The organism is Brevundimonas sp., assembly GCF_031412435.1.
GTDB lineage: Bacteria > Pseudomonadota > Alphaproteobacteria > Caulobacterales > Caulobacteraceae > Brevundimonas.
Genome location: NZ_JANODA010000032.1, coordinates 1 through 48,391, shown reverse-complemented (window position 1 = coordinate 48,391; position 48,391 = coordinate 1). Strand labels below are relative to the sequence as shown.

Below are 48,391 nucleotides of genomic sequence, written 5' to 3'. Positions count from 1 at the left end.
CCTGCCCTGCGCCGTCGTGCTGGGCGCCGATCCGGGCACGATCCTGGCGGCCGTGACGCCAGTGCCCGACACCCTGTCGGAATATCAGTTCGCCGGTCTGATGCGCGGCCAGAAGGCCGAACTGGTTCCCTGCAAGACCGTGCCCCTGATGGTCCCCGCCAACGCCGAGATCGTGCTGGAAGGCCACGTTCTGTTCGACGAGCACGCCGCTGAGGGCCCCTACGGCGACCACACCGGCTACTACAACTCGGTCGAGACCTTCCCGGTCTTCCAGGTCACCGCCATCACCATGCGGAGGGACCCCATCTATCTGACCACCTTCACCGGCCGCCCGCCCGACGAGCCCTCGGTGCTGGGCGAGGCGCTGAACGAGGTCTTCATCCCCCTGCTGCGCGCGCAGTTCCCCGAGATCACCGACTTCTGGCTGCCGCCCGAGGGCTGCAGCTACCGCATCGCCGTGGTGTCGATGAAGAAGGCCTACCCCGGCCACGCCAAGCGCGTGATGATGGGCGTCTGGAGCTATCTGCGCCAGTTCATGTACACCAAATGGGTCATCGTCGTGGACGACGACATCGACGCCCGAGACTGGAAACAGGTCATGTGGGCCATGGCCACCAAGATGGATCCGGCCCGCGATATCACCCTGATCGAGAACACCCCGATCGACTACCTCGACTTCGCCAGCCCCGAGAGCGGCCTCGGCTCCAAGATCGGCCTGGACGCCACCGACAAATGGCCGCCCGAGACGAAGCGCGAATGGGGCGAGGAAATCCGCATGGACCGCGAAGTCATAGACCGCGTCTCGACGATGTGGGATCGCCTCGGATTACCGGGCGACGGGACGCCGATCTGGAAGTAGAATCCGCGTTGAAAACCGCCTGGGGGGCGATTTGAGCGACTTCGAGTTCTTCTTTAGCTTCTACGGCCTGCTGCTGGGTCTTTCGGTCGCCGAGCTGGTCGGCGGGTTCTCGCGGGTGCTTCATGAGCGCCAGCGGGTGCGCTTCGGCTGGCTGACGCCCCTGCTGGCCCTGTTTGTGGCCCTCGACCTGGCGACGTTCTGGAACCAGGCCTGGCGCTTCTTCCGGGACGCCCCCTTCAATCCGGCCCTGCTCCTGATCGGCCTGGTTATCGCGGCTACCTTCTACATCGCCGCCAGCGTCACCTTCCCGCGCGTGACGGCCGAGGGGGTCGAGACCCGGATCGACCTCGACGACCATTTCTGGGCCCATCGCCGCGTGGTGTTCGGCTGCGTCTTGGCCGCCAATGCCATGGTCTGGGCGCTGCTTGGCCTTCTGGCTCTCGCCGACCCGGCCTGGTCCGCATTCTGGACCCCGCGCCTCATCTTCGGTGTCATCCTGTTCGCCGTCTGCAATGCGACGGCCGCGTTTGCGCCGCAGCGAAGCGTCGTGATCGGGGCGCTCATCGTGGTTCTTGCCTACACACTGTGGAACATGGTGCGGGCAGGCTCGCAGCTCATCGCCGCAGGAGCATGGTCGCCGCCCGTTTGACGCCACCAAGGCTTGCAAGATCGACCCTATGGGACGACGAAGGGCCATGCGCACCGCCCTCCTGTTCGCGGCCCTGGCCGCCCTGTGTTCGAGTCCCGCCATGTCCCAGTCGCTCACAAACACCGCCGCCTGGGACCAGCCCTTCCTGCCCCCCGCCCTCGATTGGAACGGTGCCAGCCGGGCCCTTCTGGCCGACCCGTCCAACCCCTGGATCACCGATTTCGAGCGCGACCCGGCCCGTGACGTCAGCCCTGACTACGCGGCCACCCGCGCCTGGTTCGACCGTCTGGACGCCGCCTCCGACCTGATCCGGATCGAACAGTTTGGCATCTCGCCCGAGGGCCGTCCGATCTATGCCGTCATCGCCTCCCGCGACGGCGCGACCCTCGATCCGGCCAAGCCCGTCCTTCTGGCCCACGCCGGCATCCACCCCGGCGAGATCGACGGCAAGGACGCGGGCATGATGCTGCTGCGAGACATCGCGTTCGGCGACAAGGGCGACCTGCTGGACCGTGCCAACCTCGTGCTGATCCCCATCCTGTCGGTCGACGGCCATGAGCGGGCCTCTCCCTACAGCCGCCCCAACCAGCGCGGCCCCCGCATCCAGGGCTGGCGCAACACCAGCACCAACCAGAACCTGAACCGCGACTTCCTCAAGCTGGACCAGCCCGAGATGCGGGCCCTCCGCACCTTCATCAACGCCCTGAAGCCGGAGCTGTATCTGGACATCCACGTCACCGACGGCATGGATTACCAGTACGACATCACCTACGGCTTCAACGGCGAGTTCGACTCCTACAGCCGCTCCCCGGCCTCGTCCGCCTGGCTGGACGACGTGTTCAAGCCCGCGCTCGACGCGGCGCTGGAGGCCGAGGGCCACATCCCCGGCCGGCTGGTGTTCGGCATCGACGACCAGAACCCCCGCGCCGGTCTGAATGACGGCGGCCTGGGCGAGCGCTTCTCCAACGGCTGGGGGGCGGCCGCCCATGTCCCGACGGTCCTGATCGAGAACCACAGCCTCAAGCCCTATGCGCAGCGCGTGCTGGGCACCTATGTTTTCATGGAGGCGTCGCTGCGCCTCCTCGCCGAACAGGCCGGGCCCCTGCGCGCTGCCATCACCGCCGATCAGGCCCTGCGCCCGGCCGAGATCCCCGCCAACTTCGAGGCCGACCCCGTCCCGCACCAGACCCGCGCCTTCAAGGGCGTGCTTTACGAAACCTACGACAGTCCGGCCTCGGGTCGGCAAGAGATCCGCTGGCTGGGTCGCCCGGACACCGAGGTATGGCAGTTGCCCTACTATGGCTCCCGTCCGTCGCTCAGCCTGCGCCGCCCGACCGCCTACTGGGTCCCGGCCTATCGCACCGACCTGATCGAGCGCCTGCGCCTGCACGGGCTCGCCTTGGAAACGCTGGATGCCCCGCGCACCGTTGCGGTCGAGATGTTGCGCCTCAACGATCCCACGATCGCCACGCGGGCCAATGAGGGTCACGTCCAGATGGCCGTCACCGACGTCACGCCCATGCAGCGCCACTGGACCTTTGCGCCCGGATCGGTTCGCGTGCCGACGGATCAGCCGCTGGGCGACATCGCCGTCCTGCTGCTGGAGCCGCAGTCGTCAGAGAGCTTCTTCGCCTGGGGCCTGTTCCCGGAAATCCTCAGCCGCGTCGAATACATCGAGGGCTATGCGATCGCACCGCTCGCCGAAGCCATGATGGCGGCCGATCCGGCGCTCAGGGCCGCGTTCGAAGCGAAGGTGGCGTCCGATCCCGCCTTCGCAGCGAACGGAGACGCCAGATTGTCATGGTTCTACGAACGAACCCCGTTCTATGATGACCGCTACCGGCTCTATCCCGTTGCACGCGAGAACTGATCCATGGCCCTCCTGACCGACATGACCGCCGCCCAGGCCGCGGCCCTGTGGAGCGGCCTCATGGTCCTCCTTATGGTCTTCCTCGCCTCGCGCGTGATCATGACCCGCCGGGCCAACCGCGTTCTGCTCGGAGACGGCGGAAACGCCGAGCTCAGCCTGGCCAGCCGTATCTTCGGCAATGCGTCGGAGTACATCCCCGCCGGCATCGGTGCCCTGGCGTTGCTGACCCTGCTTGGCATGCCCGGGCCCGCCATCCATGTCGTCGGCGGCATGCTATTCCTGGGTCGCCTGATCCATGCCTTCAGCCTCAGCAACAGGAAACCGACGATCGGTCGCGTCATCGGCATGACCCTGACCCTGTTCGCCCTGTTCGGTGCCGGAGGCATGCTGGTGGTTCACGCCTTCATCGGCACACCGCACGGCTAGGGCCGTTGCGGGCAAGGCCCGGGTCCGCCATATCGGGCCATGCCTGACAGCCTGACGTCCCCCGACATCCTGCACGACCTTGTGGCCGCCGCCCTCCGGGCCGGGGCCGATGCCGCCGAGGCCGTGACGGCCGAGCGCGCCTCCCTCTCAGTGGGTGTCCGCAACGAGGCCCTGGAAGACGTCGAACGCGAGGAAAGCCGCGATCTGGGCCTGCGGGTCTTCGTGGGCCGCCGCCAAGCCTCCGTGTCGGCCTCCGACCTTTCCCCCGCGACCCGGGCCCGCCTGATCGAGCGCGCGGTCGCCATGGCCCGTCTCGCGCCCGAAGACCCCTGGTCGGCCCTCGTCCCCGCAGACCGTCTGGCACGGGGCCCCTTCGCGGACCTGCAGCTGTACGATCCGTCCGAGCGATCCGCCGCCGAACTGGAACGTGTCGCGGCCGAAACCGAATCGGCTGCCCTCGCCGTCCCCGGCGTCGCGCGCTCGGAGGGTGGCCATGCCTCGACCGCCTCCAGCCGATGGCGTCTGGTCACGTCCGAGGGCTTCGAAGGAGCCTATGGTGCCACGGGCTTTTCTCTGGGCGCAGGCGTCATCGCCGAAAAGGACGGGGCGATGGAGCGCGGCGGCGAAAGCCGCTCGACCCGCTGGCTGTCGGACCTGCCGGATGCCGCCAGCATCGGTGCCGAGGCCGGTCGCCGCGCCATCGAGCGCCTGTCGCCCCGCAAGATCGCCTCGACCACGGCACCGGTCATCTTCGATCGCCGCGTCGCCGGACAGGTGCTGTCGCCACTCCTCGGGGCCATCTCCGGCCCGTCGATCGCCCGCGGCACCTCCTTCCTCAAGGATCGGATGGGTCAGTCCGTCCTGCCCCGCGGGGTCAGCCTGGTCGAGGATCCCTTCCGGATGCGCGGCCTAGGCTCCGCGCCCTTCGACGACGAGGGCTCACCGGTCACGGCCCGGAGCCTGGTCGATGACGGCGTCCTGACCACATGGCTGCTGAACGCCTCGGCCGCCGCCCAGCTCGGCCTAGAGAGCACCGGCCACGCCTCGAGGGGGCTGGCGGGACCGCCCGGGGTCTCGACGCACAACGTCCACCTGACGCCCGGCGACCTAGACCGCGACGGCCTGATGAAGCGCGCGGGCGCGGGCCTGATCATCACCTCCATGTTCGGCCCCTCGCTGAACGCCAACACCGGGGACTGGTCCGCCGGCGTCTCGGGCCTGTGGTTCGAGAACGGCGAGATCGCCTGGCCGGTCAGCGAGATCACCGTCGCCGGCAACCTGATCGACCTCTGGGCCCGCATGGTGCCCGGGTCGGACCTGGAGTTCCGGTCGAGCTTCAACAGCCCGTCCCTGCTGATCGACGCCGTCGCCATCGCGGGCAAATGACCGACCTGGGCTCCGACCTTCACCTGATCCGCGCGGCCGCCCTGCGCGCCGGTGCCCTGGCCGAGGCCGAGCGCGACCGCGGCCTTCGGATCGATCACAAGGTCGGGGGTTCCCCCGTCACCAACGCCGACCTCGCCGTGGACGCCATGCTGAAGGCCGAACTGCTGACTGCCCGGCCCGATTACGGCTGGCTGTCCGAGGAGACGCCCGACACACCCGGGCGCCTTTCGAAAGCGCGCATCTTCGTCGTCGATCCGATCGACGGCACCGTCGCCTATATGAAGAACCAGCCCTGGTGGTGCGTGCCCATCGCCATCGTCGAGGATGGCGTGCCCATAGCAGCCGTCATCCACGTGCCGGCCTTGAACGAGACCTTCGAGGCGACCCTGGAAGGCGGCGCGCGCCTGAACGGCCGCACGATCATGGCGTCGGACGTCGACACGCTTGATGACGCGGCTGTCCTCGCCGATGCCCGCCTCATGGAGGGACCCCACTGGCCCGAGCCCTGGCCGCCCATGCGCTACGAGAAGCGCAATGCCCTGGCCTATCGTATGGCCCTGGTCGCGTCGGGAGCCTTCGACGCCGCTATCGCCCTGACGCCCAAATGGGACTGGGACGTCTGCGCGGGGGCCCTGATCGCCACCGAAGCGGGTGCGAAAGTCAGCGATCATCACGGCCGCCCCTGGCGGTTCAACCAGCCCGATCCCCGTCAGGCCAGCCTGGTCTGCTCCGCGCCGGCGCTGCACCCGTTGATCCTGCGGCGCACAGGGCCTATCCCGCTGGCGACCTGACCCCTCCGCTCCCGCCGGAAAGCCATTCATGACCGACGCCCCCAATACCGCCGATCCGCAGCTGCTTCACCTCGTCATCGGTGGAGAACTCCGCCACCTGGATGCGCCCGTCTTCCGGGACCTGTCCAAGGTCGAGTTCGTCGGTGCCTTCCCCAACTATGCCGAGGCCAAGGCCGCCTGGAAGGCCCGCGCCCAGGCCACGGTCGACAACGCCCACATGCGCTTCTTCATCCTTCACGCCCACCGGATGATCGATCCCCGCGGCGAGGCGATCAGCGGTTGAATCCTCGCCACATTCGGGCGTTAGCTTGTCTGGCCACAGGAGCGACACGATGATTCCGACCCTTATCGTTCTGGGATTTCTGGCCTTCGGCGTGGCCATCGTGGCCTTTGCCACGCGGCATCGCGGACCGGGCGCAGCACCGGCGCCCCTCGATCCCCAGACCGGCTGGAACGATCCGATCACGCCCGCCAACGTCTCCACGAGCGAAGACCCCTTCGCCCACGCGCCCCAGATGGCGGTCGTCGACCCCGTGCGCACCACCGAGCCGCACGCATGACCCTTTTCGGCACCACACTGGACGGCGGCCAGATCGCAAGCCTCATCGGACTGCTGGCTGTTCTTGGGCTCTGGATCGGAGCCTTCGGCCGCGAGCGGGGCTATGCCCGCTGGTTCAAGGCCAGGGAAGCGGATCGCAAGGCGCGGCACGAAGCCGGCAAGGCCCCTCCGGCAAGCGACCCCGACAAGCCCCCGACCGGACCCTGGGGCTGACGGCTACTCCCGCTTCAGCAGCCGTTCGGTCAGCAGGGTTCCCCACCAGGACGCCCGGAAGCGCTGGCGCATCGCCCAGGGGTCATAGGCATCGGACTCGACCCACTCCATGAACCCCACGCCGGTCGGCTCCACCTCGTTGATGTAGGTCTCGACGAAATAGTCCAGCACCCCCGTCAGCCCCTCACGGCTGTGCAGGTAGCGCTTGGACAGCTCGCGCTTCGCTTCGGAGATCGGCTCGCCGAGGTGAAAGTGCCGATAGAACACCGCCATCAGCCCCGCCCGGTCCGCGCCCGATTTGCAATGGATCAGGGCGGGATACTCGATCGAGGCGAACAGGTCGCGCGCCCGCTGCACGCGGTCCCTGGACGGCGGATCGCGCGAGTCGAGCGGGGCGTCGATCAGCGTCAGGCCCAGCCTCTCGCACGCCGCCTTCTCGAGCCAGTAATAGCCTTCGTCACGCTCGCCGCGCAGATTGATGACCGTCTTGATGCCCCGCCGGGCCCAGCCTTCGAGCTGGCGCGGCGATGGCTGGTTGGTCCGGACCAGATCCGGCCCGATCCAGTGGGCGTTCGAAAACGCCAGCCTCAGGAAGGCGTGATCGTTCCAGAAAAGGTCCCGCTCCGCTGCCTTCAGGCCGGCCTGCGTGCTCAGGTCAAATCTGCTCATCTGGTGAGACATAGACAGGGCGACACGCCGCGTCATCCCGTGCAGGATCATCGCACCGCCCCGCAGCCTTCTGAAGTGTCCCATGCGCCTCTCTGTTCTCGCCCTGGTCCTGCTGCCCGTTCTCGCCGGTGCCTGTTCGCCGCCCGACGATGACGTTGCCACGGTGACAGGGTCGACAGCCGCTCCGCCAGCCGCTGGTTCGGGCCAGATGGACCCGGGCAGCGACCCCGCACTCGGCGCTGCGATTGCGCAGGCGCTGGGCGATTCGGCGGAGAATACCCGCCTTGTCGTCCGGTTCGCCCCGGGCCAGACGCCCCCTTTGGCGCTGGTCTATCTCGTCGGATCCGACTGGTGCGGTAGCGGCGGGTGCAACCTTCTCATCCTTCGCCAGACGACAAACGGTTGGGCCGAGGTCGGCAACGTCGCGCGGTCTGGTGCACCGGTCCGGGTCCTGGCGACCTCCACCAACGGCCTGCCCGACCTCGGGGTCCTCGTGTCCGGTGGCGGCGGCCCGCCGGCCTATGAAGCGAAGCTGGCCTTCGACGGTCAGTCCTATCCACGGTTTCCGCCAGACGAGGCCCTGGTCGGCGCGCAGGGCACGGTCGTCATCACCGACGCCGACATCGCAGCGCCGGCCGAGTGATCCCTTGACTTGCGGGGCGACGCGTCCGACCTCCGCCCCATGAGTTCGCCCGTGAACGACGAGAAAGCCCCCCTGCGCCCGCTGCTGGTGCGGATCTGGCGCGACTATCTCTCGCATCACAAGTCCGCGCTGTTCGCGTCGATCCTGTGCGCGGTGGCCGCCGGCGGCCTGAACGCCCTGACCCTGAAGCTGCTGGAGCCTGCGATCAACGGCCTGTTCGTCGATCCGGACGCGCCGATCAGGCTGTGGGGCCTGTTTCCCATCCCGCCTGGGCAGAGTCTGATCTGGATCCCCGCCGCGATCGTCGCCGTGGCGTTCGTGTGGACCCTTGCGTCGCTGGGCCAGGCCGCCCTCGTCAATCGCCTGGGCCACGGGATCGTCGGCGACATCCAGGTCCGTCTGTTCGGAGCGATGATCCGCGCCGACCTGGCCCGCCTGCGCAGCCAGCACACCGGAAGTTTTGTGTCGTCCGTCCTGTTCGATGCCAATCTGGTGCGCGAGGCCTTCACCTCAGGCGTCGTCAACTACACGCAGAATGCGGTGACTCTTCTGGCAGTCATCGTCGGCATGGCCTTCATCGACTGGCAGCTGACGCTGGTCGTGCTTCTGGGTGTGCCGCTCATCAGCTTCGTCCTCCGCCGCTTCTCGAAGCGCACGCGCAAGGCCACCGTGGGCGCGATGAGGGAAACCGAGACACTCTCGACCGCCCTGATGGAAAACCTCGACGGTGTGCGCCTCATCAAGCTGGAAAACCGGGAGGCCGCCGAACAGGCCCGGGTCGGCGACGTCGTCGCTCGCCGCCAGAGGCACGTCATCAAGAGCGCCGACAGCCGCGCCTTCGCCGGGCCTTTCAGCAACCTGGTCGCCATGATCATCGTCGCCACCGTCATGGTCTACGCCGGCTGGAAGTCGCGCGACGGCCAGATGAGCGTTGGGGCCTTCGCCGCCTTCATCGGTCTGCTGATGCTGGCGGGCCAGTCGCTGCGCCAGGTCGTGAACCTGCAGACCGTGATGATCGAGGGCCTGACCGCCGCCCGCCGGCTGTTCGCCTCGCTGGATATCGAGCCGGAAATCCGCCAGGCCGCCTCGCCCGTGGCCCTGCCCGAAGGCCCGGCCACCGTCGTCTTCGACGGTGTCTCGTTCTCCTACGCCTCCGCCGCCCCGACGATCTCGGACGTATCGCTGACGGTCGCACCCGGCGAGACAGTGGCCCTTGTCGGTCCGTCGGGTGGAGGCAAGTCGACCCTGCTCAGCCTTCTGCCCCGCTTCTACGATGTGACGGCCGGGACCATCACGATCAACGGCATCGACCTGCGTGAGCTCAGCCTGACCGACCTGCGCGCCCGCATCGCCCTGGTGACGCAGGAGCCCTTCCTGTTCGACGACACCATAGAAGCCAATATTGCCTACGGCCGGCCCGGGGCCACGCCTGAACATATCTCAGAGGCGGCCCGATCTGCAGCCGCCCACGACTTCATCACCGCATTGCCCGACGGCTACCAGACCCGTGCCGGAGAGGCCGGCATGCGGCTGTCGGGCGGCCAGCGCCAACGGATCGCCATTGCCCGCGCCTTTCTGAAAGACGCACCGATTCTGCTGCTCGACGAGGCCACCTCCGCGCTCGACACCGAAAGCGAGGCCCTGGTCCAGGCGGCGCTGGAGCGGTTGATGGCGGGTCGGTCGACGTTGATGATTGCCCACAGGCTGTCAACCGTGCAGCGCGCCGACCGCATCCTGGTGCTCGAGGCCGGGCGCATCGTCGAAAGCGGCACCCACTCCGCCCTCGTCAGGAAAGGCGGGCTCTACAGCCGCCTCGCCCGCCAGCAGTCGCTGGATGGCGCACCCGCCGTCGCCACGGTCGCGTGACGTGAGACCGCTGCGCAACCCCGTCATTCAGATCATCCTGTCGTCCGTGCTCGCCGCCTGGATGCGGTTCTGCTTTGCCACCATCCGCTGGACCTGGGAGGGCCGCGAGCATGCCGAGGGGGTCTGGGCCGCAGGCGGAGGGGTGCTCTGTACGTTCTGGCATTCGCGCATCGGGCTCTCGCCGTCGTGCTGGCCTCTCGACCGTGCGCAATCGGCCAAGGCCCTGATCTCGCTCAGCCCGGACGGCCAGTTCATCGCCAGGGCCGTGGCGCTCCAGGGCTTCCCCGCCGTCCGGGGCTCCTCGGCCAACAAGGACAAGGCGGACGCGGCGAAGGGCGGATCGCAGGCGCTGCGTGACGGCCTGAAGCAGCTGAAGATCGGCGCGCTCGCGGTCACGCCGGACGGTCCGCGCGGCCCGGTGCGGGTGATGGCCGAGGGCCTGCCCCTGATGGCCAGGATGTCCGGCGCGCCGGTGCTATTCATCGGCATGAGCTGCAATCCGGCCGTGCGCCTGAACAGCTGGGACCGCGCCCTCCTGCCGCTGCCCTTCGGCCGGGGAGCCATAGTCTATGACATCGCCCGTTTCCCGGCAGGCACCGCCCTGTCCGACGTCACCGGGCCCTGGACGGGGCGCCTGACAGCCGTGGAAGCCCGCGCGGACGCCATCACCGGGCTGAAGCGGCTGTGACCCTGCCGCTCGTCTCCTACCGGCTGCTGACCCGCCTGCTGGAGCCCCTCGCACCCCGCCTGCTCGACGCCCGGGTCAAACAGGGCAAGGAGGACGCTGTCCGCGTCGACGAACGCCTCGGGGCCACCCGCGTCGCCCGTCCCGAAGGCGACCTCGTCTGGCTGCACGGTGTCAGCGTCGGCGAGACCCTGTCCCTGCTGCCCGTGGTTGAGCGGTTCGTCAAAGCCCGGCCCGACCTGACCATCCTCGTGACCTCCGGCACGGTCACCTCGGCCGAGCTTCTTGCCCGCCGCCTTCCGCCCGGGGTCATCCATCAGTTCGCGCCCGTGGACACGCCTGGCGCGGTCGCCGCCTTTCTCGACCACTGGCGCCCGTCACTGGGCGTCTTCGTCGAGTCCGAGCTCTGGCCCAACCTGATCCTGTCCGCCCGCGACCGGACGATCCCGCTGGCCCTGGTCAGCGCCCGCATCACGGAAAAGACCGCCGCCGGCTGGGCGCGGTTCCCGGCTTCCGCTCGGGAGTTGCTCTCCGCATTCCGGGTCGTGATGCCACAGGACGACACCTCGGCCGCCCGACTGCAGAACCTCGGAGCCAAGGTCCACGGGCAGGTGAACCTGAAGCTTTCCGGCGCGCCCCTGCCCCACGACGCCTCGGCCTTCACCGCCCTCAGCGCCGCCATCGGCGACCGGCCCGTGGTCGTCGCCGCCTCGACCCACGAAGGCGAGGAGATCGCGATCGTCCGCGCCCTCGACCACATCGCCGAACGGCTGTGCCTGATCCTCGTGCCCCGTCACCCGGAGCGCGGGCCCGAGATCGCCACCGCCCTGACCCGCGATGGCTATCGGTTCGCCCTGCGGTCGCGGGGCAACCAGCCGAATCCCGAAACAGACATCTATGTCGCCGACACCTTGGGCGAGCTCGGTCTGTTCCTGCGGCTGGCCGATGTCGTGGTCATGGGCGGATCATTCGGATCCTTCCTCCGTCGCGAGCCTTGGGGCGGGCACAATCCGCTGGAGCCCGCGCGCCTGGCCAAGCCCGCCGTCGCCGGCCCCGACGCCTCCAACTGGCAGGCCGTCACCGCCGATCTGGTGTCAGCGGCCGGACTTGAGCTCGTCGCCACGCCCGGCGATCTGCCTCGCGTCGTCTTCCCCCTGCTGAGCGACCCGGCCGCCGCCCGCGCCATGGGCGAGCGCGCCCGCCGCGCGGCCGCCGATGTCGGCGCCGGTCTCGACCGCCTGTGGGACGCGCTTCAGCCGCTCCTGCCGCCCCCGCCCCGGCCGCGCCGATGAAGGTCTCCACCCCCCGCTGGTGGTACCAACGCGACGCTCGCCACGGCCGCGTCGCCCGGACGCTGCTGAAGCCCGTGTCCTGGATCTGGGCCGCCGCCACGGCCCGCCGCATCGCCCGCGCCACCGCGGTCGATGTCGGCATCCCCGTCATCTCGATCGGCAACCTGACCGTCGGCGGCTCCGGAAAGACCCCCGTCGCACGCGAGGTCCTGCGGCTGTTGTATCGGAACGGCGTCAACGCCCACGCCCTGTCGCGCGGCTATGGCGGTCGCCTGACCGGCCCGCTCCGCGTCGATCCCGCCGTCCACACCGCCGCCGATGTCGGCGACGAGCCCCTGATGCTGTCCGGCGACGCCCCCGCCTGGATATCCGCCGACCGCGTCACCGGCGCCCGCGCGGCGGTCGATGCCGGCGCTCACGCCATTGTCCTCGACGATGCCCATCAGAACCCGGCCCTGAAGAAGACCCTCAGCCTGATCGTCGTCGACGGCGAGACGCGCGAGGACGAATGGCCGTTCGGCGACGGCTCGGTCTTCCCCTCCGGCCCGATGCGCGAGCCGCTCAAGGCCGGTCTGGCCCGCGCCGGCGCCGTCGTCGTCCTGCTGCCCGCCGACAGCCCGCCCGCAGATCCTGAACTGCTGGCCGTATTCGGCGACCTGCCGACTTTCATCGCCCGGCTGGAGCCCGACCGTCCGCCACCGTCCGGCCCCCAGGTCGGGTTCGCCGGCATCGCCAAGCCTTGGAAGGTCGAACGCGCCCTGATCGCCGCCGGCTGCGACTTGAAGGATTTCGCGCCCTTCCCCGACCATGCCGAATACCGGCCGGAAGACCTCGCCTTCCTCGCCGACCGCGCCGCCCTGTTCGAGGCCGGTCTGGTCACCACCGAAAAGGACTGGGTCCGCCTGCCTCCGGACTGGCGGACCCGTGTGGTCTCATGGCCCGTCGCCGCCCGGTTCGAGGACGAGGCGGGCTTCGCAGGCTTCCTGACTCAGTCGTTGCGGTAAACCACCCCGCCCTTCATCACGAAGGCCATCTGCTCCAGCGTCGTGACGTCGGTCAGGGGATCGCCCTCGACCGCCACGATGTCCGCCGGCCGCCCCGGCGCGATCAGACCGGCCTGGTCGGCGATGCGAAGATGGTCGGCCGCCACCACCGTCGCCGCCTGGATCGCCTCCAGCGGCGTCATCCCCGCCTGCACCAGAAGCGCGAACTCCTGGGCGTTGTCGCCATGCGCCGAGACGCCCGTGTCGGTGCCGAACGCGATCCGGACGCCGCCCTCATGCGCCCGTCGCGCCATGTCCAGCATCTTCGGTCCGGCCTCCAGCGCCTTGGCCGTCTGGGCGGGGGTGAAGAAGTTCGTCGGGCTCGACGCCACCCGCGCCACGAAGTCGCCGGCCAGCAGGGTCGGCACCAGATAGACGCCCTCGCGCCGGAACAGCCGGATCGACTCATCGTCCAGATAGGTGCCGTGCTCGATCGAGTCGCCGCCGGCCCGCAGGAAGGCGTTGATCCCGTCGACACCGTGCGCGTGCGCCGTCACCTGCCGCCCCATCCGGTGGGCCACCTCGACGATGGCGGCCAGTTCGGCGTCGGTGAACTGCTGGGCCAAGCCCGCCGCCGTGTTCGACAGGACCCCGCCGGTCGCCGTGATCTTGATGATGTCAGCGCCCGACCGCACCTGGGTCCGCACCGCCCGCATGCAGTCCTCCGGCCCCGAGCAGACGCTCTCGGACGACAGCAGATGCATGATGTCGTCGGTGTACCCGTTCACGTCGCCATGCCCGCCGTGGATCGAGACGGACGAGCCCGAGGCGATGATGCGCGGTCCCGCCACGTCGCCGCGCCGGATACCGTCACGGAGCGCGAAGATGGAGTCGTTGCTGGCGCCCAGGTCCGCCACGGTGGTGAACCCGGCCATGAGGGTCTTCCGTGCGAAGCCCGCGCCAATGATCGCTCCGTCCGCCGCGTCCCGCGTCACAGCATCCAGCCGCCCCGTCGGGCTCTGCTGCGAGGTCAGGTGGACATGGCTGTCGATCAGCCCCGGCAGGACGAAGGAATCACGCAGGTCGACGACGTTCTGACCCTCGCCGACGAAGCCGTCGCGGATTTCCGTGATCTGGTTCCCGACGATCACGAGAGTTTTATCTCGCAGCACAACACCGCTCTCGGGGTCCGCCAGAAGCCGCCCCGCCTGAACGAACGTCGTTTCCCCGTTCGCGGGAAAAGCCTGTGAGGCGGGGCCCTGCTGCGCCTGCGAAGGCGTGGCGAGCGCGAAAACGGCGGCGACCGCAAGTGCGACGAACTTCATAAACCTCTCCCTGATACTGTGGCGTCACCATACGCGTCAGCGGATTTCGGCCAAGGCTTCGGTTGAACCCGGCGGCGCATTTGTGAAACAACTCTTTGCTTCGGCATAACCGCTACGAAGGGCGTCGCATGCGGCTATCGAGACGGGGATTGATTCTGGGTGGTTCGGCGATGCTCGCCGGCTGCGCAACCGCACCCGCCATCGTCGAAACCCCGATCGTGCTGGCCGCCGCGGCGCCGCCGCCGCCGCTTCCGCGTATCCCGCAGATCACGCCGCCGCCGCTCGATCCGCGCCGTCTGGTCCGTCCGGAGCTCATGAGCCGCGCGATGGCCGCGCTCGACGTACACAGCCACCGCATCACCCTGCGCGACCGGATGTACCTGGTCGACTTCCAGAAATTCTCTGGTGACGCCCGCATGTTCGAGGTCGACCTGATCGGCGGCCGCGTCACCGCCTTCCGCACCTGCCACGGCCGCGGCTCGGATCCGGAACACTCCGGGTTCGCTCGCCGGTTCTCGAACACGCCGGAAAGCTACATGTCCTCGGTCGGCGCCTATGCGACCGCCGGCGCCGGCTGGGGCGCGCAGCAGGGTCCGAACGTCCTGCTCGACGGGCTGGAGTATTCCAACAACCTGGCTCGCGACCGCGCCATCATCGTCCACGGCGCCGACTATGCCGACCCGGACTTCCTGGCTCGCGAAGGCAAGCTCGGCCGCAGCTACGGCTGCTTCTCCACCGCCCACACCGACTTGCCGATGCTGCGTGAGCGCATGGGCGAAGGCCGCCTGCTGTTCGCCTACGCCTAGGGTCTATTCGCGCTCCAGCGCGCGCCAGCCGATGTCGGTGCGGTTGAAACCGCCGGGCCAGTCAATCTTCCGAACCGCCGCATAGGCCCGCTCGCGCGCCTCGGCGATGTCGTCGCCCTCGGCGCAGACGCTCAGCACCCGCCCGCCGACCGAGACAAGCGTCCCGTCCTCACGTCGCTGGGTGCCCGCGTGGAAAACCTGCACATGCGGGCCGAAGTCCTGCTCCGCGCCCCGGATGATCGAACCTTCCAGAGGGCTGTCGGGATAGCCCTTTGCGGCCATCACCACGCAGATCACCGTCTGCGGCTTGAACTCGGGCTCCAGCAGGCGCGACACATCCCCCCGCGCGCAGGCCAGCAGGTAGGGAACGATGTCCCCGGCCATCCGCATCATCAGGACCTGGCATTCCGGGTCGCCGAAGCGGGCGTTGAACTCCACGACCTTGGGACCCTCTTCCGTCGACATCAGCCCGACGTAGAGCACACCCTTGTAGGGCGCGCCCTCGGCCGCCATCGCCTTCAGCGCAGGCTGCACGATCCGACGGTTCGCCGTCGTCACCATGGCCTCGTCGAACACCGGCGCGGGTGAATAGGCGCCCATGCCGCCCGTATTGGGTCCCAAGTCGCCGTCGAAGGCCCGCTTGTGGTCCTGGGCGCCGCCGAACAGGACAGCGCGCTTGCCGTCGCACAGGGCGAACAGAGACCCCTCCTCGCCCTCCATGAACTCCTCGATGACGACGCGCGATCCGGCCGAGCCGAAACGCCCGCCCAGCATCCGCTCGATCTCGGCCTCGGCGTCGCGCCGGTCCGGGCTGATCGCCACGCCCTTGCCGGCCGCCAGACCGTCGGCCTTGATCACATAGGGCGGTTTGAAGACCTGCAGCGCGGCCTTGGCGTCCTTGACCCGATCATAGACGCCGTAATGGGCTGTCGGGATCTCGTGCCGCTCAAGGAAGGCCTTGGAGAAGGCCTTGGACGTCTCCAGCTGCGCCGCCTTGGCGCTTGGCCCGAAACAAGGAATGCCGGCCGCGTTCAGCAGGTCCGCGAGGCCGGCCGCCAGGGCGACTTCCGGCCCGACGACGACCAGCCCGACCTTCAGTTCGCGCGCCAGCCGCGCCAGACCTTCGGCGTCGTCGGCGCGCACATCGGCGATACACTCTGCGACCTTGGCGATGCCGGGATTTCCGGGCGCGCAGAACAACCGCTCGACCAGCGGCGATTGACGCATTTTCCAGGCCAGGGCGTGCTCGCGCCCTCCCGATCCGACCAGCAGGATATCCATGGGCGCGGAATGGCCGCGCCGGCCCCGATGGTCAAGGCCGCAGACGCCTACAGGACGGCGGAAATCACATAGACGACGGCCGCCAGCATCACCATCAGGAACACGACGAGCCAGAGGCTGACGGCGGGCGTATTGCTACGCCGCGACAGATCGCGTTCCCGCGGATCGTCGTCTTCACGGGGCGGCATGTGCTCGTCATTCATCATCGCTCGATATAGGGCGAATGCGGCGGTTTGCGCACCCCCGACGCGCCGCTAGAGTGACGCCATGACTGACGACTATGTCTTCGCAGGCCCCGCCGACGCCGAACCGGCTCCGGCCCGCGACAACAACCCTCCCCTGTCGATCTCGGAGCTGTCCTTCGCCCTGAAGCGCACGCTGGAGGACCGGTTCGGCCATGTCCGCCTGCGGGGAGAGGTGTCCAAGGTCAACCGCCACGCCTCGGGCCACATCTATCTGACGCTGAAGGACGACAAGTCGGCCATCGACGGCGTGGTCTGGAAGGGCTCGGTCCGCGGCCTCGGCGTCCAGCCGGAGACGGGCCTGGAGGTCATCGTCACCGGCAAGATCACCTCCTACCCGGCTCGCTCGTCCTACCAGATCGTCATCGAATCGATGGAGGCGGCCGGCGCCGGCGCACTGCTGGCCCAGCTCGAGCGGCTGAAGATCAAGCTCAGCGACGAAGGCCTGTTCGAGGCGGGCCGCAAGACGCCCATTCCCGTCTACCCCCGTACCATCGGGGTGATCACCAGTCCGACGGGCGCGGTGATCCGCGACATCCTGCACCGCATCGCCGAGCGCTGGCCCTGCCGGGTGATCGTCTGGCCGGTGGTGGTCCAGGGCGACGCCGCCTGCGGTCAGGTCAGCGCGGCCATCCGCGGCTTTGACGCCATGACGCCGGGCGGATTGATTCCCCGCCCCGACCTGCTGATCGTGGCGCGCGGCGGCGGCTCGGTGGAGGACCTGTGGTGCTTCAACGACGAGGGCCTGGCCCGCACCGTGGCGGCGGCGACCATTCCGATCATCTCGGCCGTGGGACACGAGACCGACACCACCCTGATCGACTTCGTCTCCGACCGCCGCGCGCCGACGCCCACCGGCGCCGCCGAACTCGCTACGCCCGTCCTCGCTGACCTGCGCGCCTTCGTCACAGATCTGGAGCGTCGTCTGGACCGGGCAGGCGCGCGGCTGCTGGAAGACCGTCGCGTGCGCCTGCGCTCTGTCGCGCGCGGCCTGCCCGCCCGGCCCGAGGAACTTGTCGCCCTGGCCCAGCAGCGCCTCGACCACGCCTCCAGCCGACTGGCCTCGGGTCTGGGCCGTAACACCGAACTGCACCATCGGCGACTCGTCGCCGTCGGCGGCCGGTTCGGGTCCGCCCTGCTCGATCGCGCCATCGAGAAGCGAAAGGCCCGGCTTGAAGGCCAGTCGACCCGGTTGATGGCCGGACTGGGCGCCAACGCCGCGGTGCACGAACGCCGCCTGCTGCGTGTCGCAGCTCGGCTGACCCTCGAGCCGATCCACCGCCGTCTCGACCAGCGGGTCGCCCGACTGGAGACCGTCGCGGCCCGTCTGTCCCGCCCCATCCCCCAGTCGCTGGAGCGGGCCGAAATCCGCCTCGCCGCCCTCGCCCGCGCCCTGGCCACCCTCGACCCGAAACGTCCCAAGCCCGGCTTCGCCCGTATCGACGACGAAACCGGCGCCATGGTGTCGTCCGCCGCCGCCCTGTCGCCCGGGCAGGCCGTGACCCTGGTCTTCCCGGACGGGTCAAAGGGTGCGTGGATCGAGGGCGACGGCCCGCCCCGGCCCAGGCCCGTCGTCAAACCGAAGGCGGCTCCGGCGACGCAAGGCGATCTGTTCTAGTCAGTGGTCTGCAACCGACGAAGCGGCTAATCTCATCCCATGACCTCCGCCCCCTCCCCCGCGACGCTGCACTACGGCGACGGCGAGTTCGCCGTGCTGAAGCCCGGCCCGTTCGTCCTGTGCGCCGTCTCCGGCCGCCCGATCCCGCTCGAAATCCTGCGCTACTGGTCCGTCGAGCATCAGGAACCCTATTTCAGCCCGACCGAAGCCCTGTCGCGGATGGTCGATCAGTGACGCCTTCGCGGCGCGGCCTGATCCTGGGCGCCGGCGCCGCATCTCTCGCCGGTCCCGCTTCAGCCCAGACGAACGATGGCCTCGCCCTGAACGGCCGCTTCGTCCAGGGCGGCTTCGTCATGGGCCGGTCGGCGCCGCGCGCCATGGTCTTCGTGGACGGCGAGGCCCTGACCACCGCCTCCGCCGCCGGCCTGTTCGTCGTCGGTTTCGACCGCGACGCCCCGCCCTCGGTCCAGTTGGAGGTGCGTAGCCAGAACCATGTCGCCCGCCGCACCCTGGCCGTCGCGCGCGGGACCTTCCCCTCGACCCGCGTCAACGGCCTGCCGCAGTCGACGGTGGAACCGTCGGACCCCGCCCTCCTCGCCCGCATCCAGCAGGAGATCGCGCTGAAGACCGAGGGCTTCGCCAGCCGCACGGAAACCGACGACTTCCAGTCCGGCTTCACCTGGCCGCTGGATACCTATCGCGTCACCAGTCTGTGGGGCTCCCAACGGGTCCTGAACGGCACGCCCGCCCGGCCGCACTTCGGCATCGACCTGGCCGCGCCCACCGGGTCACCCATCCGGGCGCCTGCGAACGGGGTGGTCACCTTCGCGCGCCCCGGCATGCATTTCGAGGGCGGCCTGACCCTGATCGACCACGGTCAGGGTCTGATCACCGCCTACCTGCATCAGTCGCGGATCGACGTCCTGCCGAACCAGCGAATCACACGTGGCGACGTCATCGGCCGGGTCGGAATGACCGGCCGCGCCACCGGCCCCCACCTGTGCTGGCGCATGAAATGGCGCGATCGGAACTGCGATCCGTCTCTCATGGTGGGGCAATCGGCGCCGGAAACCGGTTACTCAACCCGCTAGGCTCTTGTTCCGCGTGGACCTTGCCGCGCTTTACCCGTAGCATCGCCGACCAGACCGCCGTAGGGGCGGCGCCGGCCTGTCACCAAATGTCTGCCCTTCAATCGCTCAATATCCTGCTGGTCGACGATAACCAGCACATGCGAGCCATCACGTCCGCCATCCTGCAATCGGCCGGTATCCGCAACATCCGTGAGGTGTCGGACGGCGCGATGGCGCTCGACGTCGTGCGCGATCACGAGGTCGATCTGGCCATTGTCGATTTCAACATGTTCCCGCTGGACGGGGTGGAGTTCACCCGCCTGGTCCGCAACAGCCTCGACAGCGCCAACCCCTATCTGCCGATCATCATGATGACCGGACATTCGGAAAAGCATCGCGTGGTCGAGGCCCGCGACGCCGGGGTGACCGAGTTCGTGGTCAAACCGATCACCGCCAAAGCCGTCTTTGACCGCATCCAGGCCGTGATCCTGCGCCCGCGTCCGTTCGTGAAGACACAGGGCTATTTCGGCCCGGACCGGAGACGAACCGCGACCGCTCTCAACTATCGGGGCCCGCGACGGCGCTCGACCGACGTGGCGCAATCCGCTTCGACGGACATCGACGGCGTCGGCACAGCCTGAGCGCTCAGGCGTCCTGCTCCAGCGCCATGTAGACCCGGTCGGGCCACCGCTTGTGGACCCAGAACCAGTCCACCGGATGCTCGCGCACCCTCTCTTCGATAAAGGTCGTGATCGCCTGCACCCCGCGAGCGATGTCACCCGCCCGGTCGCCGGTGTTCGCCAGTTCGATCGGCTCGTGCGCCGTAACCAGGAACCGCACGCCAGGCAGCCGCACCACCGACATCGGCTGCAGCACAGTCCCGAAACGCAGCGCCAGCCGGCTCGGCCCCGGCGCCGCGTTCACCGGCTGGCCGAAGAACACCACCTCCGGCCCTTCCGAGAATTTCTGGTCGTTCATCAGGGCGACGCTCTCGCCCCGCGCCATCCCGGCCAGCAGCTCGCGCGCCCCGTCCCCGCCCTTCGGTGCGAACAGTTTGATGCCGTAACGCGCCCGCGCCGCGATGATCTGGGCGTCCACATAGGGGTTGTTGGCCGCGCGATAGGTGACCTGCACCGGCACGCCCGAGGCCACCAGCACCGCCGCCATCGTCTCGATATTCGCCAGGTGGCCGGAGACAAACACGACCGGCTTGCCGGATGCCCGGATGGCCTCCAGCCGCTCGGCCCCGACGATGTCGATCCGCCCTGACGCCGGGGTCAGTCTGTCCATCACCGCCGTTTCAGCGAAGGTTCGTCCCGTCTGTTCCCATTGCGCCAGGGCCAGTCTCTGACGCTCGTCCTCCCCAATGTCAGGGAAGGCGATCCGCAGGTTCCGAAGGACGGTCTTCTGCGTCCCCGTGATCGGCCCCAACGTTCGCAGAAGCCAGCCGCCGAAGTTGGAAGCCCGTTGCAGCCCGATCAGCCGCATCAGGCCGATGAAACCGGCGAACGCTGCCGCTTCCAGCCGCCAGATAAGGTCCTGGCGAAGGCCCGGGCCCTTGACGACCTCACCAGGCAATCGTCAGCCCGCCGTCCACCACAAGGGTTTGACCGGTCACATAGGACCCCGCCTTCGAGCACAGATAGACGGCCGTGCCCGCGATCTCGTCCGGCTGACCGATACGCTTCATCGGATTGGGCTCGACCGTCGCCTTCAGGACTTCCTCGTTCTCCCACAGGTATTTGGCGAAGTCGGTCTGGATCAGGCCCGGAGCGATGCAGTTGACCCGCACGTTCGACGGCCCCCACTCGACGGCCAGATTTCGCGCCAGCTGCATGTCCGCCGCCTTCGAGACGTTGTAGGCGCCGATCAGGGCGTTGCCGCGCAGCCCTCCGATGGACGAGATGATCAGGATTGCACCGTCCTTCCGCTCCAGCATCTGCGGCGCGACCATCTGGGTCAGCCAGTGGTTCGACAGGACGTTGTTCTGGAAGATCTTCTGGAACTGCTCGTCGGCGATGCCCGCCATCGGTCCGGCATAGGGGTTGGAGGCGGCGTTGCAGACCAGGATGTCGATCTTGCCCCAGGCCGCGTTGGTCTCGTCGACCAGCCTCTGCAGGTCCCCCTTCGACGCGATATTCGCCGGGATCGCCATGGCCCGGCCCTCGCCGTACTTGCCGTTGATTTCCTGGACGACCTCTTCGCAAGGTCCGGCCTTGCGCGAAGAGATCACGACCCTGGCTCCATGCTCGGCCATCCGTTCGGCAATCGCCTTGCCGATACCCTTGGAGGAGCCGGTGATAACGGCGACCTTGCCGCTCAGATCGAACAATTCCATGCGTATCCCCTGTTTCGGCGTGCTTTCTGTTCCGCACACCCTAGCTGTTTCGTCCTGATACCCCGATACTCGGACGATTCCATCCGGGAAGTCGGACTTCACCGTTCCCATGCGCGCACTGACCAACGGTTTCCTGTTCTTCGGCTACGTCTTCCTCGCGATGACGGTCGGCGCCTTCCTGTGGCGGGCGGGTCTCGGCATCGGACCGGGCGTGGCGGCGACGCTGGGCGTTCTCGGCGTCCTGACCGCCGTCCACGCGATCTTCACCGGTATCGGCGAACGCAAGGCCCTGCGCGCCGAGATCGGTCAGGTCCGCGAGGCCCACCGCCTGCTGGCGGACGCCATGGAGCAGACCCAGACCGCGCTGGGCGATCTGGCCACCGCCATCGAGGCCGGGGCCCTGTCGCGCACCGACGAACTGACCGGCGAAGTCCGCATGCTGGAAGACCTGATCCAGCAGATGAGCGTCTCGATCGACGAGCGGCTCAAGGTCGCCCCCATGGTCGCCCCCGACAGCGTCGAGGCCCGCCGTCACCACCAGTCGAACCTGCTGCTCAAGACCGTCCACGACGCCCTCTCCGAGAACCGCGTCGACCTGTATCTCCAGCCCGTCGTCACCCTGCCCCAGCGCCGCACGGTCTTCTACGAGAGCTTCACCCGCCTGCGCGATTCGACCGACCGCGTCATGATGCCGGCCGAGTATCTGTCGATCGCCGAGGGAGAGGGTCTGGTCCCGGCGATTGATAACCTGCTGCTCTTCCGCTGCGCCCAGATCGTCCGCCGTCTGGCCCGTCAGGATCGCAAGGTCGGGGTCTTCTGCAACGTCGCCCTGTCGTCCCTCGGCGACGAGACCTTCTTCCCGCAGTTCCTGGAGTTCCTCAGCGAGAACCGCGACCTGAACCAGGCCCTGATCTTCGAGCTGGGTCAGGCGACCTTCGACGCCCGCGGCGCGGTCGAGGCGCGCAACATGGCCAAGCTGGCCGATCTCGGCTTCCGCTTCTCGATCGACAAGGTCCAGACGCTGGATCTCGATTTCAACGACCTGCAGCGGTCCGACGTCCGGTTCGTGAAAGTCGCCGCCGACCTGCTGATCGAACAGCTCCTCGACCTCGACGGCGGCTCGCCGATCCCGTCCCTGCGCGACATCCAGGCCGCTGACTTCGCCCAGCTGACCCGCCGCTACGGCATCGAGGTCATCGCCGAAAAGTGTGAGTCGGAACGCCAGATCGTCGACATTCTCGAACTCGATATCTCCATGGGACAGGGCCACCTCTTCGGCGAACCCCGCGCCATCAAGGAAGCGGTGCTGGCCGAGACCGACCCGCCCGCCGACTTCGTGCGATCCACGCTGATCTCCGCCGAGAAGCGCAGGCGCTACGCCTAGGCCCTTTCGCCAACTTCCCGTCTGCGCCGCGCGCCGAAGGATATCAGGTCGATCCCCATGACCCTGCACGCACCCTACGACCCGTCCAATATCTTCGCCAGGATCCTGGCCGGCGAGATCCCCAGGGTCACGGTGTGGGAAGACGACGCCGTCCTCGCCTTCATGGACGTCTTCCCCCAGTCCGAGGGCCACGTCCTGGTCATCTCCAAGACCTCCACCGCCCGCAACCTGCTGGAGGTCGAGCCCGAGACCCTGACGACGCTAATTGCCGCGACCCAGCGCACCGCCCGCGCGGTTGAGAAAGCCCTCGGCCCCGACGGCTTCTCGATCATGCAGTTCAACGGCGAGGCCGGTGGCCAGACCGTCTTTCACCTGCATTTCCACGTCATCCCCCGCTGGTCCGACCGCCCTCTGCAGGGCCACGGCCAGGCCGGCATGGCCGATATCGAGGACCTGAAGGCGACTGCGGCCAGGATCGCGGCCGCCCTCTAGAACGGTCCGCGGAACACGAACCAGGCCCCTGCGAAGATCAGGGCGAAGCCGCAGGCGTGGTTCAGCGTCAGCTTCTCGCCCAGCACCGTCACCGAGAAGACGGCGAAGACCAGCAGGGTGATCACCTCCTGCATCGTCTTCAATTCGGCCGCCGAATAGACCTGATGCCCGATCCGGTTCGCCGGCACCGCCAGACAGTATTCGAAGAAGGCGATGCCCCAGCTGACGATCACCACGATCCACAGCGGCTTGGACCCGAACTTCAGATGGCCGTACCAGGCGAAGGTCATGAAGACGTTCGACAGCACCAGCATGACCACGGGCAAGACATAGGACGGGTTCGGCATGGCGTTTGTTAGCTTGCGCCCTCGCCCTCGCGCCAGCTAAACCCCGCGCCTGATCACCGCCTTCGGTGGTCCTGGGGCCGGCTTAGCTCAGTTGGTAGAGCGCCAGTTTTGTAAACTGGATGTCGCGGGTTCGATTCCTGCAGCCGGCACCACCCTTCCAATCCCTCATGGTCAAGAATGCCCGCGCGGATGAGCGGGAGGCGCGACCTGTGACGCATCCTCGGCCCCGAGGGCGACGTGCTGGACCCGCTACGCGGATCCGGTGAAGCGCGAGCGGCATGCCCTTCTCATGGTTGTATTTCTTCTATACTTCAATCTAGCGGTGCGGGTCGATAGCCGAGCAGTTTGGCTGCGGCCTCTGCCTACCCATTCACCGTCGAGGAAGGTCCGGCCATGCGCTTTGAGGAAGCTGAGAAAATCGGCCGGTTGCTGGCGGAGCTTCCCGGGGACATCAGTCCCGTCATCGAGCTGGGCTCGTCCACGACGACATTCCGCACCGTTCAGCAACCCCACATTGACCGGTTCATCCATGCGCCCCTGCGGGCGCGTGGCGTCAAGGTCGTTCACACAGATCTTCGCGACGGTGACGGCATCGATGTCAGCGGCGACATCTACGAGCCCGATGTGCGGGAACGCCTGGCGTCACTGGGCGCGAACACCGTGCTCTGCTGCAACATCTTCGAACACGTGACCGACCGATCGAACTTCGCGTCGATCTGCGACGAGATCCTGCGGCCGGGCGGCTTCATCATCGTCAGCGTCCCCTACCGCTACCCTTACCATCTCGACCCCATCGACACGATGTACCGGCCGGCCCCTGAAGAGCTGGTCGACCTTTTTCCGGGCTACGAGGTGCAGGTCGCCGAACCCGTAGTCGGGGGATCGTTCTGGACGGATCTCGACCGACGGCCTGTCGGGGTGCTGAAGTCAGTGGTCCGCGTACTCATGCTCCGCGGGGGCTGGCGAGAGAGCCTGTCTCGCCTTCACCGACTGACCTTTCTCTTCAGGCCGTATCAGGTGTCCGTTGCGGTCCTGCGAAAGCCATAGGACGTCCTGGGACCCGAACGGAGGCTAGGCGCAGGTTGCATCCGCGACCACCTGCAGCCGCCCGGCCCGGATCGCCTTGAACCAGCGCGCCTGCTCGGCGCCGATCAGCCGCCCCAGTGTGCCGGGTCGCGCCCAGTGGGTGAATCGCGCCTGTTCGACCTTGAAACCGCTCACCGACAGGAGATTGCCCAGGGCCATGGGCGTCCAGGTGAACAGGTGCTGATCAGGGTCGCTCGCCGACCATTGGCGATGCTGACGGTTCAACAGCACATCCTCGTAGGGCACGATCAGACGAAGCCGCCCTGAGGGACGGAGGACACGGCGAAGGCCCAGAAGCACCGCCTGCGGATTGGGGACATGCTCCAGCGCATGGAAACTGATCGCCACGTCGATGCTGGCGTCCTCGATCTCATCCAGATGGCCCACCACCCGATCAAGAACCTTGCGCGCTTCAGCGCCCGACACCTCGCTGACCTCTACTCCGATCCGCTTCGCGGCCGGCAAGGACGAAACGATTCCGCCCGTCGCGCAGCCAAAGTCCAAAACCGTATCGGAGGCCGTGGTGACGCCTTCGAAATAGACCGCGCGAACCTGCTGTTCTTCGGCCGAGCGTCCACTCGCCCTGCGCGCATGGTAAGCCTCACCTCCGACGCCCGTGTAACGCTCTATCGCGACCGACATGATGCACTCCTCCAGAGATGATCCAGCATAGGCCATATCCGCAGCCTGGGCTGTGCTCGCAGACCCACGGTTTTCAACCGTTTTGCAGTGCACCCATGTGGCTGGAAATGACCTCAAGGGTCCGCCGGGCGACATGGTCGATCGCGAACTGTCCCGCGATGTAGTCATAGGCCTTCGCCGCCATGACGCGGCGCTCGGCGTCCGGGAGCGCCATCGCGCACTGCATCAACACGGACAACTCTGCGGGGTCCGCCGTCGCCGCGACGAACCCCCACTCGCCGTCGGAAACCAGGTCTCGCACGCCGCTCGCTTCGGCAACGACCGGAATGAGCCCATGTGCCATCGCCTCGAGCAACGAGTTGGACTGGCCCTCGGCTTGCGAAGCCGACAGGAAGAAGTCGCCTTGCGTCAGATAGGGTTGAACATCGTCCTGCCTGCCCGGGAGATGGACGAACTCTGCGACACCCAGACTGGACGCGCGTTCCGCCACGTTCCCGATATCGGAGCCGGTCCCCACGATGGTGAGGTCGGCGACGTATCCCTGCGCCCGAGACAGCGCCAGCGCCTCGACGAGCACCGGGACGTTCTTGTCCGGCTCGATACGCCCGGTGTACAGGAATCGATGTCCGGTTCTGGTCGCCTGAAACGCCTCGAACATGTCCCGCGTCGGCGCCTGGACACCATTGGATATCTCGATGATCTTTGCGCCCGGCACGCCGTAGCCCTTCAGATCGGCGACGATTTCCCGGCTGTTGGCGACAAATCCGTCGGCGTGCGCCCGGATCAGGCCTGCGATCAGACGTCCGTACCCCCCCGCCTTTGACTCCAGCGCCTTGAAGTCACCAACCTCACCGCCGCCGCCGAGTTTGATGAACAGAGGCTTTCCCAGCGCCATCCGGGACAACAGCCCCGGAAGGGCGTGCAGGCGGGCGTGAAACACATAGACGGCGTCGATGTCGCGTCGCCGCCTCACCCAGGCAAGCACCCTGATCGTCCATGCGATCGTGGACCCTATGCGACGGCCGCCGAAGTTGGGGTAGTCCCGCAGCCTTACCGTTAGGTTCGCGCCGAAATCGGTCGCGACTTCTGCGGACCCGGACAGGCGGCACGGAGCCACGATCGTCACCCGGACGCCCAGCGCAGCCATCGCGCGGGCCAGAAGCTCCGCCTGTCGCTCCGCCCCCCCGTAGTTTTCCTGCAAGCAGCCTGGAACAATCAGCGCGATGTGCATGGTCGGTCACTCACGGGGTCAGGGGTTCGAAGGTCACGCCTGGGCACGCGCGCGACGGACGACGCCGACGACGGATCGCGCGAAATGATCCCGCGCGTTCGACCATTCGGGGCCAAGCAAGACCCTCGGCGCAATCGCCAGGAACAGGGCGGCGGCCAGCAGCCCGGCGCCGCCGCCGAAGAGGTGTCTGACCCAGAACCAGGTCTCGGGGACCGCCATCGCGGCCAGGCCGTCAACGATCCCGAAAATGGCGACCGGCAGCAACGCTCTCGCATGCAACCTTAGAAGTTCGCCGACGGGAATGGCCACCAGCGACCCGGCGTAGCCAACCGAGATCAGGTAGTAGATCCACATCGCCGCAGACAGGAAGGCCGCGACATGCAGCAGACCGAACAGGCCGCCAATGAAGGCCGCGCCGACCAGCAAAGCCGCCTGGATGGCTGACCTCACCGCCGTTCCGGTCGATCCCCCCAGCCCGAAAGCCACGCTCTCCGTCACCTTGTAGGCGCAGCGGGGCAGCAGACCGAGCGCCAGCAACTGCAGGATCGGGATCACTTCGAGCCAGGCCGGCCCGAGCAGAAGTCGGACAATGGCAGGCGCGTGCAGCGCGGCGGCCACGGCGGCAATTCCGAAAATCGGCAGACCCAGGCGCAGGGCGCTCTCCATGACGGCGCGCGCGCGGAGCGTATCGCCCCGCAGTTTTGCGAAGGCGGGGAAGAGAACACGCTGGACCGGCGTCGACACCAGCGCGCTGATGATATCGACCAATCGCCAGCCACGACTGACGGTGACGCCGGCTACTACTACGGGGCCTACAAGTCGTACTACACGGCCTGATGCCGACGGATCCGCGCGTGCGCCGGGCGGGACTGCGGGGATCGGGCCTTGCTGTCGGGATGCCGCCGGCCGTTTCATCCGGAGTGCGCATGGCCACGCTCGGCCTGGTTCCGGCGACCGTTTTCCTGGCCCATTTTTTCTACGGAGCCGCCCTCGATCTACCGGCCCTGGTGCTCTTCGCCGCCTTGTCGACCATGCTGTCGATCGCGCTGATCTCGGGGCGGGCGCGGGCGGATCTGGCGCGCCTCACCCCCACGGGAGCGGTCTTTCTTTCGTTTGCGGTCGTTGTTCTCGTGGCCGCCTGGACCCTGACCCCCGCAACGCCCGGAGGGCCGCATCCGATCTGGGTGTGGGCGGGCATGTCGCCGGCCTCCACGATCAACAAGTCGGCGACCGTGATCGAAATCTTGAAACTGCTGGGCCTGGGCAGCGTCTTCACCCTGGGCTGTGTGCTCGGCGCGACCTCCGAGAGAGGACGGGCCGTCTTCGGCCTGATCCTGGGCCTCGGAGGCATCTATGCGATCTTCAGCCTGGGACTGTTCCTGGGCGGCGGCCAGATCGCCTCGGGCGGCGGACGTCTGGCCGGCGGCTTCTACACGCCCAATGTCGCCGGCACCCAGTTCGGCGTCCTTGTCGTCCTGTGCTCGGCCTGGATGGTTCGCCAGTGGGCGCAGGCTTCAGGTCAGACGCCGATGGGTCGCGTCGCCGTGCTGGCGCCGGTAGCGGCTCTGCTGATCCTCTTTTCCGCCTGTCTGCTCCTGACCGCATCGAGGGCCGCGATCACCGCGACCGTTGTGGCGGCCGTGATGTTCCTGGGCTGGTCAGCGCTGGACAATCGCCGATCGCGTTGGCCCCTCCTGGCGCTGGGCGGCCTGGCAATCCTGATTGCGGTGCTGTTTCTGGTTCAGGGAAACACCCTGTTCGTCGACCGCTTCGGAAGTCTCGCGCTGGGCGATGGCACGCGCTCGGCTGTGGCGGCGGCTCACTGGCGCGCCTTCCTGGACTCTCCGCTGCTCGGCTATGGGCTCGGCAGCTACCCCCAGGTCAACAACCAGATCATGACGGCCTCGAACGCAGCGGCGCTGTCGGTCAGCGTGGTCCAGCACAACGCCTATCTGCAGTGGCTGGAAGAGGCGGGACTGCTTGGCGCGGCGCCCATGTTCGCCCTGATCGCCATCATCCTTGGAGCGACAGCCTGGCGGGCGGTGCGCCGTCCCCGAAACCGGACGCTGGTGGCGGGCCTGTTGGCCGCCTCGGTCGTCGTTCTCCTTCACGCGGCTGTGGACGTGCCGCTCAACACCCCGTCGTTCGAGGCCTTCTGGTCCCTGCTGCTAGGCCTGGGCTTTGCACTGTCCCAGGCGCAACCTCGATCACTGCGGCCGATCCAGGCGTTCAGTCCGCGCCCTCTTCTCCCAGGAAGGCCCGCAGCACATCGACGTCGACCGTCTTCTGCATGAAGGCCTCGCCGATGCGGCGCGCCAGGATCAGGGTGATGCCCCCGCCTTCTGCCTTCTTGTCCCCGGCCATGAGGGCGATCAGCCGCTCGGCCTGGAAGGCCCCCGCCTGATCCAGACGCGTCGGCAAGCCGGCGGCGGCAATCACCGTCTCGACCCGCTCCGCATCCGCTGCGTCGCAGAGGCCCTGACGTACCGAGAAGCGGAAGGCCATACAGCAGCCGAGCGCCACGGCCTCGCCATGCGCGAGCGCCGCCTCCTCGAAGCCCAGTTCCGCCTCGATGGCGTGACCGAAGGTGTGGCCGAGGTTCAGCAGGGCGCGGCGGCCGGCCTCCTTCTCGTCCTCGCCGACGATCGCCGACTTGATCTCGACCGAGCGCACCACGGCCCGCTCCAGCGCCGCCGGATCACCGCGCACGCCGTCCGCCCCATCGCCGGCCAGCCAGTCGAAGAAGGCCGCGTCGCAGATCAGCCCGTGTTTCAGCACCTCTGCCCAGCCGGACCGCAGCTGAACTTCCGGCAGGGTCGCCAGGACGTCGATATCGGCCAGCACCAGCCGGGGCTGGTGGAAGGCGCCGACGAGGTTTTTGCCACGCGGCGTGTCGATCGCCGTCTTGCCGCCGACCGACGAGTCCACCTGGGCCAGAAGGGTCGTCGGGACCTGTACGAAATCGATCCCGCGCATGTAGAGGGCCGCCGCCAGACCGGCCAGGTCGCCGACGACGCCGCCGCCGAAGGCCACGACCACATCCTTGCGATCCAGCCCGGCCGCCAGCAGCCGGTCCATCAGCCGCTCAAGCTCGGCGAAAGACTTGGACGCCTCCCCCGCTGGAACCGCCACGATCTCCGACTGCACGCCCGCCGCCGCCAGCGAGGCCTGCAGCGCCGGGCCGTGGATCGCCGCCACTGTCTCGTCAGAGACGATCACGGTGCGCCCGCGCGCCAGCGGCGCGATCCGTGCGCCCGCCTCGCCCAGCAGCCCGCGTCGGACCACGACGTCATAGGCCGCGAACGATCCGCCGGAGACCGAAACCGTCGTCATGCCGTCGCTCCGCTGGTCCAGTAGTCGTTCAACGCCGCCACGATCGCCTCGACCGCCTGATTGTGCGCGCCCGCGCCGACATCGACGATGACGTCGGCGGTCGCCTCGTAAACGGGGTAGCGGACCTCCGCCATCGCCTTCAACGCCACCAGAGGGTCCTTGCCGCGCAGCAGGGGCCGGGTGTCGCGCCGCTGCACGCGCTGGGCCACCACCTTCAGGTCGGCCCGCAGCCAGACGGCGGTCGCGTGTTCCTTCATCAGCTCGCGCGTCTCGGGGTTCAGCACGGCGCCGCCTCCGGTGGCCAGCACGATGGGCGGCCCTTCCAGCAGGCGGCGCATGACCCGCGCCTCGCCGGCCCGGAATTCGGCCTCTCCCAGCTGGGCGAAGATTTCGGACACCGTCATCCGCGCCGCCGTCTCGATGGCGTCATCGCCGTCGACGAAAGGCAGACCCAGCCGTTGCGCCAGTCGGCGCCCCACGGTCGATTTGCCCACCCCCATAAGCCCCACCAGAGCTATGGTGCGGGTCGGCACGGGAATCGCGGCGGCCGACGGTCTGGCGCTCACGGTCGGTCTCGGCGGGAGGAGTTAAGGCAAGCCATGGTCGCTTCAGTCTCTACACCAAGCGTCGCCGCTCGCCAGCGCCCGCGGACCGCATCCGCGCGATGACCACGCCACAGGTTGAAGCCTTCCTCGAGATGATGGCGGTCGAGCGGGACGCATCGCCCCACACCCTCAGCGCCTACGCCCGCGATCTCGCCGACGCGGAAGCCTCGCTCGGCGCCGCCGGCCTCATGGGCGCCGACGAGCCCGCCATCGAGGTCTGGTATGCGAGCCTGTCAACGCGGGGCCTGTCCGCCGCCACCGCAGCCCGTCGTCGCTCGGCCGTGCGCCAGTTCTATCGGTTCTGCATGGGCGAGGGCTGGCGCGCCGACGATCCGTCGCGCCGCCTTGATGCGCCCAAACAGGGCCGGTCCCTGCCCCGCACCCTGACGCGGGAAGAGGTCCTCGCCCTGCTGACCGCCTCCGCCGCGCGCGACGGCGCGTCCGGCGTGCGGATGATCGCCCTCGTCGAACTGGCCTACGCCTCGGGCCTGCGGGTGTCGGAACTGCTGGCGTTGCGGGCCGAGGCCGTCCGCCGCGACCCTGCCTACTTGATCGTGCGCGGCAAGGGCGGCAAGGAGCGGCTGGCGCCCTTGAACGCCTCGGCGCGGGAGGCCGTGAAGGCCTGGCTGATCGTCCGCGACGCCGCTCGCCCTGAAAAGACGCCCGACAGCCCGTGGCTGTTTCCGTCCGGCACGACCGCCAGCCACCTGACCCCGCGCCGGTTCGCACAGATGCTGGATCAGGCGGCGTTGGACGCCAACATCGACCCGGCGCGCGTCAGCCCCCATGTGTTGCGCCACGCCTTCGCGACCCATCTGCTGGAAGGCGGCGCCGACCTGCGCGTCGTCCAGACCCTTCTCGGCCACGCCGACATCGCCACGACCCAGATCTATACCCACGTCGCCACCGACCGCCTGACCCAGGTGGTCAATCGGCACCATCCTCTGGCGCAGGACGAGTGATCGCCTTGATCCCACCAAGCGCCTCCCCTAGCTTCTGACGCTCAACCCTAGACGAAGGCCCGCGCCGCCCATGTGATCCGCTCCCGACCGCAACCGCCCCTCAAAGCCTTGCATCGGGATAGCCATGTCCGCCTCCATCGTCGTCAACGATCTCGCTTGGGCGCCACCCGGCGGATCGCTTCTCTTCTCAGACCTCAACCTCGTCTTCGGGCCCGAGCGTACCGGCCTTGTCGGCCGCAATGGCGTGGGCAAGACCACGCTGCTGCGCCTGATCGACGGCCGTCTCACGCCCCAGGCCGGGGGCGTGACGGTCCGAGGCCGCCTCGCTGTCCTGCGTCAGACCATTCAGGTCGATGAGCAGGAAACCGTCGCCGACCTGTTCGACGCCCGCGACGCCCTCGCCGTCCTCGCGCGCGCCGGGGCCGGAGCGGCCGATGCCGACGACCTGGCCCGCGCCGACTGGACGCTTGAGGCCCGAATGGCCTCGGCCCTCGGACGGCTGAACCTCGACGCAACGCCCGACACCCGCCTTACGACCCTGTCCGGCGGTCAGCGCACCCGCGCCGGTCTGGCCGCCCTGGTGTTCGCCAAGCCCGACTGGCTGATCCTCGACGAGCCGACCAACAACCTCGACCGCGAGGGGCGTCAGGCCGTGATCGACCTGCTGGCGGGATGGCGGTCCGGCGCCGTCGTCGTCAGCCACGACCGGGAACTGCTGGAAACGATGGACGCCATCGTCGAACTGACCACGCTCGGCGCGACGCGGTACGGCGGCGCCTGGTCTGCGTATCGCGCCCGCAAGGCGCTGGAACTGCTGGCCGTCCAGCGCGACCTCGCCCACGCCGACAAACGGCTGAGCGACCTCGCCCGCACAGCGCAACAGACCGCTGAACGCAAGGCCCGCTCCGACAAGGCCGGTCGCGCCACGGCCGCGCGCGGCGATCAGCCGAAGATCCTGCTGGGCATGCGCAAGGACCGCGCCGAGGACACCGGCGGCGAGAACGCGCGACTCGCCGAACGACGCCGTGAACAGGCCGAAGGCGCCGCTTCCGCCGCCCGCGAACGGATTGAGGTGCTCCGGCCCCTCACCGTGACCTTGCCCCCGACCGGCCTGCCCATCGGGCGCGAGGTGCTGACACTCGACAGGGTGACTGCCGGATACGCGCCCGATCGCCCTGTCCTCACCGACTTCAGCCTGCGCATCACCGGGCCGGAGCGCGTCGCGGTCACGGGACCCAACGGCTCCGGCAAGACCACCCTGCTTGCCGTGATCACCGGCGCCCTCGCCCCGACGTCAGGCAGTGTCCGACTCTCGACACCCGTCGCCGTGCTGGATCAGCAGGTCGCCGTCCTTGAACCGACCCTGTCGATCCGCGATAATTTCCGCCGCCTGCACCCGGATGTCGACGAGAACGCCTGCCGAGCCGCTCTCGCCCGTTTCATGTTCCGCGCGGACGCCGCGCTTCAGATCGTCGGCGACCTGTCCGGCGGCCAGAGGCTTCGTGCCGGCCTCGCCTGCGTGCTGGGCGGGCCCACACCCCCGCCCTTCCTGATCCTCGACGAGCCCACCAACCATCTCGACATCGATTCGATCGAGGCGGTGGAGGCGGGCCTGAAGGCCTATGACGGAGCGCTTCTCGTCGTCAGCCACGACGAGGCCTTCCTCGACGCCATCGGGCTCACGCGTCGATCAGAACTGCGTTCTCCTGAACCCCCGCTTGCCCAGACGCGTTGACCTCTCTAGGTTCCGCCGCCTTGCGACAGGGCCGTTTCGCCCGCCCCTTCCGGACGCCTCATGGCCACCCACTATCTCGAATTCGAAAAGCCGATCGCCGATCTGGAGGCCAAGATCGAGGAACTCGGTCTGTTGTCGGCCACCTCCGGCTCGTTCGAGACAGAGATCGAGGGCCTGCGCAAGAAGGCCGAGCAGCTTCGCAGGAAGACCTATGCCGAGCTGGACCCGTGGAAGAAGACCCAGGTCGCCCGCCACCCCCAGCGCCCGCATTTCATCGACTATCTGGACGCCCTGTTCACCGACTATGTCGAACTGCGCGGCGATCGCCAGTTCGGCGACGACCAGGCCATTCTGGGCGGTCTCGCCCGCTTCCGGGGCCAGGCCGTGGTCGTCATGGGCCATGAAAAGGGCCACGACACCGCCACCCGCCTGACGCACAATTTCGGCATGGCGCGGCCCGAGGGCTATCGCAAGGCGGTCCGCCTTATGGACATGGCCGATCGCTTCGGCCTGCCGGTGCTTACGTTTGTCGACACGGCCGGCGCCTACCCCGGCCTCGGCGCCGAGGAACGCGGCCAGGCCGAGGCCATCGCCCGCTCGACGGAGCGCGGCCTGATCCTGGGCACGCCCATGATCGCCACAGTCACGGGCGAAGGTGGGTCGGGCGGCGCCATCGCCCTGGCCGCCGCCAACCGCGTGCTGATCCTCGAACACTCGATCTATTCGGTCATCTCGCCCGAAGGCGCCGCCGGCATCCTTTGGCGCGACGGCGCGCGGGCGAAGGACGCCGCCAACGCCATGAAGATCACCGGCCCCGACCTGCTGGCGATGAAGATCGTCGACCGCATCATCCCCGAGCCCGTCGGCGGAGCTCATTCGAACCGCGAGGCCGCCATCGAAGCCGTCGGCGACGCCGTCTGGGACGAGTTGCAGCAGCTCCTGCCCCTGTCGCCCGCCGAGCTGCGCAAGCAGCGTTCGGACCGGTTCTACGCCATCGGCCGCAGCAGCTGAGCCGTTAACCTCGCGTAGAGGCGAAACGGCGACTTTGGGGCCGTTAGTGACCCGAGTTTCCTCCCCGATGCCACTTCCGACGGCCAAGACCCGGCGGCGTGCGTGAGCGCCGCTGATGAGCCGCTACGCGAGAGCGCCGTCTTCAACCTGACCGGCGCCGTCGTCATGGTCGTGGACGATTCCCCTTTCAGCATGGAAGTCACCATCCAGGCCCTGCAGGGCTTCGGCATCCGTGTGAAATATGCTGTCAGAAATGCTGCCGAAGCGATTGAAATCCTGAAACTTTACTCGATCGACCTCCTGCTGGTCGATTGCGAGATGGACGGCCATGAGCTGGTACGATGGCTGCGTCGGTCGGGTCTCGAGCCCAATGCCTATGTCCCGGTCATAATGACCGCCAGCCATGTGCGCAGGTCCCGCGTCGCCGACGTGCGCGACTGCGGCGCCAACTTCTTGGTCACCAAGCCGTTCAGCGCCGCTGTGGTGCTGGAGCGGATCATCTGGGTCGCCCGCGACAACCGGCCCTTCCTCGAGACCGGCGACTATTCCGGCCCCGACCGTCGCTTCAAGGCTTCGAAGCCGCGCGACGAGAACGAGCGCCGCGCCGACATGCTCCGACTGGGCGAGCACCTGTCCCATCAGGCCGCTGCAAACCAGGAGTCCGTGTCGTGAGCCTCGTCATGTGGAAGCCCCGCACCTCGCGGCTGTCGGCGATCATCGACACCCCGGGCGGCCTCAGCGTCGGCGTCGCCATGGCCCAGGCCCGCGACAATCTCGAGGCCTTGAAAGCCCAGGGCCAGGAAATCGTGGCCGAGCGCATCGCCCGCCTGGCCGCCCTGCGCCCACCAGTCGCCGGTCATGACCCGATCCTCGCGCTGAACGAGGCCTATGAGATCGGCCGGGCCGTCATCGACGCCGCCGGCCCCTTTGATCGCGACGACCTGTGCAAGGCCGCAGCGGGTCTTTGCGACCTGATCGATGCGGCGGAACAGGGCGCGGCCTTCGACTGGCGGATCGTCACCGTCCACGCCCAGGCGCTGCAGCTTATCCTCGGTCTGCCGCCGGAAGCCGACGCGGTGCGCACCGAGATTCTCGCCAATCTGGATCAGATGGTGAAGCAGAAGATCCCGACCGCGGATCAGTCTGCGGACTGACGCTCGCCGTCGAGGCCGAGCCGCGCGCCGCGCGTCTGCTTCTTCCACAGGGCCGCGTATTCCCCGCCGACCCGAGCCACCAGTTCGTGGTGCGCGCCCCGCTCCACGATCCGCCCGGCCTTCAGGACCAGGATCTGCTCGGCGTCGGCGATGGTCGACAATCGGTGCGCCACCACCAGTGTGGTGCGTCCCGCCTTGGCCTTTCTCAGCGTTTTCTGGATCGCGGCCTCGGTGCGGCTGTCCAATGCACTGGTCGCCTCGTCCAGGATCAGGATGCAGGGATCTGCCAGCAGGGCGCGGGCGATGCCCACCCGCTGACGCTCTCCGCCCGACAGCTTCAGCCCGCGCTCGCCCACCCGGGTCTCCATTCCGTCCGGCAGGCTGCGGATGAACTCCGCCAGCTCGGCGGACTCGGCGGCCGCCCAGATTTCTTCCCCGGTCGCCTCGGGGCGAGCGAAGGCGATGTTGACCGCCAGGGTATCGTTGAACAGGGCCACGTCCTGCGGAACCAGGGCCACCGCCCGACGCAGCGACGCCTGGGTCACGTCCCGCACATCGGCCCCGTCAATCACCACACGTCCGACCTGCGGGTCCAGCAGCCGCAGCGCCAGTTTGACGATCGTCGACTTGCCCGACCCGGAAGGCCCGACCAGCGCCGTCGTCGTCCCCGGCCGGACGGTGAAGGACACGTCCTCCAGCCCGTTGGCCCGCGCGTCGTGGCGGAAGGAGACGTCCTCGAACGCCAGCGCCCCGCCCCTCTGCCCCTCGGGCCGCACGAGGTCCGCTGCGCCCGGCGCATCGGCGACCTGAGCCGTCTGGCGCGTGACCTTCAGCATCTCTTCCATGTCGATGAAGGACTGACGGATTTCGCGATAGGCGAAGCCCAGGATGTTCAGCGGCGCATACAGCGAGATCAGGATCAGCACCGCCGCCGTCACGTCGCCCGGCCCCATCCGCCCGGCCGCCGCCTCGAACCCCGCCATCACGGCCATGACGCCGAGGCCCACATTCATGATCAGGGCCTGCACCGCGTTCAGCAGCGCCAGCGAACTGTTCGCCTTCAGCGCGGCCTCGTTGTAGGCGCCCAGGGCACGGTCATAGCCGAGCGCCGCCCGCGCCTCGGCCCCGAACGACTTCACTGTCTCATAGTTGATCAGGGCGTCCACGACCTGCCCCGCAGCCTCGGTATCGGCGGTGTTCATCGTGCGCCGATGCTCGATCCGCCAGTTCGAAATCGAGAAGGTGAAGACCGTGTAGACGATCACCACCACCACCGCGACGGCCGCAAACCGCCAGTCATAGGCCCCGCCCAGCACGCCGGCGGCGAGGATCAGCTCCAGCCCCGTCGGCACGAGGTTGAAGGCCAGTATCCGCAGCAGAAAGTCGACCGAACGCGAGCCCCGGTCCACTGTCCGCGACAGGGCGCCGGACCGTTTGGTCTGGTGGAAATCCAGCGACAGGCTCAGCGCGTGGGCGAAGGTCTCGGTCGCCGCCGTCCGTTGCGCCGCGGCCCGCACGGGGGCGAACACCACGTCGGACAGTTGCGGGGCCGCTGACGACAGGAACCGCACGACCGCCCAACCGACTGCGAAACCGGCGAACCCGAGTCCGATCGAAACGCCCGGCGGCTGATCCGCCGCCAGATGATTGACCGCTGCCCCGAGAACCAGTGGAGCCAGCACGCCCAACGCCTTGCCAGCGATGGTCAGCAGGATCGAAACGACCAGCCGCAGCCGCAGTTGCGGCGCGCCGGATCGGCCCACCAGCCGGACCAGATCCATCAGCGCAGGGATCGTCGCGGGATCCGCCGGCGGTTCGGCCGCAGCGCCGGCGTTCTGCGCCTTCGCCTCTATGCCGCCCCTGCCTCGTTGTCCCGATCGTTCACCACGCGCCATGCGACCGATATGGACTGCGCCGGTGGCTCACGAAAGGCCCGCGATCGCCTCGATGACTTCATCCACCGCCGCTTCCCCTGTCGCCCAGGAACAGACGAACCGCACCGACCCGTCGTCGAAGCGGTAGCAGGCCCAGCCCAGGGAGTTCAGCTTCGCATGCGCCTTGGCCGGCATACGCACGAAGACGGCATTGGCCTCGACCGGATGGGCCAGCACATACGGCGAGCGGGTTGCAATGCCGGCGGCCAGCCGTTGAGCCATCAGGTTGGCGTGGGCGGCGCCGTCCTCCCAGGCGTTGGTTTCCAGCATGCCGAGGAAGGGAGCGGCGAGGAATCTCCCCTTGGACGCGGTCTGCCCGGCCTGTTTCAGCCGGTTGTCCACGCGCCGGGCCAGGGACTTGTCGAACATGACGAGGGCCTCGGTGCAGAGACCGCCGGCCTTGGCCCCGCCGAAGACCAGGACATCGACGCCCAGACGCGCGATCTGGGTCAGGTCGAACCCCGCCGCCGCAGCATTGGCCAGTCGCGCGCCGTCCATGTGCACGCCATATCCCAGCGCCTTCACCGGCTCGATCAGGTGGCGCAACTCTTCCTCGGTGTAGACAGCGCCGTATTCGGTGGACTGGGTCAGGGACAGGGCCGCCGGCGGCTGACGGTGGCCGACCTCCGGCTCGTCGAGCGCGGCGTCCAGCGCCTTCTGGTCGATCTTGCCGGACAGGCCCGGCAGGCCGATCAGGCCGACGCCCTGGCCGAAGAAGCCCGGCGCGCCGGTCTCGTCGGTGCAGACGTGGGCGGCGTTGTGAGCCAGCACCGCCTCATGCGGATACGCCAGCATCGACAGGGCGATGGCGTTGGCCGCCGTACCGGAGAAGACGAACCGGATCTCGGCGTCCGCATCCAGCCTGCGGCGGATCTGATCGGCCGCGCGAGCGGTGACGTCGTCCGCACCATAGGCCCGGGCGTACCCGGCGTTGGCGTCGATCAGCCCCTGCAGGGCAGTGGGCGCCATACCGGCGGTATTGTCCGATCCAAAATCGTAGCGCATCGCGGCTCAGGCCTCGTTCTGGTATTCGTCGGCATGGGTGTCGAAGCCCGCGCTGCGCGGATTCGTCCGGCCGCGCAAACCATGCTTCCCCTCCGCCGCCTTCGGCATCGGCGCATCCTCATCCCCGTAGGGCACGGCCACCTGGTGCGGGAACGGAATCTCGATGCCCGCCGCGTCCAGCGCCTCCTTGGCGGCCTGGAAGACATCGGCCCGGGCCTGCCAGTAGTCGTCCGAGCTGGTCCACGCCGTCAGGGTCATCTCCACCGAACTGTCCAGCAGATCGGTCACCCCGGCCCAGGGCGCCGGATCGGCCAGGACCGCTTCGATGCCGCTTGCCGCCCCGACCAGCGCCTCCTTGACGGTGTTCAGGTTGTCGCCGTAGCCAACCCCGAGCTTCAGCTCCATCCGCCGGTTCTTCTGGCCCGACAGGTTCAGGATGATGTCGCCGAACACCTTCCCGTTCGGGGCCATGATCTTCACATTGTTGGCGTCCGACAGCTGGGTGAAGAACAGGTCCAGCCGCTGCACCTTGCCGACGTTACCGCTGATGTTGACCAGGTCGCCGACGCGATAGGGCCTCAGCACCAGAAGCATCACGCCCGCCGCCACGTTCGACAGTGTGCCCTGCAGGGCCAGTCCGACGGCCAGTGATGCCGCCCCCAGAACGGCGATGATCGAGGTCGTCTGCACGCCCAGCCGCTGCAGGACGGCGATGAAGCCGATCAGGAAGACGACGACCCGCACCACCTGAACGGCGAAGCTGAGCACCGTCGGGTCGTGGCGGAAGCCGCGCACGCGGCCGAGGGCCCTGCGGGTCGCCGACGACGCCCAACGCGCCGCGAAGACCGTGGCGACCAGAATGACCAGGGCGACAGACAGATTGACCGCGAAGTCGCCCGCGATCTGGGTCAGCTTGGCCAGCATCACCGCATCGACGGCCGCAACCTGCTGGCCCGTGGAGATGAGGGTGTCGAGAGTATTGAGGGTCGAAGACATGAGCGGGGTCTAACGCCTAACCCCCGATTTGGAACCCGCCAGCTTCACTTTTAAGGCCTCTCGACGCTGCCTCGCCAGGAGCGCAGGGTGAGACTTCCTGGGGAGGAGCAAGGCTTTGCGTCAATCGTCACTGGTCGTCGGCGTCGACGTGCCGTGGGTCACAAGCTGGACCGCCGAGCCGATCGAGGGCGTCCGCCCCTGCCCCTCGGTTGGCGGCCAGCTGGCGCTGGTGCAGGCCGAGGCGGCCGGCTTCGGCAAGCCGGAGTATTCGAAGAACCACCTGCTGCGTCAGCGTCTCAGCATGACCCGCATGCTCTGTCCGATGTGCGGCCAGCCGACGACGCCCGGCAATCGGGTGACCCAGGTCGCCCGGCGCGTCGCCGCCGGGAAGCTGCGCGCCTCGGGCCGGGCCGATCTGCCGTCGACTATCGCCGATGAGCAGATCATCGTCGATGCGGGCGCCATCGCTCCCCTTCACCGCGATTGCTCCGACCGGTCGCTGCAGCATTGCCCGCATCTGCGCGCCGAACCGGCCATCGACGTCCAGCCCTTTCCCGTCCGCTGGGGTCTGATCCCCCTGATGATCGAGGCCGTGGCGCCGCTGCCCGCTGGCTTCGCCCTGCTGGCCGTCGCGACCGTCGCCGCACCGGTCGCGGTGGTCACCTTCCTGCAGCTGTGCGGCGTGACCGACCAGATCGACAAGGCCTGGCGCACACGCCGCAAGGTCGTCTAGACCTTCGCCACCCGGCCGCCGCCGCTCTCCAGCGAGTCCAGCAGGTCCATCACGTCGTCGAGCGTATTGGCCTCCCGCGCCGGCTTGTCCCAGCGGATGCGGCTGACGCGGGGGAACCGCATCGCCACCCCCGACTTGTGCCGCGGCGACCGCTGCAGGCCTTCGAAAGCGATTTCCAGCACAAGGCCGAAATCCCGCTCGGCGCGGACCGACCGCACGGGGCCGAACCGTTCCACCGTGTGATCGCGCACGAACTTGTCGAGCTGTTTCAGCTCCTCGTCGGTAAAGCCGAAATAGGCCTTGCCTACGGGCGTCAGCGTTCCCTCCGGGGTCCAGACCCCGAAGGTGTAGTCGGAATAGAAGCTGGAGCGCTTCCCGTGTCCGCGCTGGGCGTACATCATCACGCAATCGATGGTGTGCGGATCGCGCTTCCACTTGAACCAGGGGCCCTTCGGCCGCCCGGCGATGTAGGGACTGTCCCAGCGCTTCAGCATCAGCCCTTCGGCCGCCGCCCCCACCGGTGGATCGGCGCGCAGGACGCCGAGGCCGTCCCAGCTGTCGAAATCGACGACGGGCGACAGATGCAGCCGGTCGCCGGTATGGCCGGCGACGACCGCCTCGAGCCTCGCCCTGCGTTCCTGGAGCGGGAGCCCGCGCAGGTCCTCGCCCGCCTCGCCCAGCAGGTCGTAGGCGTAGAGCGATGCCGGATACGCGGCCATCATCTTCGCATCGACGGTCTTGCGGTTCAGTCGCTGCTGCAGATCCCCGAACGGCGCCACAGCCCCTTCCCGCATGACCAGCAGTTCACCGTCGATCGCCCCCTCGAAAGTCAATGCGTTCATCAGGTCGGGGAAGGCGTTGGTGATCTCGTCGCCGTGGCGCGAATAAAGCCGCGCCACCCCATCCTCTCGCACCGCCTGCACCCGGATGCCGTCCCACTTCCATTCGGCGGCGTAGTGGGCGGGATCGAGCCGGTCGAAGTCCACCGCCTCGTCGATGGCGACGGCCAGCATGACCTGACGGAACCGGCCAGGCGCCTCGGTGTCCGGCCGTTCGGCCCGCCCCTCGACCCAGGCGAACAGTTTGGCATAGGGCGGCTTCACCGCATGCCAGACCTCGACGATGTCGGCGGCGGTCAGAGGTTCCAGCGCCGTCGTCGCCTCCCCGCCCTCCGGCTCCGGCGCCTCGGTCACCGTTTCCGGCCGCATCATCGCGACCGCCGTCCGCGCCAGCTGCGCCGACAGGCCGACCCGCATCCCGCCTGTCACCAGCTTCAGCAGCGCCCACCGCCCCTTCGGCGCCAGCGCGTCCAGCCAGCCCTCGATCAGTCCCTGAACCTCGCCGCGCTTCGCCTGGGTCAAGGCATCGACCACCTCGCCCAGTTCCGGCTCCCGGTTCGGCCGGTAGGCGGGAACGGTCGGCCAGATCAGGGCCACAGTCTCGGCCAGGTCGCCGACATAGTCGTAGGACCAGCCGAACAGCACCGGATCGACCCGCGCCTCCACAGCCCTGCGGATCATCGCCGGCTTGGCGTCGGTGAAGACCAGTTCGCCGGTCAGAGCCGCCAGCGCCCAGCCCCGGTCCGGATCGGGCGTGGCGCGCAGATAGTCGCGCAGCAACACCAGCTTGGCGTTCCGCGACCCGGTCAGCGCCAGGCGGTCCAGCAGTTCGGCGAAGGCGCGCATTCAACCTCGTTAGGGCACAGCCAACACCAAACGCGAAAACGCCCCGGAGGTCTCCCTCCGGGGCGCAGCTTTCGGCGCGGACCCGTTCCTAGTTGAACAGGCCGGCGATCACGGCGGTGATCAGACCACCGGCGACTGCGGCCAGGACCACGTCATTGCCGCTGCGGACATAGTGGTATCCACGGGGCGGAGCGCGCAGGCCGTAACGGCTGTAGTCGTTCACGACATAGCCGCGCGAATAGTAGCTCGGGATCCGCTGGCCATAGCTCCACTGACGGACGTGATAGCCGCGCGGCGGCGCGTAGCGGCCGGCGTTGTAGCGTCGTTCCGACCGCTGCCAACGGTCATAGGCGCGGACGTCCTGACGATATTCGCGACGGTCGTCGCGGTTGTCCTGACGCCATTCCCGACGGTCGTCACGACGGTCCGACCGATCATCGCGGCGGTCATCACGACGATCGTCGCGGCGATCCTGACGCTGTTCCTGACGGTCATTGCGCTCGTAACGCGACTGGGCGTCGGCGGCCGAGGCGACGCCCATGGAGCCGGCGGCGATCAGGGCGGCCAGTGCGGCGGTGGTGAACTTCTTCACAGCGAACTCTCCTGTTGGTCGGGGACTTCCGACTTGCCCCAACACTAGGATCCAGCGTTTGAGCCGGGTCTGAACGACGCCGCTCAGCTCCGGTTCAGGCGGCCGCCGCAGTTTCGCCCAGTTCCGCCGCCGCTCGCAGGCTGGCCCGACCACCTCGCACGCGCTGCATCAGCTGCGCCAGCGCGGCGAAGTCGATCGGCTTGTTCAGATAGGCGTCAGCCCCGGCTTCCAGACCCGCCTCGTGGTCTTCGTTCCGCGCCGAGGCGGACAGGACGGCGATCGGCGTCTCGGCGTTGACGCCCCTGGTGCGGATCAGCCGCGTCGCGCTCAGACCGTCCATGACCGGCATGTTGACGTCCATGATGATCAGGTCGAACCGCTGCTGGCCCGCCATGTCGACGGCGATCTGGCCATTCTCGGCGGTGGCGGTGCAGTGCCCGGCCGAACCCAGCCAGGCTTCAAGGATCATCCGGTTGACCGGGTGATCTTCGACCACCAGCACTTGCAGGCACTCCCCGTCGCCGACGTCGGCATGGATGGCCTCGGCCTCGGTCACAGCCTGCCATTCGACCACATCCGCCTCGACCACCAGGGTAAAGGTCGAACCTTGGCCGAGGGTGGAGGTCACGGTGATGTCGCCGCCCATGATGTTGGCCATGCGCCGGGCGATGGTCAGGCCCAGGCCCGTGCCGCCGAACCGGCGGGTCGAGGAGGCGTCGGCCTGGGTGAAGGGCTGGAACAGGGTTTCGAGATCGGACTCTGCGATACCCGACCCGCTGTCGGTCACCGAGAAGGCGAAGGCCACGCGGCGGTCGTTGATCCGGGTCGATTCGACGCGATAGTCGATCAGGCCGGAATCGGTGAACTTCACCGCGTTGGACAGCAGGTTCTGGATAACCTGACAGACGCGCAGGGGATCGCCCTTCACCACGGCCGGCGTCTCTCCGACAAAGGTGGAGCGGAACTCCAGCCCCTTGGCCTCGGCCTGGGCCACGAACGGCCCGGTCACGCGACGGTGCAGATCGTCCAGCGAGACGTCGATGATCTCGAACGTCATCTTGCCCGCCTCGATCTTGGTCATGTCGAGGATGTCGTTCAGCAGGCTCAGCAGATTGTCGCCCGAGTTGCGGATGATCGACAGATATTCCCGCTGGGTCGTCTCCAGACGTGTCGCGCCCAGAAGCTGGGCCGCGCCCAGCACCCCGTTCATCGGCGTGCGCAGCTCGTGCGAGATGACGCCGAGGAAGTTCGATTTGGCCTGGTTGGCCGCGTCGGCCTTGTCGCGAGCGGTCTGCAGCTCCTCGATCAGATGGGCCTGATGCTCCTGGAAGGCCTTGATCCGCTCCTCACGCAGCATGGTCATGGTCACCAGCACGAACATGCCGGCCGAGGTGAAGGGCATGATGGCCACGAAAGGCCAGAATAGCGACCCGCCCCACAGGCTGGCCGCAATGATGAGCGCCACCGCCGTATAGGGGGACGAGATCACGACCGCCTGCTTCGGCGAGCTTCTAAGCTGGGCGAAGACGAGCACATAGCCGCTGACCAGCAGGGCCACGGCAAGCGGCTGGCCGAATGGATGGGGCGCGAACCAGGCCATCAGGGGCGCAGAGGCCCAGGCGGCGGTGGTCACGGTGGCCACGGCGGGGAACAGCAGGCCCCAGCCCGCCTCGACCCGGCCGGCCATGCTCTTTTCGAACTTGCCGCGGATAGCTCCGGCGCCGATCGTGCCGATGAACCAGACGACGGCCTGGACCCAGCCAACCGTGCCCAGCAGGCCGATCGCCCAGCTGCCGATGATGATGTAGCGCAGATACTGGGTCTGCAGAATCGCCGTCAGGGCCTGCGCAGCCTCGCTGGCGCTGACTCCCGCCGACCGACCCGAGTCGAGGCTTTTGCCGATATCCTCGGATCCGACCATACGTCCCCCAACGTCCCACAAACTAACCGGCGTGACGCTATGACGAACCTTCTAAGACGAAGTGAACGCTGATCTTTCCTCAATCACCGGTTTCGTCGGGGGTCTGGACCTTGATCGACAGTGCGTGGACCGGGCCGGCCAGCTCTACCGCCAGCACAGCATTGACCGAACGCTGCCGCTGCACCCGCCCCTGGCCCGCGAAGGCCTGTGACACGATGGTCAGATTGAAGTGGCTTTCGCCGCCGGGCGTGGCGTCCATGCCGCCTTCATGATGGTGTCCGGCATGCCTGGCGCTGTCATCTTCGAGCTCCAGCCGTGTCGGCTGGAACGCGGCCGTCAGTTTTTCCCGCATAATCGACGCGATAGGGCCTTCCGGCATGTCGGTTTCCTTGATGGTGACCAATTCGACCCTACACTGGGGTCAATGCCAGCGTCATTCGATTACAAACCCCGTTTCAAGGACATGCGGATCAAACCGCCCAAGGCCGGCGAAGCCGAAGCCGAGGCCGATGTTCTGCACCTGAAGCCCGGCGAGAAGCCGTGCGATTACCCCGACTGCCTGAAAGCGGCGACGGCGAGGGCGCCGAAGTCGCGCGAGCGGCTGAACGACTTCTACGAATTCTGCCAGGCGCACGCGGCCGAGTACAACAAGAGCTGGAACTTCTACGCCGGCATGAACGAGGCCCAGGTCCGCGCGGCCAAGGAAAACGAGGCCATGACCGGCGGCCGTCCCACCTGGGAGATGAAGGCCGGCAAGAACTCGCGCGAGGCCGCCGCCTTCGCCTCGAAGATGGGCGCCACCCGGGCGGAAGGCGCCGCCGGCTCCTGGCAGGACAGTTTCGGTCTGTTCGGCCGCCGCGTCCGCGAACAGGCGGTCCATGACGAGGACACCCTGCGAATCGGCAAGCTGGAACGCCAGGCCCTGGCCGACCTGGATCTTGACCTTCGCACCGACAAGCCGGGGATCAAGGCGCGCTATCATGAGCTCTTGAAACGCTTCCACCCCGACCTGAACCAGGGCGATCGCGGCGCCGAAGCCAAGCTCCAGCGCGTGATCAAGGCCTACAAGACGCTGAAGAAGGCGGGTCTGGCGGCCTGACGACCCTCTCCCGCAAGGAGAGGGAGTCACTATCTAATGCTCTCCATACTCAGGAGCATCCCGATGAACATTCTCTACAAGGCCCACGCCACCTCGACCGGCGGCGGTCGCGACGAAGGCCGTTCGACCACCGACGACGGCAAGATCGACGTCCTTTTGTCCCTGCCCGCCGAAATGGGCGGCAAGGGCGGCGCGGGCACCAACCCGGAACAGCTGTTCGCGGCCGGTTACGCCGCCTGCTACATGGGCGCCCTGCGGCTGGTCTCGGGCAAGGCGGGCACGCCGGTCGGTCCGGACACGAAGATCCACACCGCCGTCGGCATCGGCCCGAACACGCGCGGCGAAGGCTTCAACCTCGACATCGCCATCAAGGTCACCGACCACGGCCTCGACAAGGCGACCATCGACGCCCTGATCCAGGCCGCGCATCAGGTCTGCCCCTATTCCAACGCCACCCGCGGCAACGTCGACGTGGATCTGTCGGCGGAATAGGCTTCACGGCATGAGCGCCCCGTCCGTTCAGGTTCTGATCGTCGGCGCCGGTCCCACGGGACTGGCGGCGGCGCTGTTCCTGACGCGGCTGGGCATCGCCGTCCGCATTGTCGATGAGGCGACTGGCCCGACCACCACCTCCAAGGCCCTCGCCGTCAATCCGCGCAGTCTGGAACTGCTCGAGCCGACCGGCGTCACCGCCCGCATTCGTCAGGAGGGCCAGCGGATCGACACCATCCGCGTCGCCCACGAGGGCCGGACGACCGCCACCTTCCGTCCCCACTGGGATCGGATCGCGCCCGGCCGCCCCATGACCATCCTGCCCCAGGCCCGGACCGAGGCGCTGCTGGCGGAGGCGCTCGCCGACCTGGGCGTCCGGCCCGAGTACGGCGCCGGTTTGACCGGCCTGACCCAGACCGCCGACAGCGTCACCGCCGGCCTGTCCACCGGCGAGACCGTCTCCGCCGACCTGCTGCTCGGCGCCGACGGAGCCCATTCGGAGACGCGCCACGCCCTCGATCTCGACTTCCCCGGCGACGCCTCGGACGAGCCCTGGCATCTGATGGACGTCGCGATCGAGGGCGCGCCGCTCGACGAGGCCCGGATCGAGTTCCAGCGCGCGGGGCCGCTGATCACCCTGCCCTTCTCGGGCGGCGTGTTCCGCATCATCGGCTTCGGCGCCGACCTGCTGCCCCGCCTGCCCGCCGGCTGGAAGGCCGGGCCGATCCTGTGGCAGTCGGACTTCAAGGTCTCGCACCGGATGGTCCCGACCATGGCCGTCGGCCGCGTCGCCCTGGCCGGAGACGCCGCCCACATCCACTCCCCCATCGGCGGGCGGGGCATGAACCTGGGCATCGAGGACGCTTACGTCTTCGCCGCCTGCACTGTGGACGCCCTGAACGGAGACCTGTCGCGCATCGCCGACTATGCCCGGGTCCGCCACGCCGTCGACGCCGCCTGGGTGAACACCTCGCGCGGCTTGACCGGCTTCGTCGCCAGCCAGTCCCTGCCCGTCCGCACCCTCAAGCGGATCGCCCCGTCGGTCGCCGCCACCATCCCCGGATTCATCGATCAGGCGCTTAAGCGCGGGATGGGTCTCGACCACCCGACGGCGGTACGATAATCGCAGGCGCATGGCCTCCCCCCTCGACGCGACCCCCGATCCGCTGCTGACGTTCGAACCCCACCGCAAGGTCTCGGTGCGCGAGGTCTTCGGCATCGACTCCGACATGGTCGTGCCGATGTTCGACACGGTCGACAGTCATGTGCCCGAGGTCGATCCCGCCTACCGGTTCGATCCCCAGACGACCCTGGCCATCTGCGCCGGCTTCGCCTTCGACCGTCGCGTCATGGTCCAAGGCTATCACGGCACCGGCAAGTCGACCCATATCGAACAGGTCGCGGCCAAGCTGAACTGGCCGACCATCCGGGTGAACCTGGACAGCCACGTCAGCCGCATCGACCTGGTCGGCAAGGACGCCATCGTCCTCAAGGACGGCAAACAGATCACCGAGTTCCGCGAGGGCATGCTGCCCTGGGCCCTGCAACGCCCGATCGCCCTGTGTTTCGACGAATACGACGCCGGCCGCCCCGACGTGATGTTCGTCATCCAGCGCGTGCTGGAGGCCCAGGGTCGACTGACCCTGCTGGACCAGAACCGCGTCATCCGCCCCAACAAATGGTTCCGCCTGTTCGCCACGACCAACACCATCGGCCTGGGCGACACCTCGGGCCTGTATCATGGCACCCAGCAGATCAATCAGGGTCAGATGGACCGCTGGAACATCGTCACCACCCTGAACTACCTCGATCATGACGTGGAGGCCGACATCGTCTCCGCCAAAGTGCCGGAATGGTCCGACGCCGAGGGTCGTCGCAAGATCGCCGCCATGGTCCGCGTCGCCGACATGACCCGCAACGCCTTCATGAACGGCGACATCTCCACCGTCATGAGCCCCCGCACCGTCATCACCTGGGTCCAGAACGCGATCATCTTCAACGACGACGTGGGGTTGGCCTTCCGCCTGACCTTCCTGAACAAGTGCGACGAACTGGAACGCCCGACCATCGCGGAATTCTACCAGCTCGCGTTCGGGGAGGATTTGCCCGAGGCGGCGACGCGGGTGAAGGTGGGGTGAGGATTCATCCCGGACTTGGGCGATGCTGATTTTCGGACTTTCGGTTTTAACGATGGGGATCGACCCGCAGCCGCCCCGCCCCTCCGACGAGGCGATGCTGGCGCTCGTGGCCGAACACATTCCCGGCGCTGTGGTGCTGGCAAGCCATGTTCAGGCCATGCCCGCTGGGCTGGACGGAGCGCACGGGCTTTGCGGCATCGTCCGGGTCGACGGCGGGCCGCAGCCGTTCTTCGTCTACACCCT

At 68.0% G+C, this 48,391-nt stretch carries 53 protein-coding genes and 1 tRNA gene; 35 read left to right on the top strand and 19 right to left on the bottom strand.

The window, feature by feature from the left end; genetic code table 11:
* The 9 genes from RMO01_RS06085 to RMO01_RS06045 form a co-directional block, all read left to right on the top strand.
* On the top strand, nucleotides 1-859 hold an 859-nt coding region (locus tag RMO01_RS06085), incomplete at its 5' end, for a UbiD family decarboxylase (RefSeq protein WP_309628147.1).
* Between the two features lie 31 nt (nucleotides 860-890).
* The gene (locus RMO01_RS06080) at nucleotides 891-1,508 is read left to right on the top strand and encodes a hypothetical protein (protein ID WP_309628146.1); all 618 of its coding nucleotides are present in this window, start codon (nucleotides 891-893) and stop codon (nucleotides 1,506-1,508) included.
* Between the two features lie 46 nt (nucleotides 1,509-1,554).
* Nucleotides 1,555-3,378 carry a M14 family metallopeptidase gene (locus RMO01_RS06075; protein ID WP_309628145.1) on the top strand — a complete coding sequence of 608 codons (1,824 nt, stop codon included), beginning with the start codon at nucleotides 1,555-1,557 and terminating at the stop codon, nucleotides 3,376-3,378.
* A 3-nt stretch (nucleotides 3,379-3,381) separates the two neighbouring features.
* Entirely contained in the window at nucleotides 3,382-3,804 is a 423-nt protein-coding gene (locus tag RMO01_RS06070) for an MAPEG family protein (RefSeq protein WP_309628144.1), read from the top strand.
* 39 nt (nucleotides 3,805-3,843) lie between these two features.
* Nucleotides 3,844-5,190 (top strand): metallopeptidase TldD-related protein, encoded by a 1,347-nt coding sequence (locus RMO01_RS06065; protein WP_309628143.1) that lies wholly within the window; start codon nucleotides 3,844-3,846, stop codon nucleotides 5,188-5,190.
* Nucleotides 5,187-5,981, top strand: coding sequence for a 3'(2'),5'-bisphosphate nucleotidase CysQ (locus RMO01_RS06060; RefSeq protein WP_309628142.1), 795 nt, complete (start codon nucleotides 5,187-5,189; stop codon nucleotides 5,979-5,981). The genes RMO01_RS06065 and RMO01_RS06060 overlap by 4 nt, the downstream gene beginning before the upstream one ends.
* Nucleotides 5,982-6,009: 28 nt before the next feature.
* On the top strand, nucleotides 6,010-6,264 hold the full coding sequence (locus tag RMO01_RS06055) for a DUF4170 domain-containing protein (protein ID WP_309628141.1): 255 nt from the start codon (nucleotides 6,010-6,012) through the stop codon (nucleotides 6,262-6,264).
* Between the two features lie 49 nt (nucleotides 6,265-6,313).
* A complete protein-coding gene (locus tag RMO01_RS06050; protein WP_309628140.1) occupies nucleotides 6,314-6,541 on the top strand; it encodes a hypothetical protein in 228 nt (75 codons plus the stop codon).
* A complete protein-coding gene (locus RMO01_RS06045) occupies nucleotides 6,538-6,753 on the top strand; it encodes a hypothetical protein (protein ID WP_309628139.1) in 216 nt (71 codons plus the stop codon). Before RMO01_RS06050 ends, RMO01_RS06045 begins: the two co-directional genes overlap by 4 nt.
* A 3-nt stretch (nucleotides 6,754-6,756) precedes the next feature.
* Here RMO01_RS06045 and RMO01_RS06040 read toward each other — a convergent pair whose 3' ends face one another.
* Nucleotides 6,757-7,422 (bottom strand): fused DSP-PTPase phosphatase/NAD kinase-like protein, encoded by a 666-nt coding sequence (locus RMO01_RS06040; protein WP_309628150.1) that lies wholly within the window; start codon nucleotides 7,420-7,422, stop codon nucleotides 6,757-6,759.
* An 82-nt stretch (nucleotides 7,423-7,504) separates the two neighbouring features.
* On the opposite strand from RMO01_RS06040, the gene RMO01_RS06035 reads away from it, so the two are divergent.
* From RMO01_RS06035 to lpxK, 5 genes are read left to right on the top strand one after another with little or no spacing between them, the layout of a single operon-like run.
* Nucleotides 7,505-8,065: a hypothetical protein gene (locus tag RMO01_RS06035; protein WP_309628138.1), complete on the top strand. Its 561-nt coding sequence runs from the start codon at nucleotides 7,505-7,507 to the stop codon at nucleotides 8,063-8,065.
* 39 nt (nucleotides 8,066-8,104) lie between these two features.
* Nucleotides 8,105-9,931: an ABC transporter ATP-binding protein gene (locus tag RMO01_RS06030; protein WP_309628137.1), complete on the top strand. Its 1,827-nt coding sequence runs from the start codon at nucleotides 8,105-8,107 to the stop codon at nucleotides 9,929-9,931.
* Between the two features lies 1 nt (nucleotide 9,932).
* The gene (locus RMO01_RS06025; RefSeq protein ID WP_309628136.1) at nucleotides 9,933-10,619 is read left to right on the top strand and encodes a lysophospholipid acyltransferase family protein; all 687 of its coding nucleotides are present in this window, start codon (nucleotides 9,933-9,935) and stop codon (nucleotides 10,617-10,619) included.
* Entirely contained in the window at nucleotides 10,616-11,908 is a 1,293-nt protein-coding gene (locus tag RMO01_RS06020) for a 3-deoxy-D-manno-octulosonic acid transferase (protein WP_309628135.1), read from the top strand. The genes RMO01_RS06025 and RMO01_RS06020 overlap by 4 nt, the downstream gene beginning before the upstream one ends.
* A complete protein-coding gene (gene lpxK, locus RMO01_RS06015) occupies nucleotides 11,905-12,912 on the top strand; it encodes a tetraacyldisaccharide 4'-kinase (RefSeq protein WP_309628134.1) in 1,008 nt (335 codons plus the stop codon). The genes RMO01_RS06020 and lpxK overlap by 4 nt, the downstream gene beginning before the upstream one ends.
* Here the strand turns inward: lpxK and RMO01_RS06010 are convergent.
* Nucleotides 12,897-14,216 carry an amidohydrolase family protein gene (locus tag RMO01_RS06010; protein WP_309628133.1) on the bottom strand — a complete coding sequence of 440 codons (1,320 nt, stop codon included), beginning with the start codon at nucleotides 14,214-14,216 and terminating at the stop codon, nucleotides 12,897-12,899. The two genes, lpxK and RMO01_RS06010, sit on opposite strands and share 16 nt — an antisense overlap.
* Nucleotides 14,217-14,344: 128 nt before the next feature.
* Here RMO01_RS06010 and RMO01_RS06005 point away from each other — a divergent pair, with 128 nt between their 5' ends.
* On the top strand, nucleotides 14,345-15,022 hold the full coding sequence (locus RMO01_RS06005; protein ID WP_309628132.1) for a murein L,D-transpeptidase catalytic domain-containing protein: 678 nt from the start codon (nucleotides 14,345-14,347) through the stop codon (nucleotides 15,020-15,022).
* Nucleotides 15,023-15,025: 3 nt separating this feature from the next.
* Here RMO01_RS06005 and purD read toward each other — a convergent pair whose 3' ends face one another.
* On the bottom strand, nucleotides 15,026-16,303 hold the full coding sequence (gene purD / locus RMO01_RS06000) for a phosphoribosylamine--glycine ligase (RefSeq protein ID WP_309628131.1): 1,278 nt from the start codon (nucleotides 16,301-16,303) through the stop codon (nucleotides 15,026-15,028).
* A 47-nt stretch (nucleotides 16,304-16,350) separates the two neighbouring features.
* Nucleotides 16,351-16,491, bottom strand: coding sequence for a hypothetical protein (locus tag RMO01_RS05995; protein ID WP_309628130.1), 141 nt, complete (start codon nucleotides 16,489-16,491; stop codon nucleotides 16,351-16,353).
* A 79-nt stretch (nucleotides 16,492-16,570) separates the two neighbouring features.
* Here RMO01_RS05995 and xseA point away from each other — a divergent pair, with 79 nt between their 5' ends.
* From xseA to RMO01_RS05975, 4 genes are all read left to right on the top strand, one after another.
* The gene (xseA, locus tag RMO01_RS05990; RefSeq protein WP_309628129.1) at nucleotides 16,571-18,163 is read left to right on the top strand and encodes an exodeoxyribonuclease VII large subunit; all 1,593 of its coding nucleotides are present in this window, start codon (nucleotides 16,571-16,573) and stop codon (nucleotides 18,161-18,163) included.
* A 39-nt stretch (nucleotides 18,164-18,202) separates the two neighbouring features.
* Complete coding sequence (locus RMO01_RS05985) at nucleotides 18,203-18,397, top strand: DUF2093 domain-containing protein (RefSeq protein ID WP_309628128.1); 195 nt, start codon at nucleotides 18,203-18,205, stop codon at nucleotides 18,395-18,397.
* Nucleotides 18,394-19,254, top strand: coding sequence for a M23 family metallopeptidase (locus tag RMO01_RS05980; RefSeq protein ID WP_309628127.1), 861 nt, complete (start codon nucleotides 18,394-18,396; stop codon nucleotides 19,252-19,254). The genes RMO01_RS05985 and RMO01_RS05980 overlap by 4 nt, the downstream gene beginning before the upstream one ends.
* Nucleotides 19,255-19,340: 86 nt before the next feature.
* Complete coding sequence (locus tag RMO01_RS05975; protein WP_309628126.1) at nucleotides 19,341-19,874, top strand: response regulator; 534 nt, start codon at nucleotides 19,341-19,343, stop codon at nucleotides 19,872-19,874.
* Between the two features lie 4 nt (nucleotides 19,875-19,878).
* On the opposite strand, the gene RMO01_RS05970 is transcribed toward RMO01_RS05975, so the two are convergent.
* Nucleotides 19,879-20,721 (bottom strand): lipid A biosynthesis acyltransferase, encoded by an 843-nt coding sequence (locus RMO01_RS05970; RefSeq protein ID WP_309628149.1) that lies wholly within the window; start codon nucleotides 20,719-20,721, stop codon nucleotides 19,879-19,881.
* Nucleotides 20,722-20,800: 79 nt separating this feature from the next.
* Nucleotides 20,801-21,571, bottom strand: coding sequence for an SDR family oxidoreductase (locus tag RMO01_RS05965; RefSeq protein WP_309628125.1), 771 nt, complete (start codon nucleotides 21,569-21,571; stop codon nucleotides 20,801-20,803).
* 109 nt (nucleotides 21,572-21,680) lie between these two features.
* Between RMO01_RS05965 and RMO01_RS05960 the strand changes: the two genes are divergently transcribed.
* Together RMO01_RS05960 and RMO01_RS05955 are read left to right on the top strand one after the other, a co-directional pair.
* Nucleotides 21,681-22,955, top strand: coding sequence for an EAL domain-containing protein (locus tag RMO01_RS05960; protein WP_309628124.1), 1,275 nt, complete (start codon nucleotides 21,681-21,683; stop codon nucleotides 22,953-22,955).
* A 57-nt stretch (nucleotides 22,956-23,012) separates the two neighbouring features.
* Nucleotides 23,013-23,447 carry an HIT family protein gene (locus RMO01_RS05955; RefSeq protein WP_309628123.1) on the top strand — a complete coding sequence of 145 codons (435 nt, stop codon included), beginning with the start codon at nucleotides 23,013-23,015 and terminating at the stop codon, nucleotides 23,445-23,447.
* On the opposite strand, the gene RMO01_RS05950 is transcribed toward RMO01_RS05955, so the two are convergent.
* A complete protein-coding gene (locus RMO01_RS05950) occupies nucleotides 23,444-23,794 on the bottom strand; it encodes a DMT family protein (protein ID WP_309628122.1) in 351 nt (116 codons plus the stop codon). The two genes, RMO01_RS05955 and RMO01_RS05950, sit on opposite strands and share 4 nt — an antisense overlap.
* A gap of 76 nt (nucleotides 23,795-23,870) precedes the next feature.
* Here RMO01_RS05950 and RMO01_RS05945 point away from each other — a divergent pair.
* Both RMO01_RS05945 and RMO01_RS05940 read left to right on the top strand, forming a co-directional pair.
* Nucleotides 23,871-23,946, top strand: a tRNA-Thr gene (locus tag RMO01_RS05945).
* Between the two features lie 241 nt (nucleotides 23,947-24,187).
* Nucleotides 24,188-24,841, top strand: a complete 654-nt coding sequence (locus tag RMO01_RS05940) for a hypothetical protein (protein WP_309628121.1) — start codon at nucleotides 24,188-24,190, stop codon at nucleotides 24,839-24,841.
* A 24-nt stretch (nucleotides 24,842-24,865) separates the two neighbouring features.
* Here RMO01_RS05940 and RMO01_RS05935 read toward each other — a convergent pair whose 3' ends face one another.
* From RMO01_RS05935 to RMO01_RS05925, 3 genes are all read right to left on the bottom strand, one after another.
* On the bottom strand, nucleotides 24,866-25,522 hold the full coding sequence (locus RMO01_RS05935; RefSeq protein ID WP_309628120.1) for a class I SAM-dependent methyltransferase: 657 nt from the start codon (nucleotides 25,520-25,522) through the stop codon (nucleotides 24,866-24,868).
* 73 nt (nucleotides 25,523-25,595) lie between these two features.
* Nucleotides 25,596-26,753: a glycosyltransferase family 4 protein gene (locus RMO01_RS05930; RefSeq protein WP_309628119.1), complete on the bottom strand. Its 1,158-nt coding sequence runs from the start codon at nucleotides 26,751-26,753 to the stop codon at nucleotides 25,596-25,598.
* Nucleotides 26,754-26,786: 33 nt separating this feature from the next.
* The gene (locus tag RMO01_RS05925) at nucleotides 26,787-27,668 is read right to left on the bottom strand and encodes an oligosaccharide flippase family protein (RefSeq protein WP_309628118.1); all 882 of its coding nucleotides are present in this window, start codon (nucleotides 27,666-27,668) and stop codon (nucleotides 26,787-26,789) included.
* A gap of 11 nt (nucleotides 27,669-27,679) precedes the next feature.
* Here RMO01_RS05925 and RMO01_RS05920 point away from each other — a divergent pair, with 11 nt between their 5' ends.
* Complete coding sequence (locus RMO01_RS05920) at nucleotides 27,680-29,047, top strand: O-antigen ligase family protein (RefSeq protein WP_309628117.1); 1,368 nt, start codon at nucleotides 27,680-27,682, stop codon at nucleotides 29,045-29,047.
* On the opposite strand, the gene aroB is transcribed toward RMO01_RS05920, so the two are convergent.
* Both aroB and RMO01_RS05910 read right to left on the bottom strand, forming a co-directional pair.
* On the bottom strand, nucleotides 28,983-30,086 hold the full coding sequence (aroB, locus tag RMO01_RS05915; RefSeq protein WP_309628116.1) for a 3-dehydroquinate synthase: 1,104 nt from the start codon (nucleotides 30,084-30,086) through the stop codon (nucleotides 28,983-28,985). The genes RMO01_RS05920 and aroB overlap by 65 nt on opposite strands.
* On the bottom strand, nucleotides 30,083-30,652 hold the full coding sequence (locus RMO01_RS05910) for a shikimate kinase (RefSeq protein WP_309628115.1): 570 nt from the start codon (nucleotides 30,650-30,652) through the stop codon (nucleotides 30,083-30,085). The genes aroB and RMO01_RS05910 overlap by 4 nt, the downstream gene beginning before the upstream one ends.
* Before the next feature lie 98 nt (nucleotides 30,653-30,750).
* Between RMO01_RS05910 and RMO01_RS05905 the strand changes: the two genes are divergently transcribed.
* From RMO01_RS05905 to RMO01_RS05885, 5 genes are all read left to right on the top strand, one after another.
* Entirely contained in the window at nucleotides 30,751-31,653 is a 903-nt protein-coding gene (locus tag RMO01_RS05905; RefSeq protein ID WP_309628114.1) for a tyrosine recombinase, read from the top strand.
* Between the two features lie 124 nt (nucleotides 31,654-31,777).
* Nucleotides 31,778-33,388 (top strand): ABC-F family ATP-binding cassette domain-containing protein, encoded by a 1,611-nt coding sequence (locus RMO01_RS05900; RefSeq protein WP_309628113.1) that lies wholly within the window; start codon nucleotides 31,778-31,780, stop codon nucleotides 33,386-33,388.
* A 60-nt stretch (nucleotides 33,389-33,448) separates the two neighbouring features.
* Nucleotides 33,449-34,399: an acetyl-CoA carboxylase carboxyltransferase subunit alpha gene (locus RMO01_RS05895; protein ID WP_309628112.1), complete on the top strand. Its 951-nt coding sequence runs from the start codon at nucleotides 33,449-33,451 to the stop codon at nucleotides 34,397-34,399.
* Between the two features lie 102 nt (nucleotides 34,400-34,501).
* Nucleotides 34,502-35,071, top strand: a complete 570-nt coding sequence (locus RMO01_RS05890; protein ID WP_309628111.1) for a response regulator — start codon at nucleotides 34,502-34,504, stop codon at nucleotides 35,069-35,071.
* Nucleotides 35,068-35,553, top strand: a complete 486-nt coding sequence (locus tag RMO01_RS05885) for a chemotaxis protein CheE (RefSeq protein WP_309628110.1) — start codon at nucleotides 35,068-35,070, stop codon at nucleotides 35,551-35,553. The genes RMO01_RS05890 and RMO01_RS05885 overlap by 4 nt, the downstream gene beginning before the upstream one ends.
* On the opposite strand, the gene RMO01_RS05880 is transcribed toward RMO01_RS05885, so the two are convergent.
* Genes RMO01_RS05880 through RMO01_RS05870 form a run of 3 tightly spaced genes read right to left on the bottom strand, consistent with a single transcriptional unit; the run spans nucleotide 35,538 to nucleotide 39,488 of the window.
* A complete protein-coding gene (locus RMO01_RS05880) occupies nucleotides 35,538-37,448 on the bottom strand; it encodes an ABCB family ABC transporter ATP-binding protein/permease (protein WP_409013053.1) in 1,911 nt (636 codons plus the stop codon). The two genes, RMO01_RS05885 and RMO01_RS05880, sit on opposite strands and share 16 nt — an antisense overlap.
* A gap of 27 nt (nucleotides 37,449-37,475) precedes the next feature.
* Nucleotides 37,476-38,492 carry a beta-eliminating lyase-related protein gene (locus tag RMO01_RS05875; protein WP_309628108.1) on the bottom strand — a complete coding sequence of 339 codons (1,017 nt, stop codon included), beginning with the start codon at nucleotides 38,490-38,492 and terminating at the stop codon, nucleotides 37,476-37,478.
* 6 nt (nucleotides 38,493-38,498) lie between these two features.
* Nucleotides 38,499-39,488, bottom strand: coding sequence for a mechanosensitive ion channel family protein (locus RMO01_RS05870; protein ID WP_309628107.1), 990 nt, complete (start codon nucleotides 39,486-39,488; stop codon nucleotides 38,499-38,501).
* A 115-nt stretch (nucleotides 39,489-39,603) separates the two neighbouring features.
* Between RMO01_RS05870 and RMO01_RS05865 the strand changes: the two genes are divergently transcribed.
* Nucleotides 39,604-40,221: a hypothetical protein gene (locus RMO01_RS05865; RefSeq protein ID WP_309628106.1), complete on the top strand. Its 618-nt coding sequence runs from the start codon at nucleotides 39,604-39,606 to the stop codon at nucleotides 40,219-40,221.
* Here RMO01_RS05865 and RMO01_RS05860 read toward each other — a convergent pair.
* From RMO01_RS05860 to RMO01_RS05845, 4 genes are all read right to left on the bottom strand, one after another.
* Entirely contained in the window at nucleotides 40,218-41,906 is a 1,689-nt protein-coding gene (locus RMO01_RS05860) for a cisplatin damage response ATP-dependent DNA ligase (protein WP_309628105.1), read from the bottom strand. The genes RMO01_RS05865 and RMO01_RS05860 overlap by 4 nt on opposite strands.
* An 88-nt stretch (nucleotides 41,907-41,994) precedes the next feature.
* Nucleotides 41,995-42,498 (bottom strand): RcnB family protein, encoded by a 504-nt coding sequence (locus RMO01_RS05855; protein ID WP_309628104.1) that lies wholly within the window; start codon nucleotides 42,496-42,498, stop codon nucleotides 41,995-41,997.
* A 94-nt stretch (nucleotides 42,499-42,592) separates the two neighbouring features.
* Complete coding sequence (locus tag RMO01_RS05850; RefSeq protein WP_309628103.1) at nucleotides 42,593-44,419, bottom strand: response regulator; 1,827 nt, start codon at nucleotides 44,417-44,419, stop codon at nucleotides 42,593-42,595.
* 79 nt (nucleotides 44,420-44,498) lie between these two features.
* Complete coding sequence (locus RMO01_RS05845; protein WP_309628148.1) at nucleotides 44,499-44,798, bottom strand: BolA family protein; 300 nt, start codon at nucleotides 44,796-44,798, stop codon at nucleotides 44,499-44,501.
* Nucleotides 44,799-44,843: 45 nt separating this feature from the next.
* On the opposite strand from RMO01_RS05845, the gene RMO01_RS05840 reads away from it, so the two are divergent.
* The 5 genes from RMO01_RS05840 to RMO01_RS05820 form a co-directional block, all read left to right on the top strand.
* The gene (locus tag RMO01_RS05840; RefSeq protein WP_309628102.1) at nucleotides 44,844-45,518 is read left to right on the top strand and encodes a J domain-containing protein; all 675 of its coding nucleotides are present in this window, start codon (nucleotides 44,844-44,846) and stop codon (nucleotides 45,516-45,518) included.
* A 63-nt stretch (nucleotides 45,519-45,581) separates the two neighbouring features.
* Nucleotides 45,582-46,010 (top strand): organic hydroperoxide resistance protein, encoded by a 429-nt coding sequence (locus tag RMO01_RS05835; RefSeq protein ID WP_309628101.1) that lies wholly within the window; start codon nucleotides 45,582-45,584, stop codon nucleotides 46,008-46,010.
* Between the two features lie 10 nt (nucleotides 46,011-46,020).
* Nucleotides 46,021-47,133: an FAD-dependent monooxygenase gene (locus RMO01_RS05830; protein WP_309628100.1), complete on the top strand. Its 1,113-nt coding sequence runs from the start codon at nucleotides 46,021-46,023 to the stop codon at nucleotides 47,131-47,133.
* Between the two features lie 10 nt (nucleotides 47,134-47,143).
* Entirely contained in the window at nucleotides 47,144-48,148 is a 1,005-nt protein-coding gene (cobS, locus tag RMO01_RS05825) for a cobaltochelatase subunit CobS (RefSeq protein ID WP_309628099.1), read from the top strand.
* 22 nt (nucleotides 48,149-48,170) lie between these two features.
* The coding region (locus RMO01_RS05820) for a hypothetical protein (RefSeq protein ID WP_309628098.1) at nucleotides 48,171-48,391 on the top strand (221 nt) is incomplete at its 3' end.

What these genes read in the sequence shown, in the direction of transcription:
- RMO01_RS06075 (WP_309628145.1), top strand. Translation starts at nt 1,555, where the DNA reads ATGCGCACCGCCCTCCTGTTCGCGGCCCTGGCCGCCCTGTGTTCGAGT.
- RMO01_RS06070 (WP_309628144.1), top strand. Translation starts at nt 3,382, where the DNA reads ATGGCCCTCCTGACCGACATGACCGCCGCCCAGGCCGCGGCCCTGTGG.
- RMO01_RS06065 (WP_309628143.1), top strand. Translation starts at nt 3,844, where the DNA reads ATGCCTGACAGCCTGACGTCCCCCGACATCCTGCACGACCTTGTGGCC.
- RMO01_RS06060 (WP_309628142.1), top strand. Translation starts at nt 5,187, where the DNA reads ATGACCGACCTGGGCTCCGACCTTCACCTGATCCGCGCGGCCGCCCTG.
- RMO01_RS06055 (WP_309628141.1), top strand. Translation starts at nt 6,010, where the DNA reads ATGACCGACGCCCCCAATACCGCCGATCCGCAGCTGCTTCACCTCGTC.
- RMO01_RS06050 (WP_309628140.1), top strand. Translation starts at nt 6,314, where the DNA reads ATGATTCCGACCCTTATCGTTCTGGGATTTCTGGCCTTCGGCGTGGCC.
- RMO01_RS06045 (WP_309628139.1), top strand. Translation starts at nt 6,538, where the DNA reads ATGACCCTTTTCGGCACCACACTGGACGGCGGCCAGATCGCAAGCCTC.
- RMO01_RS06040 (WP_309628150.1), bottom strand. Translation starts at nt 7,422, where the DNA reads ATGAGCAGATTTGACCTGAGCACGCAGGCCGGCCTGAAGGCAGCGGAG.
- RMO01_RS06035 (WP_309628138.1), top strand. Translation starts at nt 7,505, where the DNA reads ATGCGCCTCTCTGTTCTCGCCCTGGTCCTGCTGCCCGTTCTCGCCGGT.
- RMO01_RS06030 (WP_309628137.1), top strand. Translation starts at nt 8,105, where the DNA reads ATGAGTTCGCCCGTGAACGACGAGAAAGCCCCCCTGCGCCCGCTGCTG.
- lpxK (WP_309628134.1), top strand. Translation starts at nt 11,905, where the DNA reads ATGAAGGTCTCCACCCCCCGCTGGTGGTACCAACGCGACGCTCGCCAC.
- RMO01_RS06010 (WP_309628133.1), bottom strand. Translation starts at nt 14,216, where the DNA reads ATGAAGTTCGTCGCACTTGCGGTCGCCGCCGTTTTCGCGCTCGCCACG.
- RMO01_RS06005 (WP_309628132.1), top strand. Translation starts at nt 14,345, where the DNA reads ATGCGGCTATCGAGACGGGGATTGATTCTGGGTGGTTCGGCGATGCTC.
- purD (WP_309628131.1), bottom strand. Translation starts at nt 16,303, where the DNA reads ATGGATATCCTGCTGGTCGGATCGGGAGGGCGCGAGCACGCCCTGGCC.
- RMO01_RS05995 (WP_309628130.1), bottom strand. Translation starts at nt 16,491, where the DNA reads ATGCCGCCCCGTGAAGACGACGATCCGCGGGAACGCGATCTGTCGCGG.
- xseA (WP_309628129.1), top strand. Translation starts at nt 16,571, where the DNA reads ATGACTGACGACTATGTCTTCGCAGGCCCCGCCGACGCCGAACCGGCT.
- RMO01_RS05985 (WP_309628128.1), top strand. Translation starts at nt 18,203, where the DNA reads ATGACCTCCGCCCCCTCCCCCGCGACGCTGCACTACGGCGACGGCGAG.
- RMO01_RS05975 (WP_309628126.1), top strand. Translation starts at nt 19,341, where the DNA reads ATGTCTGCCCTTCAATCGCTCAATATCCTGCTGGTCGACGATAACCAG.
- RMO01_RS05970 (WP_309628149.1), bottom strand. Translation starts at nt 20,721, where the DNA reads ATGCGGCTGATCGGGCTGCAACGGGCTTCCAACTTCGGCGGCTGGCTT.
- RMO01_RS05965 (WP_309628125.1), bottom strand. Translation starts at nt 21,571, where the DNA reads ATGGAATTGTTCGATCTGAGCGGCAAGGTCGCCGTTATCACCGGCTCC.
- RMO01_RS05960 (WP_309628124.1), top strand. Translation starts at nt 21,681, where the DNA reads ATGCGCGCACTGACCAACGGTTTCCTGTTCTTCGGCTACGTCTTCCTC.
- RMO01_RS05955 (WP_309628123.1), top strand. Translation starts at nt 23,013, where the DNA reads ATGACCCTGCACGCACCCTACGACCCGTCCAATATCTTCGCCAGGATC.
- RMO01_RS05950 (WP_309628122.1), bottom strand. Translation starts at nt 23,794, where the DNA reads ATGCCGAACCCGTCCTATGTCTTGCCCGTGGTCATGCTGGTGCTGTCG.
- RMO01_RS05940 (WP_309628121.1), top strand. Translation starts at nt 24,188, where the DNA reads ATGCGCTTTGAGGAAGCTGAGAAAATCGGCCGGTTGCTGGCGGAGCTT.
- RMO01_RS05935 (WP_309628120.1), bottom strand. Translation starts at nt 25,522, where the DNA reads ATGTCGGTCGCGATAGAGCGTTACACGGGCGTCGGAGGTGAGGCTTAC.
- RMO01_RS05930 (WP_309628119.1), bottom strand. Translation starts at nt 26,753, where the DNA reads ATGCACATCGCGCTGATTGTTCCAGGCTGCTTGCAGGAAAACTACGGG.
- RMO01_RS05925 (WP_309628118.1), bottom strand. Translation starts at nt 27,668, where the DNA reads ATGAAACGGCCGGCGGCATCCCGACAGCAAGGCCCGATCCCCGCAGTC.
- RMO01_RS05920 (WP_309628117.1), top strand. Translation starts at nt 27,680, where the DNA reads ATGGCCACGCTCGGCCTGGTTCCGGCGACCGTTTTCCTGGCCCATTTT.
- aroB (WP_309628116.1), bottom strand. Translation starts at nt 30,086, where the DNA reads ATGACGACGGTTTCGGTCTCCGGCGGATCGTTCGCGGCCTATGACGTC.
- RMO01_RS05905 (WP_309628114.1), top strand. Translation starts at nt 30,751, where the DNA reads ATGACCACGCCACAGGTTGAAGCCTTCCTCGAGATGATGGCGGTCGAG.
- RMO01_RS05900 (WP_309628113.1), top strand. Translation starts at nt 31,778, where the DNA reads ATGTCCGCCTCCATCGTCGTCAACGATCTCGCTTGGGCGCCACCCGGC.
- RMO01_RS05895 (WP_309628112.1), top strand. Translation starts at nt 33,449, where the DNA reads ATGGCCACCCACTATCTCGAATTCGAAAAGCCGATCGCCGATCTGGAG.
- RMO01_RS05880 (WP_409013053.1), bottom strand. Translation starts at nt 37,448, where the DNA reads ATGGCGCGTGGTGAACGATCGGGACAACGAGGCAGGGGCGGCATAGAG.
- RMO01_RS05875 (WP_309628108.1), bottom strand. Translation starts at nt 38,492, where the DNA reads ATGCGCTACGATTTTGGATCGGACAATACCGCCGGTATGGCGCCCACT.
- RMO01_RS05870 (WP_309628107.1), bottom strand. Translation starts at nt 39,488, where the DNA reads ATGTCTTCGACCCTCAATACTCTCGACACCCTCATCTCCACGGGCCAG.
- RMO01_RS05860 (WP_309628105.1), bottom strand. Translation starts at nt 41,906, where the DNA reads ATGCGCGCCTTCGCCGAACTGCTGGACCGCCTGGCGCTGACCGGGTCG.
- RMO01_RS05850 (WP_309628103.1), bottom strand. Translation starts at nt 44,419, where the DNA reads ATGGTCGGATCCGAGGATATCGGCAAAAGCCTCGACTCGGGTCGGTCG.
- RMO01_RS05845 (WP_309628148.1), bottom strand. Translation starts at nt 44,798, where the DNA reads ATGCCGGAAGGCCCTATCGCGTCGATTATGCGGGAAAAACTGACGGCC.
- RMO01_RS05840 (WP_309628102.1), top strand. Translation starts at nt 44,844, where the DNA reads ATGCCAGCGTCATTCGATTACAAACCCCGTTTCAAGGACATGCGGATC.
- RMO01_RS05835 (WP_309628101.1), top strand. Translation starts at nt 45,582, where the DNA reads ATGAACATTCTCTACAAGGCCCACGCCACCTCGACCGGCGGCGGTCGC.
- RMO01_RS05830 (WP_309628100.1), top strand. Translation starts at nt 46,021, where the DNA reads ATGAGCGCCCCGTCCGTTCAGGTTCTGATCGTCGGCGCCGGTCCCACG.
- cobS (WP_309628099.1), top strand. Translation starts at nt 47,144, where the DNA reads ATGGCCTCCCCCCTCGACGCGACCCCCGATCCGCTGCTGACGTTCGAA.